44 protein-coding genes and 3 tRNA genes are annotated in these 51,900 nt (G+C 65.4%); 39 read left to right on the forward strand and 8 right to left on the reverse strand.

Annotated features, from left to right (window positions below; all coding sequences use genetic code 11):
- Positions 1 to 566 precede the first annotated feature (566 nt).
- Entirely contained in the window at positions 567 to 1,457 is an 891-nt protein-coding gene (locus tag Q6D67_RS14240) for an LLM class flavin-dependent oxidoreductase (protein ID WP_304706330.1), read from the reverse strand.
- Between the two features lie 216 nt (positions 1,458 to 1,673).
- On the opposite strand from Q6D67_RS14240, the gene Q6D67_RS14245 reads away from it, so the two are divergent.
- The 9 genes from Q6D67_RS14245 (at position 1,674) to Q6D67_RS14285 (ending at position 11,276) form a co-directional block, all read left to right on the forward strand.
- A complete protein-coding gene (locus tag Q6D67_RS14245) occupies positions 1,674 to 2,702 on the forward strand; it encodes a TIGR03617 family F420-dependent LLM class oxidoreductase (RefSeq protein WP_304706331.1) in 1,029 nt (342 codons plus the stop codon).
- 90 nt (positions 2,703 to 2,792) lie between these two features.
- Positions 2,793 to 3,980, forward strand: a complete 1,188-nt coding sequence (locus tag Q6D67_RS14250) for an acyl-CoA dehydrogenase family protein (protein ID WP_304706332.1) — start codon at positions 2,793 to 2,795, stop codon at positions 3,978 to 3,980.
- An 11-nt stretch (positions 3,981 to 3,991) separates the two neighbouring features.
- A complete protein-coding gene (locus Q6D67_RS14255; protein WP_304706333.1) occupies positions 3,992 to 5,119 on the forward strand; it encodes an acyl-CoA dehydrogenase family protein in 1,128 nt (375 codons plus the stop codon).
- 48 nt (positions 5,120 to 5,167) lie between these two features.
- The gene (locus Q6D67_RS14260; protein WP_304706334.1) at positions 5,168 to 5,866 is read left to right on the forward strand and encodes a hypothetical protein; all 699 of its coding nucleotides are present in this window, start codon (positions 5,168 to 5,170) and stop codon (positions 5,864 to 5,866) included.
- On the forward strand, positions 5,845 to 6,987 hold the full coding sequence (locus tag Q6D67_RS14265; protein WP_304706335.1) for a hypothetical protein: 1,143 nt from the start codon (positions 5,845 to 5,847) through the stop codon (positions 6,985 to 6,987). The genes Q6D67_RS14260 and Q6D67_RS14265 overlap by 22 nt, the downstream gene beginning before the upstream one ends.
- Before the next feature lie 71 nt (positions 6,988 to 7,058).
- Positions 7,059 to 7,745, forward strand: a complete 687-nt coding sequence (locus tag Q6D67_RS14270) for a RodZ family helix-turn-helix domain-containing protein (protein WP_304706336.1) — start codon at positions 7,059 to 7,061, stop codon at positions 7,743 to 7,745.
- 54 nt (positions 7,746 to 7,799) lie between these two features.
- A complete protein-coding gene (gene rlmKL / locus Q6D67_RS14275; RefSeq protein ID WP_304706337.1) occupies positions 7,800 to 10,055 on the forward strand; it encodes a bifunctional 23S rRNA (guanine(2069)-N(7))-methyltransferase RlmK/23S rRNA (guanine(2445)-N(2))-methyltransferase RlmL in 2,256 nt (751 codons plus the stop codon).
- Positions 10,056 to 10,333: 278 nt separating this feature from the next.
- Positions 10,334 to 10,789, forward strand: coding sequence for a flavodoxin (locus Q6D67_RS14280; protein ID WP_304706338.1), 456 nt, complete (start codon positions 10,334 to 10,336; stop codon positions 10,787 to 10,789).
- Positions 10,790 to 10,808: 19 nt separating this feature from the next.
- Entirely contained in the window at positions 10,809 to 11,276 is a 468-nt protein-coding gene (locus Q6D67_RS14285; RefSeq protein WP_304706339.1) for a PaaI family thioesterase, read from the forward strand.
- Positions 11,277 to 11,279: 3 nt separating this feature from the next.
- Here Q6D67_RS14285 and Q6D67_RS14290 read toward each other — a convergent pair whose 3' ends face one another.
- Complete coding sequence (locus Q6D67_RS14290) at positions 11,280 to 12,164, reverse strand: LysR family transcriptional regulator (RefSeq protein ID WP_304706340.1); 885 nt, start codon at positions 12,162 to 12,164, stop codon at positions 11,280 to 11,282.
- A 106-nt stretch (positions 12,165 to 12,270) separates the two neighbouring features.
- On the opposite strand from Q6D67_RS14290, the gene leuC reads away from it, so the two are divergent.
- The 18 genes from leuC (at position 12,271) to Q6D67_RS14380 (ending at position 32,918) form a co-directional block, all read left to right on the forward strand.
- The gene (gene leuC / locus Q6D67_RS14295) at positions 12,271 to 13,704 is read left to right on the forward strand and encodes a 3-isopropylmalate dehydratase large subunit (RefSeq protein WP_304706341.1); all 1,434 of its coding nucleotides are present in this window, start codon (positions 12,271 to 12,273) and stop codon (positions 13,702 to 13,704) included.
- Complete coding sequence (gene leuD / locus Q6D67_RS14300) at positions 13,701 to 14,360, forward strand: 3-isopropylmalate dehydratase small subunit (protein WP_304706342.1); 660 nt, start codon at positions 13,701 to 13,703, stop codon at positions 14,358 to 14,360. Before leuC ends, leuD begins: the two co-directional genes overlap by 4 nt.
- A gap of 1 nt (position 14,361) precedes the next feature.
- On the forward strand, positions 14,362 to 15,441 hold the full coding sequence (gene leuB, locus Q6D67_RS14305) for a 3-isopropylmalate dehydrogenase (protein ID WP_304706343.1): 1,080 nt from the start codon (positions 14,362 to 14,364) through the stop codon (positions 15,439 to 15,441).
- Between the two features lie 28 nt (positions 15,442 to 15,469).
- Positions 15,470 to 16,495, forward strand: a complete 1,026-nt coding sequence (locus tag Q6D67_RS14310; RefSeq protein ID WP_304706344.1) for an aspartate-semialdehyde dehydrogenase — start codon at positions 15,470 to 15,472, stop codon at positions 16,493 to 16,495.
- Between the two features lie 110 nt (positions 16,496 to 16,605).
- Entirely contained in the window at positions 16,606 to 18,981 is a 2,376-nt protein-coding gene (locus tag Q6D67_RS14315; RefSeq protein WP_304706345.1) for a FimV/HubP family polar landmark protein, read from the forward strand.
- Positions 18,974 to 19,819, forward strand: coding sequence for a tRNA pseudouridine(38-40) synthase TruA (truA, locus tag Q6D67_RS14320; protein WP_304706346.1), 846 nt, complete (start codon positions 18,974 to 18,976; stop codon positions 19,817 to 19,819). The genes Q6D67_RS14315 and truA overlap by 8 nt, the downstream gene beginning before the upstream one ends.
- A gap of 62 nt (positions 19,820 to 19,881) precedes the next feature.
- Positions 19,882 to 20,499 carry a phosphoribosylanthranilate isomerase gene (locus Q6D67_RS14325; protein WP_304706347.1) on the forward strand — a complete coding sequence of 206 codons (618 nt, stop codon included), beginning with the start codon at positions 19,882 to 19,884 and terminating at the stop codon, positions 20,497 to 20,499.
- Positions 20,500 to 20,522: 23 nt separating this feature from the next.
- On the forward strand, positions 20,523 to 21,743 hold the full coding sequence (gene trpB, locus Q6D67_RS14330; RefSeq protein WP_370551969.1) for a tryptophan synthase subunit beta: 1,221 nt from the start codon (positions 20,523 to 20,525) through the stop codon (positions 21,741 to 21,743).
- A gap of 13 nt (positions 21,744 to 21,756) precedes the next feature.
- Positions 21,757 to 22,581 carry a tryptophan synthase subunit alpha gene (gene trpA, locus Q6D67_RS14335; RefSeq protein WP_304706348.1) on the forward strand — a complete coding sequence of 275 codons (825 nt, stop codon included), beginning with the start codon at positions 21,757 to 21,759 and terminating at the stop codon, positions 22,579 to 22,581.
- 88 nt (positions 22,582 to 22,669) lie between these two features.
- The gene (gene accD, locus Q6D67_RS14340; protein WP_304706349.1) at positions 22,670 to 23,629 is read left to right on the forward strand and encodes an acetyl-CoA carboxylase, carboxyltransferase subunit beta; all 960 of its coding nucleotides are present in this window, start codon (positions 22,670 to 22,672) and stop codon (positions 23,627 to 23,629) included.
- Positions 23,622 to 24,899 (forward strand): folylpolyglutamate synthase/dihydrofolate synthase family protein, encoded by a 1,278-nt coding sequence (locus tag Q6D67_RS14345; protein ID WP_304706350.1) that lies wholly within the window; start codon positions 23,622 to 23,624, stop codon positions 24,897 to 24,899. Before accD ends, Q6D67_RS14345 begins: the two co-directional genes overlap by 8 nt.
- A gap of 3 nt (positions 24,900 to 24,902) precedes the next feature.
- Positions 24,903 to 25,535, forward strand: coding sequence for an SPOR domain-containing protein (locus Q6D67_RS14350; RefSeq protein WP_304706351.1), 633 nt, complete (start codon positions 24,903 to 24,905; stop codon positions 25,533 to 25,535).
- Positions 25,536 to 25,682: 147 nt separating this feature from the next.
- Positions 25,683 to 26,201 (forward strand): CvpA family protein, encoded by a 519-nt coding sequence (locus Q6D67_RS14355; RefSeq protein WP_304706352.1) that lies wholly within the window; start codon positions 25,683 to 25,685, stop codon positions 26,199 to 26,201.
- 18 nt (positions 26,202 to 26,219) lie between these two features.
- Positions 26,220 to 27,743 (forward strand): amidophosphoribosyltransferase, encoded by a 1,524-nt coding sequence (gene purF, locus Q6D67_RS14360; protein ID WP_304706353.1) that lies wholly within the window; start codon positions 26,220 to 26,222, stop codon positions 27,741 to 27,743.
- Positions 27,744 to 27,749: 6 nt separating this feature from the next.
- Positions 27,750 to 28,952 (forward strand): O-succinylhomoserine sulfhydrylase, encoded by a 1,203-nt coding sequence (locus tag Q6D67_RS14365; protein WP_304706354.1) that lies wholly within the window; start codon positions 27,750 to 27,752, stop codon positions 28,950 to 28,952.
- A gap of 21 nt (positions 28,953 to 28,973) precedes the next feature.
- Complete coding sequence (locus Q6D67_RS14370) at positions 28,974 to 29,903, forward strand: MoxR family ATPase (protein WP_304706355.1); 930 nt, start codon at positions 28,974 to 28,976, stop codon at positions 29,901 to 29,903.
- Between the two features lie 7 nt (positions 29,904 to 29,910).
- Positions 29,911 to 30,903 carry a DUF58 domain-containing protein gene (locus tag Q6D67_RS14375; RefSeq protein WP_304706356.1) on the forward strand — a complete coding sequence of 331 codons (993 nt, stop codon included), beginning with the start codon at positions 29,911 to 29,913 and terminating at the stop codon, positions 30,901 to 30,903.
- A complete protein-coding gene (locus tag Q6D67_RS14380) occupies positions 30,900 to 32,918 on the forward strand; it encodes a DUF3488 and transglutaminase-like domain-containing protein (RefSeq protein WP_304706357.1) in 2,019 nt (672 codons plus the stop codon). Before Q6D67_RS14375 ends, Q6D67_RS14380 begins: the two co-directional genes overlap by 4 nt.
- On the opposite strand, the gene Q6D67_RS14385 is transcribed toward Q6D67_RS14380, so the two are convergent.
- Together Q6D67_RS14385 and Q6D67_RS14390 are read right to left on the reverse strand one after the other, a co-directional pair.
- A complete protein-coding gene (locus tag Q6D67_RS14385) occupies positions 32,915 to 34,198 on the reverse strand; it encodes a flavohemoglobin expression-modulating QEGLA motif protein (RefSeq protein ID WP_304706358.1) in 1,284 nt (427 codons plus the stop codon). The two genes, Q6D67_RS14380 and Q6D67_RS14385, sit on opposite strands and share 4 nt — an antisense overlap.
- Positions 34,195 to 35,409 carry a GNAT family N-acetyltransferase/peptidase C39 family protein gene (locus Q6D67_RS14390; RefSeq protein ID WP_304706359.1) on the reverse strand — a complete coding sequence of 405 codons (1,215 nt, stop codon included), beginning with the start codon at positions 35,407 to 35,409 and terminating at the stop codon, positions 34,195 to 34,197. The genes Q6D67_RS14385 and Q6D67_RS14390 overlap by 4 nt, the downstream gene beginning before the upstream one ends.
- A gap of 270 nt (positions 35,410 to 35,679) precedes the next feature.
- Here Q6D67_RS14390 and speA point away from each other — a divergent pair, with 270 nt between their 5' ends.
- From speA to Q6D67_RS14415, 5 genes are all read left to right on the forward strand, one after another.
- Complete coding sequence (speA, locus tag Q6D67_RS14395; protein WP_304706360.1) at positions 35,680 to 37,605, forward strand: biosynthetic arginine decarboxylase; 1,926 nt, start codon at positions 35,680 to 35,682, stop codon at positions 37,603 to 37,605.
- A 27-nt stretch (positions 37,606 to 37,632) separates the two neighbouring features.
- Complete coding sequence (locus Q6D67_RS14400) at positions 37,633 to 38,853, forward strand: saccharopine dehydrogenase family protein (protein ID WP_304706361.1); 1,221 nt, start codon at positions 37,633 to 37,635, stop codon at positions 38,851 to 38,853.
- 1 nt (position 38,854) lies between these two features.
- Complete coding sequence (gene nspC, locus Q6D67_RS14405; RefSeq protein ID WP_304706362.1) at positions 38,855 to 40,045, forward strand: carboxynorspermidine decarboxylase; 1,191 nt, start codon at positions 38,855 to 38,857, stop codon at positions 40,043 to 40,045.
- A gap of 276 nt (positions 40,046 to 40,321) precedes the next feature.
- Positions 40,322 to 40,735 (forward strand): polymer-forming cytoskeletal protein, encoded by a 414-nt coding sequence (locus tag Q6D67_RS14410; RefSeq protein WP_304706363.1) that lies wholly within the window; start codon positions 40,322 to 40,324, stop codon positions 40,733 to 40,735.
- 49 nt (positions 40,736 to 40,784) lie between these two features.
- The gene (locus Q6D67_RS14415; protein ID WP_304706364.1) at positions 40,785 to 41,378 is read left to right on the forward strand and encodes a hypothetical protein; all 594 of its coding nucleotides are present in this window, start codon (positions 40,785 to 40,787) and stop codon (positions 41,376 to 41,378) included.
- Positions 41,379 to 41,439: 61 nt separating this feature from the next.
- Here Q6D67_RS14415 and acnB read toward each other — a convergent pair whose 3' ends face one another.
- On the reverse strand, positions 41,440 to 44,058 hold the full coding sequence (gene acnB, locus Q6D67_RS14420) for a bifunctional aconitate hydratase 2/2-methylisocitrate dehydratase (RefSeq protein ID WP_304706365.1): 2,619 nt from the start codon (positions 44,056 to 44,058) through the stop codon (positions 41,440 to 41,442).
- 197 nt (positions 44,059 to 44,255) lie between these two features.
- Here acnB and Q6D67_RS14425 point away from each other — a divergent pair, with 197 nt between their 5' ends.
- Together Q6D67_RS14425 and Q6D67_RS14430 are read left to right on the forward strand one after the other, a co-directional pair.
- Positions 44,256 to 44,726 (forward strand): DUF1289 domain-containing protein, encoded by a 471-nt coding sequence (locus Q6D67_RS14425; RefSeq protein WP_304706366.1) that lies wholly within the window; start codon positions 44,256 to 44,258, stop codon positions 44,724 to 44,726.
- Positions 44,726 to 45,364, forward strand: coding sequence for a tRNA-(ms[2]io[6]A)-hydroxylase (locus Q6D67_RS14430; protein WP_304706367.1), 639 nt, complete (start codon positions 44,726 to 44,728; stop codon positions 45,362 to 45,364). Before Q6D67_RS14425 ends, Q6D67_RS14430 begins: the two co-directional genes overlap by 1 nt.
- A gap of 78 nt (positions 45,365 to 45,442) precedes the next feature.
- On the opposite strand, the gene Q6D67_RS14435 is transcribed toward Q6D67_RS14430, so the two are convergent.
- Positions 45,443 to 46,159 (reverse strand): UDP-2,3-diacylglucosamine diphosphatase, encoded by a 717-nt coding sequence (locus tag Q6D67_RS14435; RefSeq protein WP_304706368.1) that lies wholly within the window; start codon positions 46,157 to 46,159, stop codon positions 45,443 to 45,445.
- A 16-nt stretch (positions 46,160 to 46,175) separates the two neighbouring features.
- A complete protein-coding gene (locus Q6D67_RS14440; RefSeq protein ID WP_304706369.1) occupies positions 46,176 to 46,673 on the reverse strand; it encodes a peptidylprolyl isomerase in 498 nt (165 codons plus the stop codon).
- A 163-nt stretch (positions 46,674 to 46,836) separates the two neighbouring features.
- Between Q6D67_RS14440 and Q6D67_RS14445 the strand changes: the two genes are divergently transcribed.
- Positions 46,837 to 48,513, forward strand: coding sequence for a glutamine--tRNA ligase/YqeY domain fusion protein (locus Q6D67_RS14445; protein WP_304706370.1), 1,677 nt, complete (start codon positions 46,837 to 46,839; stop codon positions 48,511 to 48,513).
- Positions 48,510 to 49,886: a cysteine--tRNA ligase gene (gene cysS, locus Q6D67_RS14450; protein ID WP_304706371.1), complete on the forward strand. Its 1,377-nt coding sequence runs from the start codon at positions 48,510 to 48,512 to the stop codon at positions 49,884 to 49,886. Before Q6D67_RS14445 ends, cysS begins: the two co-directional genes overlap by 4 nt.
- 55 nt (positions 49,887 to 49,941) lie before the next feature.
- Here cysS and folD read toward each other — a convergent pair whose 3' ends face one another.
- Positions 49,942 to 50,787 carry a bifunctional methylenetetrahydrofolate dehydrogenase/methenyltetrahydrofolate cyclohydrolase FolD gene (folD, locus tag Q6D67_RS14455; RefSeq protein ID WP_304706372.1) on the reverse strand — a complete coding sequence of 282 codons (846 nt, stop codon included), beginning with the start codon at positions 50,785 to 50,787 and terminating at the stop codon, positions 49,942 to 49,944.
- A gap of 184 nt (positions 50,788 to 50,971) precedes the next feature.
- Here folD and Q6D67_RS14460 point away from each other — a divergent pair.
- The 3 genes from Q6D67_RS14460 to Q6D67_RS14470 all read left to right on the forward strand — a co-directional run bounded on the left by Q6D67_RS14460 (position 50,972) and on the right by Q6D67_RS14470 (position 51,331).
- Positions 50,972 to 51,048 (forward strand) — tRNA-Pro (locus tag Q6D67_RS14460).
- 52 nt (positions 51,049 to 51,100) lie between these two features.
- A tRNA-His gene (locus Q6D67_RS14465) sits at positions 51,101 to 51,176 on the forward strand.
- 78 nt (positions 51,177 to 51,254) lie between these two features.
- Positions 51,255 to 51,331 (forward strand) — tRNA-Arg (locus Q6D67_RS14470).
- Positions 51,332 to 51,900 lie beyond the last annotated feature (569 nt).

Below are 51,900 nucleotides of genomic sequence, written 5' to 3' on the forward strand. Positions count from 1 at the left end.
CGCTTCGTTCCACTGGCGGCCTCCGGCCGCGGCGTCGCTCCGCCACGGGTATGCTCCTTTCGCTTCATTCCGGGCGCATGCGGCGCGTTTGCCGTTGGTATTCTTGCGCTGCCGTCTGGCCGCGCACATTGTGAGCAGGGATGGCACCTGGCATGGCGGGGGCAGATTTGAAGCTGGTCTGTTCCCACTTACAGGGCTGGGGGTTGGCAGCCACTAAGTGGAAGACGGTGGGCGCACCGACGCCCTCCAAGTCCGCGAAACGACATCCCCGCACCGGATCAACGCGGGTGGGGAAACTGAGGTCAAGGTACGTTGTTATCGGAGAGTCACCCGCTCAGCGGTTGGCAGGGGGAACCGAGCGAAACGGTGTTCGATGGCAATGGTCACTGCGACCTGGTTAACGAAGTCCTGAGCGATCATCTCGACCACCCCGCGTTGATTCGGAGCCCCCGGTTCCCGGAGCGACGCAGCGGCCGCGAGGCCGCCTCTCGAACGAAGCGAGCTTTTAAAACGACTCAGGCCTTCAAGCTGGCAGTTGAACGACGTAATAACCAACCGCTGAGAACTCAGCCGCCACGCCTCAGCAGCAGGTCCCCCAGCCGGTCCACCTCGGCGATATCCGCCGTCGCCGGCACCAGGAAAACCTCCTCGCAACCCGCCGCCTCGGCATTGTCCAGGGCCTCGAGGATGGTGTCCTCGGAGCTGCGGTGCACCGACTCGGCCATCATCCTGGCGATTTCCGGCCCGGCGATGGCGAGGTAGTCGTAGACGTAATCGTACAGCCGCTGGGGGCCGTCGTCGGCGAGGGTGCACCAGAAACCGCCGAGGCGGTAGGGCTTCTGCTCGCGGCCGGCTGCGTCCCAGGCTTCGTCGGCGAGGCGGAAGGCGTTGGCCAGTTCGGCCTGTTCGCCGTTGCCGGACCAGCCGTAGAGGCCGTCGGCCCACTGGGCGCAGCGGGCGATACTCTTGGGGCCGAGCACGCCGGCCAGCAGTTTGGGGCCGCCGTCGCGGGTGGGGAGGGGGCCGATGGCGCCGGCGCCGGGGATGACTTCCTGCTGGTTCCACACCTGGCGCAGGGTGGCGACCTGCTGGTCCATGCGGCCGTACCGGCCCTTGAAGGGTGCCTCGACCGCGGCGTAGTCGGCTTCCCTGCCGCCGTAGCCGACGCAGACCTGCTGCACGCGGCCGCCGGAGAGGATGTCCAGGCTGGCAACTTCCTTGGCGACCTGCACCGCGCTGTGCATGGGCAGCACGTACAGGGTCGGGGTGATCTGCACCCGGCTGGTACAGGCAGCGGCAGCCGCCAGCAGGATGCGCATGTCGAAGGTGGGGCCGTGCACGCGTTCGCCGCAGGAGACGCTGTGGAAGGGCCCGGCATCGACCCGCTGGAACCACTGCAGGTAGTCGTCGCGGGTCAGTCCGGCTTTCATGTAGGGCAGGCAGATTCCGGTTTTCATTGTCGTGGGTCCTCCTTCTGGGACAGCGATTATGGCGCAGACGGCGAATGCCGGCGCGCCCCGGCGTACACCTATCTGTACCAGGGGCGGGCCTGTCGCGAGACGACGGCGCAGAACCTGTGTCGTGACGACATTGTCGTGGCAACGCCGCGATGCACTGCGCTATAACCCCGTTTGCCAACAGTAATCGCCACCCCGGAATTGGAGAGAAGAGCAGTGACCATAAAAATCGACGGACCGTTCTATGCCCAGTTGGGGGGCGCGGCCGCGGAAGCCCGGCGGCTGGCAGATATCGGCTATGACGGGGTGTATACGCTGGAGGGTAGCTGGGACCCGTTTCTGCCGCTGGTGCTGGCGGCGGAACACGCGCCGGGCCTGGATATCGCCACCGGCATCGCGGTCGCGTTCCCGCGCAATCCGCTGCACCTTGCCTACCAGGCCTGGGATCTGCAGCGCTACAGCGAGGGCCGCTTTCTGCTCGGCATAGGCTCCCAGATCAAGGCCCATATCGAGAAGCGTTTCGGCATCGACTTTGATCCGCCGGCGACCCGCATGCGCGACTATATCCTCGCCCTGAAGGCCATTTTCGCCTGTTGGCAGGACGGCACACGCCTTTCCTATGAGGGCAAATTCTATCGCCATACCCTGATGACCCCGATGTTCAATCCCGGTCCCAATCCCTTTGGGGTGCCGCCCATCATGCTCGGCGCCCTCGGCCCGCGGATGACGGAAATCGCCGGCGAAGTAGCGGACGGCCTTATCGTGCACCCGTTCAACAACGAGCGTTTCCTGCGCGAGCAGGCGCTGCCGGCGGTAGCCCGGGGCCTGGCGCAGGGGGGGCGGTCGCGTGCGGATTTCACCCTGCAGGTCAACGCGATTGTCATTACCGGGGAGGACGCGGCGGGGCGCGAGGCCGCCGCTACCGCGGTGCGCGGCCTGCTCGGCTTCTATGCCTCGACGCCAGCCTACCTGCCACCCATGGCGGCGATCGGCTACGCCGACCTGCAGCCGGAGTTGAACAAGCTGTCCAAGCAGGGCCAGTGGGATGCGCTCGGCACCCACATTGACGATGAGTTTGTCGCCGCCTTCGCGGTCAGCGGCCATCCAGGGGATATCGCCGCAGCGCTGCTGGCGCGCTACGGTGACTGCGCGGATCGGCTGGCGATCTACGCACCCTATGCCGCGCCCGATCCCATGTGGCGGGAAATCCTGCAGGATCTGCGGCGGCTGCAGGCGGCGGCCTGAGCACTTTCGCCACTAAGTTTGGCCGCAACCCCGCCTGCGGCAGTGCGCCGCGGCGGTTATTATCTGTCCCACAATCGCCGGGAGCCTGAGATGAAAATACAGTTTACCCCCGCGCAGCTGGAACTGCGCGACGAGCTGCGGGCTTATTTCCGCGAGCTGATGACCCCGGAGCTGCGCGCCGAGTGCGAGCGCGACATGGGCGAGGGCGGTGGTCCCCTGTGGCGTGCGGCGCTGGCGCAGATGGGGCGCGACGGCTGGATCGGCCTGGGCTGGCCCAAAGAGTACGGTGGTCGCGGTCTGTCGCCGCTGGAGCAGTTCGTGTTCGTCGAGGAGGTGATGCGCGCGGGCTACCCGTTCCCGTTCCTGACCACGGAATCCGTGGGCCCGACCCTGGCGGAGCACGGCAATGCCTGGATCCGCGAGGAAATCGTGCCGCAGATCCTGCGCGGCGAGCTGCTGATTTCCATTGGTTATTCCGAACCCGGTGCCGGCACCGACCTGGCCTCCCTGCGCACCAGCGCCGTTCGCGACGGTGACGACTGGGTGATCAACGGCCAGAAAATGTGGACCTCCCTGGCGCACTTCTGCGACTACACCTGGCTGGCGGTGCGCACCGACCCGGACGCGCCAAAGAAGCACAAGGGCATCTCCATGTTTCTGGTGCCCAACAGTGATCCGGGCTGGAGCTGCACCCCGGTGCACACCCTGGGCGGGGTGCGCACCAACGCGACCTTCTATGACAATATCCGGGTCAGTGACGACCACCGCGTCGGGGAATTGAACGGCGGCTGGAAACTGATTACCAGCCAGCTCAACCGGGAGCGGCTGAGCCTGATCAATTTCGGCCCCGTCTCCGAGCTGTTCAACCAGGTGGTGCACTGGGCGCGGGCCGCGATCGGGGATGACGGCCAGCCGGTGGCGGCCCAGTCCTGGGTGCAGGCCAACCTGGCCCGCAGCCGGGCCCTGATCGAGTGCATGAAGCTCATCGTCTACAAACAGTCCTGGGCGATGACCGCGGGCACCCTGGGCATGGCGGATGCCTCCGCCGCCAAGGTGTTTGGCTCCGAGGGTTTCATCGAGGTCTATCGCCTGCTCGGGGAGATCGTCGCCGAGGCCGGCCTGCTGCGCTCGCATTCGCCCGGCGCCCAGGAACAGGCCGGCCGCATCGAGCGCCTGTATCGTACGGCCTCGATCATCACTTTTGGTGGCGGCGCCAACGAGATCCAGCGCGACATCATTTCCGCCGCGGGGCTGTGGATGCCCCGCGCCAGCCGCTGAGGGAAGCGCACATGGACTTTGGATTATCCGAAATTCAGGAACAGCTGCGCGGGCTTGCCCGCAAGATCCTCGACGACAAGGTGAGCCCCGCCAGTCTGGCGGCCTACGATGAATACCGGGCTCCGCGTTTCGACCGGGAACTCTGGCAAACGCTGCTCGAGGCGGGCCTGCCAGCTGCCGCGGTGGCGGAGGAATACGGCGGCATGGGCCTGGGCTTCATGGAGCTGGGCCTGTTCATCGAGGAACTGGGCCGCAGTGTGGCACCGGTGCCGGTGCTGGCCCACTGTGTGTCGGCGATGCTGCCACTGCAGCAATTCGCTCCTGCCGGCTTGCGCGAACGGATCCTGCCCGCGGCCGCCCGCGGCGAGCTGCTGCTGAGCGGCGACTTCTGGACCGGCTTGAGCAGCGCCGATCCGACCCGGTTGCAGGCCCGGGACCAGGAGGGCGCGCTGATACTGGACGGCGAATGTGCTGCAGTGCCCTTTGCCCGGGAGGCGGACTGGCTGCTGTTGCCGGTGCGCCGGGGCGGGGCGACCGCGGTGGTTCTGGTGGATACCCGGGATCCAGGGGTTACCCTGACCGACCTGCAGATGACCCATTTCGAGCCCCACTGCCGGGTGACCCTGGCTGCTGTCAGCGTACCGGCGGCGGATGTCGTCGTGGCCAGCTGCGGGGAGGAGCTGCTGGCCTGGACCCGTGAGCGTTGCGCGGCGGCGCTCTGCGCCCAGCAGCTGGGTGCCGCCGATCACGCCCTGCGCATGGCGGCCAGCTACACCAGTGAGCGGCAGCAGTTCGGGGTGCCCATCGCCACCTTCCAGGCGGTGGGGCACCGCATGGCGGACTGCTATATCGATGTCGAGTGCCTGCGCCTGTGTGCCTGGCAGGCCCTGTCCCTGCTCAGCGACCAGCAGCCTGCGACCACCGAAGTGCAGATTGCCAAGATCTGGGCGGGTGATGTCGGCCACCGGGTCAGCTACGCCTGCCAGCATGTGCACGGCGGCACCGGTATCGACCGCGACTATCCCCTCTGGCGCTACTGCCTGTGGCTGCGCTACAACGAGATGGCGCTGGGTTCCAGCGGCGCCCAGGTTGCCGCCCTCGGCCAGCGCCTGGCCGCGGGGGAGGGCCTGTTCAGCTGAGCGCAAACCTCTGCTGTAAACCCGGCGCCTGGGTTACACTGGCCGCCGATGAAACCTTCCGCCAAAGCCTTGCCCGCCCTCCTGATCCTGGTGCTCGCCGCGTGCGGCAGCCAGGAGCAGCGCCTGCCTGTCGCCTCCCGCACCGGGGTGGACTTCAGCGGCAGCTGGGCCCTGGACTACGGCCAGAGCGACAACATCCAGGTACGCCTGAACGGTCTGGTGCGGGAACTGCAGCGTGAGGCCGAGCGCCGCGCCCAGGCCGCCGGCGGTGAGCTGCGCGGTCCCGGTGCCGCGCTGATGCTGGGCGGCCCGGGTACCGACAGCGGGGCCTCCGTCATCGGTTTGGCGCAGATGGCGGATCTGGTGACCAAGTCGCAACTGCTGGATATCGAACAGGACACGAACCAGATCCGGGTGCGCAGGGAGGGGGATTTCGCCCTCGACTGCGACTTCCACGACGGCCGCCCCACGGTAGTCGAAACCCCGCTGGGGAGTGAATTCTGCGGCTGGGACGGGCACCAGCTCATGTTTGTGCTGGCCCTGCCGGAAGGTCTCTCCATCCGCCACCGCCTGACCCTGGGACCCGACGGCGAAATGCTCAATATCGCCACCACGGTCAGCTCCGACCGGGTCTCCTACCCGTTTACCCTGAACCGGGTCTACCGCCGGATGGACCCCGAGGCCCACGGCTTCTCCTGCGAGCAGACCCTGACCCGAGGCAAAGTGTGTACCACCGAAACGCCCTGATCCCCTGCCTGTACCTCGGCGTGTTGCTGCTGCTCGCGGGCTGCGGCAGTACTTCTGCGCCGCAAGGCACCCAGCCGCTGCCGCCGGCGGTGCAGGCCTGGCCGCCCTCGGTGGGCGCTGTCACCCTGGAGGTTTTGCCGCAGCCGCCCCAGCCGGCACTGGACCTGGCGCTGGTGAGCTTTGACCCGGGCATCCCGGAGCAGACCGCGGGGCTCAGTCGGCAGGGGATCTTTCCGGATATTCGCAAAGCCGAGGCGCGCTACCTGCCGGTGCGCTTGCGCCAGGTCCTGCAGGCCAGCAACGCCTGGGGCGCGGTGCGCGTGCTGCCCGAGCCGCAACCGGCCGCAGTCCTGCAGCTGGAAGGCCAGATCCTGCACTCCGACGGCCGCTTCCTGGTGCTGCAGATCCGGGCCGAGGACGCCAGTGGCCGGGTCTGGCTCGATCGGGTCTATGCCGACGAGGCCCAGGGCGCTGATTACCCGGTGGTGAGCGCCAGTGATCCGTTTATCGATCTCTACCGCCAGGTGGCCAATGATCTGCTGCAGACTTATCGCAGCCTGCCGGCCGCGGAGGTGCAGCAGTTGCCCGAGATCGCGCTGCTGCGGCAGGCGGCGGACCTGGCGCCGGAATACTTTGGCGGTTTTGTGCATAAGGACGCGGCGGGGCGCCACCAGCTGCTGCGCCTGCCGGCGGCCAACGACCCGATGCTGGCCCGGGTGGAGCTTATTCGCGGCCAGGAATTTCGCTTTATCGATACCGTCGATGAGCAGTACGTCGACCTCTATCAGACCATGCAGCCCACCTACAATCTGTGGCGGCAATTCGGCCGCGAGCAAGCCCTGTACCGGGAAGACTACCGACGCCGGCTGGCCCAGCGCGACCGCGCCGGTGCCCGCGGCACCTACGCCGCCATGGAGCAGACCTACAACGCCTTCAAGTGGAGCAAGATCCAGCAGCAGGACCTGGAAGACCTGGCGCGGGGCTTCAACAACGAGGTGCTGCCGACCGTGCTCGAGGTCAGCGGCAGCGTGTATCGCCTGAACGGCAGCCTGGAAAACCAGTACGATGAGTGGCGGGGCATTCTGCGGGAGATCTTCAGACTGGAGTCGGGGCTGGAGTGACGCCTCCCGCGCACCCGGGCGAGCACCTGCGGATCCTCGGCAACTGGCGGATGTTCAGCTAAGCTGTAGCCATGGCGGAGAAAAGAAATCAGGGCAATGACACCGAGAGCCTGCTGGCGGGCCTGATGCGTTTCAGCGGTCAGGTGGCCGGGGGCACGCTGGAAATTGCCCGCAATACCGCCACCATGACCGCCATGTTCGGCGAGGGCTGGCTGCGCAATACCCTGCTCAACAGCTTCGAGCCGGAGCGTCTGGAGGCAATGGCCGACGCCGGTCACTTCCTGCGCGATGCCCGCGAGACCGCGGGCCTGTCCCTCAACGACCTGTCGGACAGCCTCGGCGTCTCCGACAAGTCAGTGCTGGAAGATGTCGAGAGCGGGGAAAAAATCATGCCCCTGGAACTGGTGTTGCGCAGCGCCAGCCTGCTGGCTCGAAACGATCCGGTACCGTTCTTGATCAAGTTCCTGCGCACCTACAATCCCCAGCTGGAACAGGTTCTGGAGCAGTGGGGCGTGATGACCCTGCCGCGGCAGTACGAGCGCGAGCGCCGCTTTGTCAACCTCTATCGGCAGCACGACGAACTGCGCACCCTCAGTGATGACGAACACGAGCGTTTCATCAGCTACATCGACAGCGCTGGACAACTGGTGCTGGATGTGATGCTGAAGGAAAAGCTCGCCAACTCCCCGCAGCGCGCTCCGGCGCGCAAGCAGGCGGCCGCCCGGCCGCGCAAACGGGCGCCGCGCAAGCGCAGTTAGGTCGACTTTCCGGTACACTGGGCGCCCGTTCCGATGCCCACCAGGATAGCCGGCATGAGCAGTTCCCCCGAACAAGGCCCGGCCCCCGCGAACCTGCCCGCCAGCGCTTCCCGGCAGTGGTTTGCCACCTGTCCCAAGGGGATCGAGGGCCTGCTGCTGGCGGAGCTGCTGGCGCTGGGCGCCAGCGGCGGGCGGGAAACCGTCGCCGGGGTCTACTTCGATGGTCCGCTGGCCATGGGTTATCGGGCCTGCCTGTGGTCGCGCCTGGCCAACCGCGTGTTGCTGCCGCTGGCAAAGTTCGAGGCCCAGGATGCCGATGCCCTGTACGCCGGCCTGATGCGGGTGGACTGGGCCGGGATCATGTCTCCGGAGCAGACCTTCAGTATCGATTTCAGCGGTGAAAATACCCATATCCGCAACACCCAGTTCGGTGCCCAGCGCTGCAAGGATGCCGTTGTCGACTGGTTCGTGCAGCACGGCGGCGAGCGGCCCTCGGTGGACCGGGCCGACCCGGACCTGCGCTTTAACGTGCGCTTGTCCCGTCACGGCATCCTGCTGGCCCTGGACATCTCCGGAGGCAGCCTGCACCGGCGCAACTACCGCCTGCAGGCGGGGGCGGCGCCGCTGAAGGAGAACCTGGCCGCGGCCATTTTGCTGCGGGCGGACTGGCCCGGCATGGCGGCCCGGGGCGGCGCCCTGATCGACCCGATGTGTGGCTCCGCGACCCTGCTGCTGGAAGGCGCGATGATGGCGGCGGATATCGCTCCCGGGCTGGCCCGGCCGCGTTTCGGTTTCGAGCGCTGGCAGGGCCACAGTGCACCCCAGTGGCAGGCCCTGCTGAGCGATGCCCGCGGCCGCGCCGAGCGGGGCAAGCAGGCGCGACTGCCGGAAATCCGCGGCTACGATGCGGACCCGAAAGTTGTGCACCGGGCCCAGGAAAATATCGCCAGCGCTGGCCTGGAGGCCGTGGTGCGGGTGAGCTGCAAGCCGCTGGCGGAGCTGACCCGGCCGACCCACCTGCCGCTGCCCATGGGCCTGCTGGTCTGCAACCCGCCCTATGGTGAGCGCCTCGGGGACAAGGACAGCCTGCAGTACCTGTACCGGCAGTTGGGGGAGACCATGCTGCGGGAATTCCCCGGCTGGCAGGCGGCCATTTTCACCGCCGACAGGGAACTGGGGCGCGCCACCGGCCTGCGCAGCCACAAGCAGTACAAGCTATGGAATGGCGCGCTGGAATCCAGCCTGCTGTTGTTTGACCTGGGCGCCAACCGCCTCAGCGACAAGCTGCCGACAGCCGGGCCTGCGGTTGTGGCAACCCCCCTCGCAGAACTCTCGGACGGGGCGCAGATGTTCGCCAACCGGCTGCGCAAGAACCGGCGCCGGCTGACCAGCTGGGTCAAGCGCGAGGGCATCGAGTGCTACCGGCTGTACGATGCCGACATGCCGGAATACGCGGTAGCGGTAGACGTCTACGGGGACCAGGTGCACGTGGCCGAATATCAGGCGCCCAGGGATGTGGACCCCGCGGCGGCTGCCGCGCGCCTGGCCGAAGTGCAGGCGGCGCTGCCCGCCGCCCTCGACGTGGCGCCGGAACACATCGTGTACAAGGTTCGCCAGCGACAGCGAGGGGACGAGCAATACGGCAAGCAGGACAGCAGCGGTGAATTGCTCTCGGTGCGCGAGGGCAAGGCAAAACTGCTGGTCAACCTGCGCGACTACCTGGATACCGGCCTGTTCCTGGATCATCGTCCGCTGCGTTTGCGCCTGGAGCGGGAGGCCGAGCGCAAGGATTTCCTCAATCTTTTCTGTTATACCGGCGCGGCAACGGTACACGCCGCGCTGGGTGGCGCCCGCAGCACCACCAGCGTGGACCTCTCCAATACCTACCTCGGCTGGCTGCGCAAGAACCTGGCCCACAACGGTCTGGACGAAACCCGCAACCTGCTGGAACGTGCGGATTGCATGGCCTGGCTCCAGGCCTGCGGGCGCCACTTCGACCTGATCCTGCTGGACCCGCCGTCGTTTTCCAATTCCCGCAAGCTGGCGGAGTCCTTCGATGTGCAGCGGGATCACCCGGCCCTGGTGCGGGCGGCGATGGCGGTCTTGCGTCCCGGCGGGGTGCTGTACTTTTCCAACAACCGCCGGGGCTTTCGCCTGGACCCGGCGCTGGCGTCGGACTTCCAGTGCGAGGATATTACTCGCAGCACCCTGGATCCGGACTTTCAGCGCAACAGCCGGATTCACCAGTGCTGGCGGCTGGTCGCTCCCACCGCGCCGCTGCGACACGACAGTCCCTGGTCCCGCAGGTAAGTGGCTGCAAACCTCCCGGGAAAACACTGTCCACAATTATTGACACTCATTGAGGTGTGTTTTGAGGTGGAGCCGGGGTTTAAGTAATGTTTTAGGAATCGTCTATAACATCATGAAATAAATGGTAAATAAATTTCGTATTCTTGGCGGATTGCAGGTTGTGGCTGCCACCCTCAACGGTGTCGGGCACGCTTTCCTGGCAAGCTATCCACGTAGTTATCCACAGGCAGATCTGTGGATAAGCAGCGTGTGGGGCCGGATCTGATGAAGGGGCTTCCGTGCGCTCGCTGCTGATTGTCTATCACAGTCAGAGCGGTGCCAGCGCGCAACTGGCACAGGCCTGCTTCAGCGCGGCCGCCAGCGTGGCGGAGGTGGAGGTCCGGCTGTTGCGGGCCTGGGACGCCGGCAGCGCCGATCTGCTGGCGGCGGATGGGTTGGTGCTGGTGGGCGCGGAAAACTCCGGCAGCCTGAGCGGTGGGATCAAGGATTTCCTCGATCGCACCTTTTACCCGGTGGGGGAATCGGGTCGGGTTCTGCCCTACGGGCTGCTGCTCAGCGCCGGCAACGACGGCCGCGGTGCCCGCGAGCAGGCCCGGCGCATTCTCTCGGGCTACCCTCTGACACCCGCGCTGGAACCGGTGATCTGCCGCGGTGAAGTGACCACGGAGCACCGCCGGCAGGCGGCAGAAATGGGCGAGGCCTTTGCCACTGGCCTGGAAATGGGGATTTTTTAGCAGCGATGAAGAGGTGAACATGACGTTGCCGCCGGGGGTCCCGCAGGGTTTCGAGCCACTGTCCACCGGGCTGGGCTTTACCGACACCCTGCAGCCGAGTTTTCGCAGAACAGGTGCTGACGGTGTCAGTTTCGGTCTGCTGGTGCAGAAGCAGCACTGCAACATCATGGGGATCTGCCACGGCGGCGTGCTGACCACGCTGGCGGACATCGCAGCGGCCACCGGGGTGAACCAGGCGGCGGGGCGGGTGGCGGGCAGTCCCACCATCAACCTGGCGCTGGATTTCATCAGCGCCGGACGCGAGGGTGACTGGCTGCAGGCGGATGTGCTGCAGGTCAGCGTCAAGCGGCGTTTCGGCTTCAGCAGCGGGGTCATCAATGGCCCCGAAGGCGTGGTGGCGCGTTTTAACGGCACCTTCTACCTGCCGGACCACGACGGGATCTGGCGTCAGCCACCGCCCGAGGCCGGCCTGCTGTCCGGGGAGTAGGTCTCAGCCGGCTGCGGCGTCGGCGAAGCCCTCCAGCACCGCCACGAAGGCCTGCGCCGCCCGCGACAGGCTGCGGCTGCGGTGATAGACCAGCCCCAGGGTACGCCCGATCGCGATACCGGTGACCGGCAGGGCCACCAGGCCCGGGTCGAGCATGGTTCGCGGCAGCACCGTCCAGCCCAGGCCCACCGAAGCCATCATGCGGATGGTTTCCAGGTAATTCGTCGCCATGGACACCTGCAGGGCAAGCCGGTGTTCGGCAAACAGGCGCTTGACGATCTGGCCGGTGTAGGTATTCAGCCCGGGCAGGATCGCGGGGTGAGCGGCGAGGTCTGCCAGACCGCAATCTCGGCTGGCGGCCAGGGGATGGTCCGCAGCTACCATGAAGACCAACGGATCGCGCCACACCGGCCGGGTGATCATGCTGTCGTCCGCCACCGGCGCCAGGGTCACCACAGCCAGTTCCGAACGGCTCTGCATGATCAGCTCGTAGGCCTGTTCCGAGTCCATGAAGTCGATATCGATATTGGCCGCTGGATAGGCCTTGCTGAATGCGCTCAGTACCGGGGGCAGCCGGTGCAGGCCGATGTGGTGGCTGGTGGCCAGGCGCAGCTGGCCGGCGACCTCCCCGGACAGATCCCGCACCGCCTGCTCCGCGGTAAACAGCTGTTGTACGATAGCCTTGGCGTGGGGCAGCAGGGCGTGGCCGGCTTCGGTGAGCCCGATGTGGCGGCCGATGCGGTCGAACAACTCGCAGCCCAGCCCCTGCTCCAGCAGGGCGATGCGTTTGCTGACCGCGGGCTGGGACAGGTGCAGGCGCTCGGCGGCCACGGAGAACGAGCCTTCCTCGGCCACCAGCAGAAAGGCCTGCAGGTTATGGATATCCAAGTCGAATAACCTATGGTAATAAATTGGATAAAAATAATAGATTTGAGTTATCTGTGGGTCAAGCTTATTATCAACTCCTTGAAATTACTGGCAGGCGAGGGCTCCCATGGCCGGGCTGACACTTTACGACAAACTCTGGCGCAACCATCTGGTAGAACAGCGGGACGACGGTTCCGCCCTGATCTATATCGATCGCCACCTCATTCACGAGGTGACCTCGCCCCAGGCCTTCGAGGGATTGCGGCTGGCGGGGCGCAGGCCCTGGCGCCTGGACGCCAACCTGGCGGTACCGGACCACAATGTGCCGACCTCCGCCGCGGAGCGCGCCGGCGGCGTCGCCGGCATCGTCGATGAGATATCGCGCCTGCAGGTGCAGACCCTGGACGACAACTGCCTCGCCTTCGATATCACCGAGATCCCGATCAACGACCTGCGCCAGGGCATCGTGCATGTGGTGGGCCCGGAGCAGGGCGCCACCCTGCCCGGCATGACCGTGGTCTGCGGTGACTCCCATACCTCGACCCACGGCGCCCTGGGTGCCCTGGCTCACGGTATCGGCACCTCCGAGGTCGAACATGTGCTGGCCACCCAGTGTCTGGTGCAGCAGAAAATGAAAAACATGCTGGTGCGGGTGGACGGCAAGCTGCAGCCGGGGGTCACTGCCAAGGATGTGGCCCTGGCTATAATCGGCCAGATCGGCACCGCCGGTGGCACCGGCTACGCCATTGAATTTGGCGGCGACGTGGTGCGCGCCATGAGCATGGAAGGGCGCATGACCCTGTGCAACATGTCGATCGAAGCCGGCGCCCGCATGGGCATGATCGCGGTTGATGCCACCACCCTGGACTACGTCCGCGGGCGCACTTATTCTCCCCGAGGCGAGCTCTGGGAGGAGGCCGTGGCCGCCTGGTCCGACCTGCACAGTGACGCCGATGCGCAGTTCGACAAGGTCGTTACCCTGCAGGGCGAGGCCATCCAGCCGCAGGTGACCTGGGGTACTTCGCCGGAAATGGTGCTGCCCGTCGATGGCGTCCTGCCGGACCCGGCACAGATCGAGAACCCCTCGCGCCGGGAAGGCGCCCGCCGGGCACTGGAGTACATGGGTCTGCAGCCGGGCACGGCGATTACCGACATCCACCTGGACCGGGTATTTATCGGCTCCTGCACCAACAGCCGGATCGAGGATCTGCGCGCCGCCGCGGCGGTGGTGCAGGGCAAGCGCGTGGCGCCGACTATCAAACAGGCGCTGGTGGTGCCGGGCTCCGGCCAGGTCAAGGCCATGGCCGAGGCCGAGGGTCTGGACCGGATATTCCTCGACGCGGGCATGGAGTGGCGCGAGCCCGGCTGCTCCATGTGCCTGGCGATGAATGCCGACAAGCTCGGAGCCGGCGAACACTGCGCCTCCACCTCCAATCGCAATTTCGAGGGGCGCCAGGGCATTGGCGGGCGCACCCACCTGGTGAGTCCGGCGATGGCCGCGGCGGCGGCGATCGCCGGCCATTTTGTCGATGTACGCAGCCTGCAGGAGACCGACGCATGAAAAGTTTTACCGTGCTCGAAGGGCGGGTGGCGCCCATGGACCGGGCCAATGTCGACACCGACATGATCATTCCCAAGCAGTTCCTGAAATCGATCAAGCGCAGCGGCTTCGGCCCCAATCTGTTCGACGAGATGCGCTATCTCGACGAAGGTCAGCCCGGCCGGGACAACAGCCAGCGGCCGCTGAACCCGGATTTCCCGCTCAATCACGCCCGCTACCGGGGGGCGTCGATCCTGCTGGCGCGGGAAAATTTCGGCTGCGGTTCCAGCCGTGAGCACGCCCCCTGGGCGCTGGAAGACTACGGTTTTCGCTGTATTATCGCCCCCAGCTTCGCCGACATTTTCTACAATAACTGTTTCAAGAACGGCATCCTGCCGGTGGTTCTGCCGGCGGAGCAGGTGGAGCAACTGTTCGCAGCGCTGTATGCGGAGGAGGGCTACCAGCTCAAGGTGGACCTGGAGCGGCAGCAGGTACAGACGCCAACAGGCGAGACCCTGCGTTTCGAAGTGGACACCGCGCGCAAGCACTGCCTGCTGCAGGGTCTGGATGATATCGGGGTCACCCTGGAAAGCGCCGGCGCCATTCGCGACTTTGAGCAGCGCTGGCGGCAGAGTTCGCCCTGGTTGTTCGATGTCATCGGGCGGGAGCAACGTTGAGATGAGCAAAAAAATTCTGGTGTTGCCGGGCGACTACATCGGCCCGGAAATCATGACCGAAGCCGTCACCGTGCTGGAAACGGTCAACCGCAGGTTTGCGCTCGACCTGGAGCTTGAGCTCGGTCTGCTCGGTGGCGCCGCCATTGACGCGCACGGTGTGCCGTTGCCGGAGGAGACTCTGGCCAGCGCGCGGGCGGCGGACGCCATCCTGCTCGGCGCGGTGGGTGGGCCGAAGTGGGACAATGTCGAACGCCACCTGCGCCCGGAGCGGGGGCTGCTGGGCCTGCGCTCGGCGCTGGAACTGTTCGGCAACCTGCGTCCCGCCATTCTCTACCCGCAGCTGGCCGCGGCTTCCAGCCTCAAGCCGGAGATCGTCTCCGGGCTGGATATCCTGATCGTGCGCGAGTTGACCGGCGGCATCTACTTCGGTGAACCGCGCGGTATCCGCACGCTGGATAACGGCGAGCGGCAGGGCTTCAATACCTACGTCTACAGCGAATCGGAAATCCGCAGGATCGGCCATCTCGCGTTCCAGCTTGCCCGCCAGCGCGGCCACCGCGTCTGCTCGGTGGACAAGAGCAACGTGCTTGAGGTCACCGTGCTCTGGCGCGAGGTGATGGAGGAGGTGGGCAAGGAGTATCCGGACGTGGCGCTGAGCCACATGTACGTGGACAATGCCGCCATGCAACTGGTGCGGGCGCCGAAGCAGTTCGATGTTCTGGTCACCGGCAACATGTTTGGTGACATACTCTCGGACGCAGCCGCCATGCTCACCGGTTCCATCGGTATGTTACCCTCAGCGTCCCTGGACAAGAACGGCCGCGGCATGTATGAGCCCTGCCACGGTTCGGCGCCGGATATCGCGGGGCAGGGTGTGGCCAATCCGCTGGCGACCATTCTCTCCGTGGCGATGATGTTGCGCTACACCCTGGCCGCGCCGGAAGCCGCGGCGGCGATTGAGGCGGCAGTTAGCGCGGTGCTCGATCAGGGGCTGCGCACGGCGGACATCCACGGCGACGGCACTACCCTGGTCTCTACCCGGGAGATGGGCGCGGCGGTGGTCGCCGCCCTGCAGGCCTGATCATTCAATTGAGAATACAGAGGTATTTATGAGCAAGCTTTATGATGTCGCCGTTGTCGGCGCCACCGGCGCAGTCGGTGAAACCATGATGACCATTCTCGAGGAACGCAACTTTCCGGTCGGCAAACTCTTTCCGCTGGCCAGTGCCCGCTCCGCGGGCAAATCCATTACCTTCCGCGGCAAGCAGGTGAAGGTGACGGATCTCGCCGACTTTGACTTCAGCCAGGTGCAGATCGGCCTGTTCTCGGCGGGTGGCAGTATTTCCGAGGAGTTTGCGCCCAAGGCCGCGGCCGCAGGCTGCGTGGTGATCGACAACACTTCCCACTTCCGCCGCGATGAAGACATCCCGCTGGTGGTGCCCGAAGTCAACCTGGAGGCGCTGGCGGGCTATACCACCCGCAACATCATCGCCAACCCCAATTGTTCCACCATCCAGATGCTGGTGGCGCTGAAGCCGATCTACGACGCGGTGGGAATCGAGCGTATCAACGTCTGCACTTACCAGGCGGTTTCGGGCACCGGCAAGGAAGCTATTGAAGAACTCGCCGGGCAGACTGCGCGCCTGCTGAACGGCCAGGAAATCGAGTGCGAGGTCTACCCCAAGCAGATTGCTTTCAACGTGTTGCCCCATATCGACACCTTCCAGGACAACGGCTACACCCGGGAAGAAATGAAAATGATCTGGGAAACACAGAAAATTCTCGGTGACGGCAGTGTCCAGGTCAATCCTACCTGCGTTCGCGTGCCGGTGTTCTTCGGTCACTCCGAGGCCCTGCATATCGAAACCACCGACAAAATTTCCGCCGCCGAGGCGCGCAAGCTGCTCGCCGCCTTCCCCGGTATCACCGTGATGGATGAGCACGCCGATGGCGGCTACCCGACACCGGCAACGGATGGCGCCGGCAGCGACCCGGTTTTTGTCGGCCGCATCCGCGAGGATATCTCGCATCCGCGGGGCCTCAACCTGTGGGTGGTGTCCGACAATGTACGCAAGGGTGCGGCCCTGAACAGTGTGCAAATTGCCGAGGCCCTGATCAGTACTTATCTTGATTAAAAACTTGCGTTAAAACATACTTCCGGTATCTTCAAAAGCATTATATAGGGGCTGGCACCATCGGGAGACCGGCTTGAGTACTGCCAGGGGAAGGATAACAAGGCGTATTTATGGCTCGTAGAAAACGTTTGGCAGCAGCACTGGTATCCCTGGGTTGTCTGCAAGCGGGGTCGGCGTGGGCCCTCGGCCTTGGCGAACTGACCCTGGAATCCTTCCTCAACGAACCATTGCAAGCGCGCGTAAGCCTGCTGGATATCGGCAACCTGCACGAAGACCAGATTCGTGTCCGGCTTGGTGCCGCCGAGGATTTCGACCGGCTCGGGGTGGATCGCGCCTACTTTCTTACCGGCATCAAGTTCGAAGTCGACATCGATGGCAGCGGCCGCGGCGTGATTGTTCTCACCTCCGACGACCCGGTGCTGGAACCCTATCTGGATTTTATCGTGGAAGCGCGCTGGCCCTCAGGGCGCCTGCTGCGCAATTACACCGTGCTGGTGGATCCACCCGCTTTTGACACACGCAACCCGGTAGTCTCCGCAACGGAGCGGGTGGCGGCCACGGAAGGCAGCGCAGACGCCGACGCAGCGGAAAAAAAAACCGAAACTGAGGTCGATGGCTCCGGCACCCGGGTGAGCATGCGCGAGTCCGACCTGGCGTCGGGCGCCATGCCCCAGCGCGGGTTCAATGCCGGCACCGATTCCGATCCCGCGCCCGGCGCCCGCTACATGATCCGCCGCGACGAAACCCTGTGGACGATTGCCCAGAGCGCCCGGGTTGAAGGCGTCTCCGTGCAGCAGACGATGCTGGAAATCCAGCGCCTGAACCCTGACGCCTTTATCGATGGCAACATCAATCGGATCAAGGCGGGGTTCATCATCTATCTGCCGGCGTCCGGCGATATCAGCGAGGCGGATGTCGAGGCAGCGCTGGCCGCGGTGCGGCAGCAGAATGAAGACTGGCGGGCAGGGCGCGCATCCGCCCCGGCGGCACCCGGTCCGGCCCTGCGCATCTCGTCCGGGGAGCAAACCGAACCGGAACAGGTGACGCCCGCGCCCGGGCAGTCGTCCTCTGTCGACGCAGCCACGCAGGATGAATTGCAGCGCTCCGAACGCGAACGCGACGACCTGGGTCAGCGGCTTGCTGCTCTGGCCGAGCGCCTCGAGACCCTGGAGCGGGTGGTCGAATTGAAAGATGCGCAGATCGCCTCCCTGCAGCAGTCGCTCGCGGCAGCGGAAGGAAGCGCGGTCGCACCCCCTGAACCGAGCTCGCCTGCGAACGCGGATCCGGGCGCCGCCGAGGAGACAGCCGACAGCGTCCCCGCCGCACAGTCCGCCGCAGCTCCCGCACCTGAGCCCGCGGCAGCACCCGAACCCGCTGCGGCGTCCGCTCCGGCGCCCGCGCCTGCCGCCAACGGCTTCGGTAGCTGGCTCTATGTCATTGCTGGCGTGCTGCTGGCGGCTATCCTCGGGCTGCTGTTCTGGCGCCGGCGCCAGGCAGACGAGGATGATGAGGGCGCCAGCGGCAGCTTTGCGGCAACCCCCGCTGCGCACGAGCAGCCGGAGCGGGATGCATTTGCCGACATCCAGTTGCAGGACTCGGAGCTGGATCTGGACGAAGATGACAGCTCTGCGGCTGTCGTTGGCGGAGCGGGCCTCGTCGCCGCCACGCCCGCGCCCGCTCCCGTTGAAGATGCTCCCGAGCCGGCCGCCACCGGGCAGCGGGGCTATGGCGAACGCAAGCACGACCAGTATGCCTCGGATGTCGAGGCGGGCGACGCCCTGGCGGAGGCGGATATCTACATCGCCTATGGTCGCTACACCCAGGCCAGTGATCTGTTGCGCAAGGCGCTGCGCTCCGAGCCCGACAATACCGCCTACCGGCTGAAGCTGCTGGAACTGGCCGCAGATACCGGTGATCGCAGTGAAGCGGAATCCCAGCTTACAGAACTCAAGCGCTCCGGCGACAGGGACGCCATCGCCAGGGCGGAAGCCATCATCACCAGCAGCTTTGCAGCCGGCAACGCCTATGTAGAAGATACTGCGGCGCCGGCGGCCGAGCCGGAGCCTGAAACGGCAACTGCAACGGCACCCGAAGCGGAGCCCGAAACGGCGTCGGTCAGAGAGGAGGACCTTGGCAGCGAGCTTGCGGATCTGGGCGCTCCCGGCTCTGCAGACAGCCGCGATGAATTGGTGCCGTCGATCGACGACCAGCCGGAATTTCTCGGCCTGGAGATCGAGGACAGCCCGGTCGAGGAACTGGATGTGTCGGCGGAATACGACCGGGAGCGCGCTCGCGGTGACAGCAGCGAGGACGATTTCGTCTTCGCCGACGATGGCGACCCGCTGTCCACCAAGCTGGATCTGGCCCGCGCCTATATTGACATGGGCGACGACGATGGCGCCCGCCAGATTCTCGATGAGGTCGTGGCCGAAGGCAGCGACGAGCAACAGCGCGACGCGCGAGAGCTGCTCGACAGACTTGGCTGAGCAGAGTGAATGGCGGATCTTCGCAACCGATCCGCTGCCCCCCGGCACCCGCATTGCCTGCCGTATCGAATACGACGGCAGCGCCTACAATGGCTGGCAAGCCCAGCCCCACCCCGGTTCCCGCACAGTACAACAAACCCTCGAAGCCGCGCTGACAGGGATCGCTGCGGAGCCCCTGCGCGTGCACTGCGCGGGCCGCACCGACAGCGGCGTCCACGGCCATGCCCAGGTGATTCATTTCGATGCGCCCACGGCGCGCAGCTGCAAGGCCTGGGTTATCGGCAGCAACAGCCGGCTGCCCGCGGACATCAGGGTGCACTGGGCGCAGCCGGTGCCCGCGGATTTTCATGCGCGGTTCTCGGCTCAGGCCCGGCGTTACCGCTACCTGATTGCCAATACCGCTATCCGTCCGGCCCTGCTCGGCAGACAACTCAGTTGGCAGCGCCAGCCGCTGGATGCCGGGCGCATGCACGCCGCGGCCCAGTTCCTGCTCGGAGAGCGGGATTTCAGTGCCTTTCGCGCCGCCGCCTGCCAATCCAGCACGCCATACCGCTGCGTCACCCGCTGCGAGGTTAGCCGGCGCGGGGATCTGGTGGTGATCGATATTCAGGCCAATGCGTTTCTGCATCACATGGTGCGCAACATTGCCGGTAGCCTGATGGCGGTCGGCACCGGCAGCAGGGAGCCGGCCTGGATAGGAGAGCTGTTGGGCGGGCAGGACCGCACCCGGGCCGCCGAAACCGCGCCAGCCGAAGGCCTGTACCTGGTGGATGTAGTCTACCCAGCCCGCTTTGCCCTGCCACTCACGCCGCCCGGGCCTCTGCTGCTGGGGAGCTGAAGACACTGCCCCCCGTGTTCTGCTATCATCCCCGCCCTTCAGCAAGCCAGTAGCTACCATCCGTGTCACGAACCCTTGTCAAGATTTGCGGTATTACCAGCAGTGCCGATGCCCAGGCGGCCTGCGAGGCGGGCGCGGATGCCCTGGGCCTGGTGTTTTATGGGCCCAGCTCGCGCTGTGTCACTCCGCAGCAGGCGCGGAATATCGTGGCGGCGGTGCCACCCTTTGTCGCGATTGTGGCCCTGTTTGTCGATGAGACGGCGGTAACAATCCAGCGCACTCTCGAGTGCGTATCCGTAGACTGTATTCAGTTCCACGGCGCCGAGACGCCGGCGTTCTGCAGCCAGTTCCAGCGCCCATATTTGAAGGCCCTGCGGATGCGTCCAGGCGTCGATATCGGCGTACTTGCCGGCGGCTATTCCAGCGCCCGGGGCCTGCTGCTGGACAGCTGGCAACCCGGCGTTCCGGGCGGCACCGGCCAGCCCTTTGACTGGGCGGACATTCCCGCAGATTTGCCGCGCCCGCTGGTGCTGGCGGGCGGGCTCGACGAGCACAATGTCGCCGCCGCCATTGCCGCTGTCAGTCCCGCCGCGGTCGACGTCAGCGGCGGTGTCGAGAGTGCGCCGGGGATCAAGGATGCGGGCAAGATGAAGCGCTTTGTCGCTGCAGTGCGCAGCTGAACTCACACAGGGGAGCACACACCATGACCACGGAAATGACCAGCAGGATATTTGCGTCAGTGCCCGACGCTGAGGGTCGCTTTGGCGTCTACGGCGGCAAGTTTGTCGCCGAGACCCTGATGTCCGCACTCTCGGAGCTGGAAGCACTGTACCGGAAACTGTCGCAGGACGCGGAGTTCCAGCGCGAACTGGACGAGGATCTCGCCCACTATGTCGGGCGCCCCTCACCCCTGTACGAGGCCCGCCGCTGGTCCGACCGCGTCGGCGGCGCCCGCATCTACCTCAAGCGCGAGGATCTCAACCACACCGGCGCGCACAAGGTAAACAACACCGTAGGGCAGGCCCTGCTGGCCAAGCACATGGGCAAGCGGCGGGTGATTGCAGAGACCGGCGCCGGGCAGCACGGGGTCGCCACTGCCACCATCGCCGCCCGCCTGGGTCTTGAGTGCCATGTCTTCATGGGCGAGGAAGATGTGCGCCGCCAGGCGCTCAACGTATACCGGATGAAACTGCTGGGCGCCACCGTGGTACCGGTCACCTCCGGCTCGCGCACCCTGAAGGATGCGATGAACGAGGCCATGCGCGACTGGGTCACCAACGTCGACGACACCTTCTACGTTATCGGCACCGTGGCTGGCCCGCACCCGTACCCGATGCTGGTGCGCGACTTCCAGTGCGTGATCGGACGCGAGGCCCGGGCCCAGTCCCTGGCCCGCACCGGGCGCCTGCCCGATGCCCTGGTGGCCTGTGTTGGCGGCGGCTCCAACGCTATCGGCCTGTTCCACCCCTTCCTCGAGGATGAGGCCGTCGCCATGTACGGCGTCGAGGCCGGCGGCCACGGCGTCGCCAGCGGCGAACACGCCGCGCCGCTCAGCGCGGGCACGCCGGGCATATTACATGGCAACCGCACCTACCTGATGCAGGACGAGGACGGCCAGATCATGCACACTCACTCGGTGTCGGCGGGCCTGGACTACCCGGGGGTCGGCCCCGAACATTCCTGGCTCAAGGATATCGGCCGGGTCAACTACGTCACCATCAACGATGACGAAGCGCTACGTGCCTTCCACGACCTGACCCGCACCGAGGGCATCATGCCGGCCCTGGAGAGCGCCCATGCGCTCGCCTACGCGGAGAAACTGGCCGCGACCATGACCCCGGAGCAGCACATCATCATCAACCTCTCGGGCCGCGGCGACAAGGACATCCACACGGTTGCCGACATCGACGGCACTGATTTTTAAGGAGTAGGCAGCAGTGAGCAAAATAGCTGGACGTTTCCAGCAGTTGGCAGCCCAGGGTCGCAAGGCGCTGATTCCCTATATCGTGGCCGGTGACCCGGAGATGGCACTGACGGTGCCGCTGATGCATGCGCTGGTGGCGGCCGGCGCGGATATCATTGAGCTGGGAGTACCGTTCTCCGACCCGATGTCCGAAGGGCCGGTCATCCAGAAAGCGCACGAGCGGGCGTTGGCCAACGGCGCGCGCCTGCGCGATGCCCTGGACATGGTGCAGACCTTCCGCGAGCGGGATGCGGACACGCCCGTGCTGCTGATGGGCTACGCCAACCCGGTAGAACACATGGGCTACGGCGTATTTGCCGACCGCGCCGCAGAGGCCGGTGTGGACGGCCTGCTGACCGTGGACATCCCGCCGGAAGAAGTGGCCGGGGTCAACGCCGAGCTGCACCGGGTGGGCATGGACAACATCTTCCTGGTGGCTCCGACCACGCCCTCGGCACGGATCAAGGCCATCGTCGACCAGGCCAGCGGGTTTATCTACTACGTGGCGCTCAAGGGTGTGACCGGTGCCGGCAACCTCGACGCCGCCGACGTGGCCCGGCATCTGGCGCTAATCCGTGAGCACACCACACTGCCGCTGGCGGTGGGTTTCGGGATCAAGGACGCCGCGTCTGCCCGCCTGGTCGGCGCCAGTGCCGACGGCGTGGTGGTGGGCAGTGCGCTGGTGGCTTGTGTTGCTCGCGCAGCCAGCGAGGGCGTAGATCATGAGGGCCTTGTCCGGGCCGCATCAGCGCTGGTGGCGGAGATACGCGCGGGATTGGACAGCATCGCTTCCCGGTAACCTGCCGCAGGATGCGTCGATATTTGGGAGGCAGGGTACTAGTTGCCGCCGCGCACGTTTATAATGGTGTCACCAAACGGGGGATGCCATGAGTTGGATCGACAAAATACTGCCTTCCGGAGTGCGCAAGGAGGAGGGCGAGCGGCGCTCCAGCGTACCCGAAGGTCTGTGGAAGAAGTGTGTCAAATGCGACGCGGTGCTGTACCGGCCGGATGTCGAGCGCAACGACGACGTCTGCCCCAAGTGCGATCACCATATGCGTATCGGCGCTCGCCGACGCCTGGCCATATTCCTGGACGAGGAAGGTCGCGAGGAAATCCTGGCTCACATCGAACCGGTCGACCGCCTCAAATTCCGCGACAAGAAGCGCTATCGCGACCGTATCTCTGCCGCGCAGAAATCCACTGGTGAAAAAGACGCACTGGTGGCGATGCGGGGCAACCTGCAGGGCATGCCGGTAGTCTGTGTCGCCTTCGAGTTTGCTTTCCACGGCGGCTCCATGGGCTATGCGGTGGGGGAAAAATTCACCCAGGCAGCCCAGCTGGCGCTGCAGGAATCCATTCCTTTGGTCTGTTTCTCCGCCTCCGGCGGGGCGCGCATGCAGGAGGCGCTGATCTCCCTGATGCAGATGGCCAAAACCAGCGCCGTCATTGAGCGCATGAAAGTCGCCCGGGTGCCCTATATTTCGGTGATGACCGACCCGATCTACGGTGGCGTGTCCGCATCGCTGGCGCTGCTCGGGGACATCAATGTTGCCGAACCCGATGCCCGCGCGGGATTTGCCGGGCCCAATATCATCGAACAGACCATCCGCCAGAAATTGCCCAAGGGCTTCCAGCGCAGCGAGTTTCTGCTGGAGCATGGCGCAATCGACATGATCGTGCACCGCAATGACATGCGCGATACGCTGGCCCGCCTGCTGTCGAAATTCACCGGGCAGGAACTGGTGGTGCAGGAAGTCGACGAGAGCGACGAGAGCGACGAGGATACCAGCAGTGCGGAGCCAGAGGAGCCGGTCGAGTTCAGTCCCGACAACCCGGATGACTGAATCCGCGCTGGCCGCCTGGCTGGCACGTCTGGAGGCGCAGTATCCGCAGCCGATAAAACTGGGGCTGGAGCGCGTCGCGGCGGTCGCCAACACGCTCGGCCTGCTGCCGGTGTCGGTGCCCGTGGTCACAGTGGCCGGCACCAACGGCAAGGGCTCGGTGGTGGCGACAATCGAGGCCCTGTTGCACCGGGCCGGGGTCGCCGCCGGTGTTTATACTTCGCCCCATCTGCTGCGCTTCAACGAACGCATCCGGATCAACGGGGACGAGGCGGCTGACAGCGAGATCGTGGCTGCCCTGGACGAGGTCGAGGCGGCGCGCGGCGAGGTTGCCCTCAGCTACTTTGAATACACCACCCTGGCGGCACTGCTGCTGTTCCGGTCCCGCGCGGTAGAGGTAGTCGTCCTCGAAGTCGGGCTCGGCGGGCGTCTGGATGCGGTCAATATTGTCGACCCGACGATCGCGGTCATTACCAGCATTGCCCTGGATCACCAGGAGTGGCTGGGCGACAGCCTGGACCAGATCGCACGCGAAAAGGCCGGCATCCTGCGTGCGGGGCGCCCCGCCGTCATTGCCGCGACGGAACCGCCGGGGCTGCTTGCGGCCGTGAAGGCGAGTGGAGCCGAGGCGCTGTGGCTGCAGCGGGATTTCGGTTTTGCGCCGGCGGAAGCGCAGTGGCGCGGCTGGCTGCAGACCAGCGCCGGTGAGCGGCGGCAGTTGCGTGCCCTGGAGAACCCGTCGCTGTTGCCAGCCAACCTCTGCGCTGCGCTGCAGGTGCTGGAATTGCTGGGCCTGCCCGCCACCGATGCGGCGCTGGAGGAGGTGGTGCCGGCCTTGCGGCCCCCCGGGCGCAGGCAGCGCCTGAGCGTGGCCGGCCTGGAGCTGATTCTGGATGTCGCACACAATCCCTCAGCAGTTGATAAGATGGTTGAATTTATTGATATAACCCCATGTAATGGAAAGACTATTGCCGTATTCTCAGCCATGGCGGACAAGGACATCAAGGCAATGATCGACGCCGCTGGCGAGCGTTTCGCGGCCTGGTTCCTTGCGGACCAGCCGGGCAATGCCCGCGCCGCCTCCGCGGCCGCTATCGCGGCCTTGCTGCGGGAGGCGGGGCAGGAGATGATCAGCGTCAGCAAGAATTTACGGCAGGCCCTGGCTCGCGCCCGCAGCGTCATGGCACCCGGGGACAGGTTGGTGGTGTTCGGGTCCTTTCATACGGTGGCGGCAGCCCTGAGCTGGCTGGCAAAGGAACAGGGGAAGGGCTAGCAGGTGAACGATATCCTCAAGCAGCGCCTGGTCGGCGCACTGATACTGATTGCCCTGGGCGTCATCTTCTGGCCCATTATTTTCGTCGATCCCGACCAGGATGTCGGTATGGAAGATCTGCGTATCCCGCCGCGGCCACAGGTGGACACGACACCGATTGCGCCGCCCGATCCCGCCGGTCTGCGTGGATCACCGGAGCTGGAATACGACGAGGAGGAGTTTGCCGACGACGGGGGCTTGGAGGAGGACTCCCGGGGGTTCGCGGAACCGGTACCCGCAGATGGCGCTGAAGCACAACCGGAACCGGAGCAAACGCCTGTCGTTGCCGCGCCGCCAGCGCCGGGGGAAACCCGCACGGAGGCGCCGGAACAGCCAGTCATTGACGCCCAGGGCGTACCGGTGGCGTGGATGCTGCAGGTCGCCAGCGTCAGCAGTGCCGAGAATGCCGAGGAACTGCGCCAGCGCCTGCAAGCGCTGGGCGAGAAGGCCTGGGTAGCGCCAGTCACGATCGACGGCCGGGCCATGTACCGGGTCAACGTCGGCCCCAAATTCGAGCGTGCCAGGTTGGAGGCGCTGCAGTCAGATATTGACGCCGAGTTCGGTGTCAACTCCCTGGTCAAGCGCTATCTACCCTAGTGCGGGCCACCCTGGTGCGGGGTCGCCCTGCGCGGGCCACCCTGCGCGGGCCGCTGACCCCATGATTCCCCGGCTTTCCTTCAGTGAGCACCGCCGCTCTGTTAGAATGCGCCGCGCAGGGTGCAGGAGCCAGGGGGCGGGGCAGGGATGTTGATGCTGGATGCGTTTACCTGGGTGGACTGGGTCATCGTCGCGATCGTGACGCTGTCCACGCTGCTGAGCCTGCTGCGGGGTTTTACCCGCGAGGCCCTGTCCCTGCTGGGGTGGGTAGCGGCGTTCGTCATCGCCTATCTGTTCGCGGGTGAACTGGCCTCGCACATGCGCGGGCTGATCAGCAATATCACGGCGCGCTACATCGCCGCCTGGCTGCTGCTCCTGGTGGGCGTTTTGCTGGTTACCGGGCTGGTGAGCATGCTTGTGGCACAGATGGTCAGAGCCACCGGTCTCGGTACCCTGGACCGGTTGCTGGGCACCATTTTTGGCGGTGCCCGCGGCGTCATTATCGTGCTGGTGCTGGTGTTCCTGATCAGGGAGCTGCTGCCACCACGGGACCAGGTCTGGCTTTACCAGGCCCATTTGATGCCCCAGATCGATGCCCTGCTGAATTGGGCAATGCAGCTGCTGGGGCAGCTGGATACCGACCGACTGTCGGCAATCAGGACTTGAAAACGAGGTAGATACTGGATGTGCGGGCTGGTGGGAATGGTAGGCAAGGGCGATGTGGGGCCGGATATTTATGATGCCCTGACGGTGCTGCAGCACCGCGGCCAGGATGCTGCCGGCATCATGACCTGTCGCGGCGGTCGTTTTAACCAGCGCAAGAGCGAGGGGCTGGTGCGCGACGTATTTCGCCAGGACCACATGCAGCGCCTGAAAGGCCCGATGGGAATAGGGCATGTCCGCTACCCGACCGCTGGCAGCTCCGGCCCGGCGTTGGCGCAGCCGTTCTACGTCAACTCTCCCTACGGCATTGCCCTGGCCCACAACGGCAACCTGACCAATTCCGACCAGCTGGCCAAGGAGCTGTTCCAGGACGACCTGCGCCACCTCAACACCGATTCCGACTCCGAGGTGCTACTCAACATTTTCGCCCATGAGCTGCAGACCCTGGGCAAGTTGAGCCCCACCGCCGATGATATCTTCCAGGCGGTGACCGCGGTGCACCGCCGCTGCAGTGGCGGCTATGCCGCGGTGGCGCTGGTGGTGGACTACGGCGTAGTCGGCTTCCGCGATCCCTTTGGCATCCGCCCGCTGGTGGTGGGAGAGCGCACAACGGCTGCGGGGACCGAGTACATGCTCGCCTCCGAGAGCGTGGCGCTCGATGTCCTGGGCTTCCGCCTGATTGACGATGTCGCGCCCGGTGAAGCGGTGTTCATCGACGCCGGCGGCAAACTGCACCGGCGTCAGTGCGCCGAGAACCCGCAGCTCAGCCCCTGTATCTTCGAGCATGTCTATTTTGCCCGCCCGGATTCGATGATGGACGGCGTTTCCGTGTACAAGACCCGGATGCGCCAGGGTGAAGCCCTGGCCCGCAAGATTCTGCGCCTGCGCCCCGATCACGACATCGACGTGGTGATACCCATCCCCGATACCAGCCGGATCGCGGGCCAGGCGCTGGCGTCGGACCTGGGCATCAAGTTCCGCGAAGGCTTCATGAAAAACCGTTATATCGGCCGCACCTTCATCATGCCGGGCCAGAACCAGCGCAGGAAATCCGTGCGCCAGAAACTGAACCCGGTGCCGCTGGAGTTCGACGGCAAGAATGTGATGCTGGTGGACGACTCGATCGTGCGCGGCACCACCTGTCGCCAGATTATCCAGATGGCGCGGGATGCGGGCGCCGTCAAGGTCTATTTCGCCTCCGCCGCGCCGCCGGTGCGCTATCCGAACGTATATGGCATCGACATGCCCTCCGCCAGCGAGCTGATCGCCCACAATCGCAGCGTCGACGAGGTCTGCGAACTTATCGGCGCCGACTGGCTGGTGTTCCAGGACCTCGAGGATCTGGTGCAGTGTTCCCGCTCGGGCAACAGCCACACCGCGGGTTTTGACTGCTCCGTGTTCAATGGCGAGTATGTCACCGGGGATGTTGACCGGGTCTACCTCGACCGCATCGAAGCCCTGCGCAACGACGATGCCCAGACCCAGAGCCGCGCCCAGTTGCTGGCCGACGGTACGGTGGTCGGCATCCACAACGACGCCAGCTGAGGCCCCATGAGCAGCGACCAGAGCGATGATCCGCTGGCGGACGCCAGGCTCGACACCCTCGCCATCCGCGCGGGTATCCACCGGACTGCCGAAGGGGAACATTCGGAGCCGATTTTCACCACCTCCAGCTACGTCTTTGATTCCGCGGCGGATGCCGCGGCGCGCTTCGCCGGCGACAGTCCCGGCAATGTCTATTCGCGCTACACCAACCCCACCGTGCGCAGCTTCGAGGAACGGCTGGCGGCGCTGGAGGGCGGGGAGGCCGCGGTGGGAACCTCCTCGGGCATGGCGGCGATCCTCAGCACCTGCATGGCGCTGCTCGCTGCCGGCGACCACGTGATCTGTTCCCGCGATGTCTTCGGCACCACCACCAGCCTGTTTGCGCGCTATATGGCCAAGTTCGGGGTGACGGTCGATTTCGTGCCGCTGCTGGCGCCGGACCAGTGGCAGGCGGCGATGCGCCCGGAAACAAGGCTGCTGTACCTCGAGACGCCCTCCAACCCCCTGTGCGAAGTGGCCGACATTCGCCAGCTGGCGGACCTGGCCCACGCCGGCGGTGCCCTGCTGGTGGTGGACAACTGTTTCTGTACCCCGGCGCTGCAGCGGCCGCTGGAACTCGGTGCCGATATAGTCATCCACTCCGCCACCAAGTACCTGGACGGCCAGGGCCGCTGTGTCGGTGGCGCGGTGGTGGGCTCGCAGGCGTTAATGAACGAGATCCTGGTCTTCCTGCGCACCTGCGGGCCGACCATGAGTGCCTTCAACGCCTGGGTTTTCCTCAAGGGCCTGGAGACCCTGCGCCTGCGCATGGAGGCCCATTCGCGCTCGGCGCTGGAGCTGGCGCAATGGTTGCAACAGCAGCCCCAGGTGCAGAAAGTCCACTACGCGGGCCTGGCGGACCACCCCGGCCACGCCCTGGCCGCGCGCCAACAGCGCGCCTTCGGCGGGGTGCTGTCCTTTGAGGTCCAGGGCGGGCGCGACGCGGCCTGGCGCTGTATCGACGCGACCCGGATTATGTCCCTGACCGCCAACCTCGGCGATGCCAAGACCACCATCGTGCATCCGGGCACGACGACCCACGGCCGCCTGACCCCGGCCCAGCGCGCGGAGGCGGGCATCAATGACAGCCTGATCCGGGTCGCGGTCGGGCTGGAGGATGTCGCGGACCTGCGCGCGGACCTGCAGCGCGGCCTGGACGCCGTAGGCTGAGCAAACCTCAGGAGTACAGGCATGGAGATACAGGGCGCAATTGACGGCGCGGTGGCGGAAGTCGGCACCGTGCTGCTGGGCAAGGAAGCGCAGGTGCGCCTGGCGCTGTGCTGCCTGCTGTCCCGCGGCCACCTGCTGATCGAGGACCTGCCGGGCATGGGCAAGACCACGCTCTCGCACGCCCTCGCGGAAGTGCTCGGGCTGTCCTACAAGCGGGTCCAGTTCACCAGTGACCTGCTGCCGGCGGATATCCTCGGCGTCTCGGTGTTCGACCGCAACGAGGCCAGCTTCAGCTTTCACCCCGGCCCCATATTCACCCAGGTGCTGCTGGCCGACGAAATCAACCGCACCACCCCGCGTACCCAGAGCGCGCTGCTGGAGGCCATGGCGGAAGGCCAGGTGACTATCGAGGGCGAGACCCGGCCCCTGCCGGAACCCTTTTTCGTGATTGCCACCCAGAACCCGATCCACCAGTCCGGCACCTACCCCCTGCCCGAGAGCCAGCTGGACCGCTTCCTGATGCGACTGCAGCTGGGTTACCCGGATCCACAGGCGGAGCGGCAGATGTTCCTCAGCAAGCATTCCGGCCAGTTCAGCACGGCGCCCCTGCGGCGCTGCGTGACGCCGGAGCAGTTGAGCGAATTTCGCGCGGCGGTGGTGCAGGTGCATGTGACGGATACCCTGCTGGATTACCTGCAGCGGCTGGTGGCGTTTACCCGCCAGAGTCGCGAATTCGCCGTCGGCCTGTCGCCGCGGGGGGCCCTGGCCCTGCTGGACTGCGCCCGCACCTGGGCCTTCATGGACGGGCGCGGCCACGTGGTGCCGGAAGATCTGCAGGCGGTGCTGGCCGCGGTGGCGGGGCACCGGCTGATCCCCAGCGGCGATTACGCCGGTGACGGCCAGGCGCTGGTCGACCTGCTGCAGCGCAGCGTGGACGTGATCGGGCGCTGAGCCCGCCATGGCCACTGCCCCCGAAGTGACAGGCCGCGCCACCAGCGCCCCGCGGGGTCGCTTTGGCCGCTGGCTGGAGCGGCGCATTCCGCCGGCGCGCTCGGTGACCCTGGATCAGCGCCGGATCTTCATCTTTCCCTCCCTGCCCGGCCTGTTCTTCTTCCTCCTGCTGCTGCTGATCCTGCTCACGGCGATCAACTACCAGAACAACATGGCCTACGCGGTGGCCTTCCTGCTTGCCACCCTGTTCGTGATCGCGATCCTGCACACCTACGCCAACCTGGCGGGTCTGACCCTGCACGCGGTGGCCGCCAGCGCCGCCTTCCCCGGGCAACAGAGCGAATTCACCCTGCGCCTGGAGCGCGGCCGGCGCGCCGCCCACTACGGCTTGCGCCTGGCCTGGCCCCGTGGCGGCGATGCCCGGGTCAGCCTGGTCGACCGCGACAGCGTCGAATTGCGCCTGTTTGTGCCGGTGGGGCAGCGCGGTTGGTATCACCCCGGGCGCCTGCTGCTGGAAAGCAGCTACCCGTTGGGCCTGCTGCGCTGCTGGACCTGGGTGGACCTGGATCTGCGGGCGCTGGTCTATCCCCAGCCGCTGGCCTCGCCGGAACTGCCGGGAGCGTCCAGCGACAGCCCCGAGGGTGCGGCGGTGGCCGTCTCCGGCAGCGATGATTTCTACGGTTTCCGGGAATACCGGCGCGGGGACTCCCTGCGCCAGGTGCACTGGAAGGGCCTGGCCAAGGGGCAGGCCCTGCAGAGCAAACACTACGCCGCGTATACCGATCGCAGTGCCTGGCTGGACTGGGACGCCTTCCCCGGCCTGCCGCTGGAGCAGCGTCTGTCCCACCTGTGCCACTGGGCGCTGCTGTTCGAGCGCGGCGACGAGGACTACGGCCTGCGCCTGCCGGGCACGCAAATTGCGCCCGCCCGCGGCGAGGCGCAGCTGGAGCGGGTACTGACCGCGCTGGCGCTGTTCGGTGCCGGGGGCCAGGGCACGTGAAAGCTGCCGTGGGCGCCGCCAGCCTGATTCCCCGCAATGCCCTGGTGTGGATCATCCTCAGCCAGTTCGCCCTGCTGCTGCCCCATCTGGGGCGCCTGCCGGTGTGGGTGGTGCTGGTCTACCTCTCGACCGCGGTCTGGCGCCTGCTGGCATATCAGGGGCGCGTGTCCTTTCCCGGGCGCTGGGCCCGGGTCGGCCTGATTGGCGCCGGTTTCGCCGCCATTTTCCTCAGCTACGGCAACCTGCTGGGTCTGGAGCCGACGGTGGCCCTGCTGCTGACCGCCTTTGCGCTGAAACTGCTGGAGCTGGTCAAGCGCAAGGATGCCTACGTCCTGATCTTTCTCGGCTACTTTATTTGCGTTACCGCGTTCCTGTTCACCCAGGATATTCTGCTGGTGCTGTACTCGCTGTTTACCCTGTTGCTGGTGACCACCGCTCTGGTAGCGCTGCACCGGCCCGGCGAGCACCGCTTCCGGGTCGACACCCTGCGCCTGCCGGCGCTGATGCTGGCCCAGGCGTTTCCGCTGATGCTGGTGCTGTTCTTCCTGTTCCCGCGCATCGGGCCCCTGTGGACGGTGCCGGTGAAAAGCCACGCCGCCAGGACCGGGGTCAGCGACTTCATGAAGCCCGGTGATATTTCCAGTCTGAGCCAGTCCGACGAAGTTGCCTTCCGGGCAGAGTTCGAGGGGGACATCCCGCCGCGCTCGGAGCTGTACTGGCGCGGGCTGGTGTTCAGCGTGCTGGATGACGGCGCCTGGCGCAGCCTGCGCTATCACGAGCTGCCGGGGGCAGAAATGCGGCAGCAGGCAACGGAGCCGGCGGGACCGGAGCTGTCCTATTCGGTGCTGATGATGCCCACCCAGCAGAACTGGCTCTACAGCCTGCGCTACGCGCGCGCGCGGCAGTCGGGGGTGATCCCCACCCCCGACTTTCGCCTGTTCTCACCGGTGGAAATAGAGGATCAGCTGCGCTACCGGGTGAGCAGCTGGCCACAGACGCCGCTGGAAACCGAGCTGTCCGACTGGCGGCGCAGCACGGAGCTGGTCCTGCCGGCTACGGGCAACCCGCGCAGCCGCGAGTTGGCCGCGGAACTCCACGCCGCCAGCACCAGCGACGCGGCGTTTGTCGATGCGGTGCTGGCGCATTTCAATCGCGAGAACTTTGTCTATACCTTGCAGCCGCCACTGCTGAGCGGCCCGGACCCGATGGACCAGTTCCTGTTCCAGAGCCGGCGCGGCTTCTGCGAGCACTATGCCTACGCCTTCACCCTGATGATGCGCGCCGCCGGGGTGCCGGCGCGGGTGGTGGCGGGCTACCAGGGCGGAGAGATCAATCCGGTCAACGGCACCGTGATTGTGCATCAGTTTGACGCCCACGCCTGGTCTGAAGTGTGGCTGGAGGGGCAGGGCTGGGTGCGGGTGGACCCGACCGGTGCGGTGTCTCCGGATCGCATTGAGCTGGGGCTGGAGCAGGCGCTGGCCGGTGAGGGCAGCTTCCTCGCCAACTCGCCCCTGTCGCCCCTGCGCTACCGCAGTGTGAACTGGGTCAACATGCTCAGGCTGCGCTACGACGCCCTGACCTACCGCTGGCAGAGCTGGGTGGTGGGCTTCAACAGTGAGGAGCAATACAGTCTGCTGCAGGACCTGTTCGGCTCGGTGCGGGCCCAGACCTTTGTCATCATTGTGCTCGCCAGCGGCGCGCTGGTGCTGGTGCCCGTGGCCTGGCTGCTGCTGGGGCGGCACCGGCGCCGGCCGCTGGATCCCGCGCAGCAACTGTACCTGGCATTCTGTGCCCGGCTGGTGCGGCGCGGACTGGCCCGCGAGCGCGGCGAGGGCCCGCGGGCTTTCTGTCAGCGGGTGGCGCATGCGGACCCGGCGCTGGGGCGCTGGGCGCGGGACTTCACCGAAGGGTTCGAGCAGCTGGCCTATACCGGTAGCGCCGCGGGCGGCAGCGCGCGCCAGCAGCAGCTGCGCAACCTGCGCCAGCAGCTGCAGCGCATGCCGGGTACTTCCTAGAGCAGGGCGCCGTAATCCGCCTGCAGCTGGTCGAAGTTCAGCGAGGCGATAAAGCGCGAGAAACTCATCCAGGTCGCCAGGCCCTGCAGGTCGGCAAAGTGCGGTGGCACGAAGCGAGGCGCCTCGACCACACCCTCATCAATGAGCTGGCGCCAGGTCTGGATGTCCTCCAGGGTGATCTTGCCGCAGAACAGTACCGGCAGGCTGTCCAGGCGGCCCTCGCTCATGGCGAGACGGAGGAAGTTGTAGGTCTGGACAAAGCCGCGCATGTAGGCGAGGTCCTTGGTGAAGGGCTTGCCCTCCGGGGTACTGCCGCGGAACACCCGCATGGCGATGCTCCAGGCGTCGTCCTCGCTCATGCCGTGGTCGCGCAGATACTGGAACACGTCGACGAAACTGGCGCCTTCCTCGGCCAGGGTCACCGCCCGAACCCGGTTGATCAGCCGGTACAGGCGCGAGGGGCTGGAGCGCAGGGTGAGGATTTCGGTCAGTACCGCGAGGCCCTCCTGGGTGGTGGTGGCCGCGGGCGTGCCCTTGCCGAGGAAGGTGCAGGCTGGCTGGGCGCCGCCGTTCAGGGTGGTGCCGAGGTGCACCCAGCCCTCGTGCACTTCCAGCACGTCGATGTCCAGGCGGTTGAAGCGGGCATCGCTGCGGATCTTCAGGTAGTCGGAACCGGCGGCGGCATCCGCGGTCATCTGGTCGTTGAGCAGGACCCGGATGCCGGCGTCGGGAAACACCTGCAGCAGGCGCTGGTTGAGCATCTCCACCGCCTGTTCCGCGGGAATATCCTTGGGCGCTTCCTGCATGGAGCGGTTCTGCAGCAGGTTGGTGAGGGTGCCCTCCATCACCGTGCCCAGGTCCGCCAGGGTGGGGTCGCCGGCGTGAAACACGTCAGTGGCGGAGCCGTACAGGTCCACCGAGATGGTGCCGAAATCGGGCTCGCCGCGCGCTTCCAGCATCTGTACCACGCTGCGATACTCCCGGCACATGCGGCGCATGATCTGGGCCAGGGGGTTCAGTTGCCCGAGCTTGCGCGCGATGTCGCGCTCGATGTCCTGGAATTCCGCCCGCTTGGCGGCGGGGTCGAAGTCCAGGGGGTTTTTCTCGCGATAGTAATCGCGGTCAATCTGCGGCAGTTCGCGGCAGCCGCGGGCAAAAAAATCCCTGCGCACCGCGCCGCTCCACTTGATGGCGTCGAGAATGCGGATCGGGCGCTGGGCCAGCACCATGCGCTCGGACAGCTCACGCACCAGGGCGAGGTAGTTCGGGTCGGCGCTCACGACTTCTTCTTCCTCCTCCGCTTCGCCGGCTGCACCACGACTACCGCCCGCAGACGGCTGCCGCCGAAGCGGTGCATGGCGGCAAAGTCGGCGCGGGCAATGGGCAGGTGCTGGCAATCCAGCGGCGCCTTGTTGGCGTCGCGGGCCGCATTCGGGGTGCCGAGATCATCCAGCTCCGGGTCGTGCACATACAGGCAGCTGTCATCGTAGCCGGACAGCACCACCCAGTGCGGCGCCTTCTTGCTGTCGAGGCGGTAGGTGGAGATCAGAATCAGGATATTGGCGCCGGCATCGAACAGCTCCACCAGCTGCTGCTGATCGATGTCCTGATAATGGACGGGGATATCGCGGCGGTCGCACTGCACCACAAAGGCGTCGTGGACCAGGCTCATGACCCGTTTCTTGTTCTCGTCGCGCACGCCCTCCAGAAACAGGGGGCCCACGGCGTTGATCCAGACTTCGCTGCGGAAGCCCCGCGCGCTGGCGGCCAGGGCCAGCCCCAGGGGGTGGCAGCCGCCGTGGCCGGAGGTCATGAAGATGGTGGTGGCCTGGCGCCAGATCTCGATCTCTTCCAGCGGCGTCGGCTCGTAGCTGCTGTCCAGCCCGGCCATGGCCATCATCAGCGCCGCGGGACCGCAGGTGAAGGGAGTGGTCTGGGCCAGCCAGGGTATGCAATGGGAGTCGCCGCCGGGCTCGTAGGGGCGGATACACTTCTCCATCCGCAGGGCATCGCCGTGGTCTTCGTAGTAGTCGTGGTAGAGGCCGAACTGGGTGTAGCCCAGCTGCCGGTAGAGCGCAATCGCGGCGCTGTTGGTGCTCGCCACTTCCAGGCGCAGGTACAGGGCGCCGGTGGCGCGGGTATCGCGCTCGGCCTGTTGCAGCAGGCGCCGCGCCAGGCCCAGGCCCTGGTAGTCCGGCGCCACTGCCAGCGAGTAGAGGCGGGCCAGCCGGGTGCCCTGGCGCAGCAGCACCAGGCTGTAGCCCGCCAGATGCGCGCCATCCCGGGCCACCAGGAACACGCAGTCATCCCGCCGCAGCCAGCGCTTGAAGCTGCGTCGGGACAGGCGGTCGTTGCTGAAACAGGCGGTTTCGATCGCCAGTAGTGCGTCGAGGTCCGCCGGTAGAGCCCGCTCTATGCTGATTTCGGGGTTGATCTCGGCAGGGTGCTCGGCCCGGGCTGGGGCTGTCTGTTTGGCGCTCTGGACAGGCATGGGTTATCCATCGGGGTAATCCCTGTAATATAGTGCCTGGGACGGGCGACTGTCATGGGCCGTGGTGGCGCAGGTTGAAAACTACCAAACTGGCGCGTTAGTCTGTTGCGCGCTGCTGGCCGCCGGGATTTAGCGCTTGCGTTTGCGCCGCAGCGGCCTAAAATCGGCGCCGTTTCCACTACCCAAACGACCAATGCCAGTTGCCAGCAATAGCTGCACCTGAGGATGCCAAAAGCCTCTGCGTGCCATTGAACTGAACACGGGAGGATCATGACAGACTCAGCACAGCCCGCAGCGGGCTGGAGCGCCGCCGACAGTGCCGAGCTCTACGGCATAAACGCCTGGGGCGCCGGATACTACAGCATCGCCGACAACGGCCACGCCCAGGTGACGATCAACCCCGGCGAGGGCGACGTCAGCGTCTCCCTGATGGATATCGTCGCCGGCATGCGCGCGCGCAACCTGGAAATGCCAGCGGTGCTGCGGATCCGCAATGTGCTGGACCACCGCATCAAGGTGCTCAATAGAGCCTTTGCCGACGCCATCGCCAGTGGCGGCTACACCAATGTCTACCGCGGCGTATTCCCGATCAAGGTCAACCAGCAGTGCCACGTGATCGAGGAGATCGCCGATTACGGCACCCGCTTCCACCACGGTTTTGAAGCCGGCAGCAAGGCCGAACTGACCATCGCCCTGAGTCAGCTGCGGGACATTGAAAGCCTGGTGGTCTGCAATGGCTACAAGGACTCCGAGTTTATCGACCTGGGCCTGTACGCCCGGCGCATGGGCTATCCCTGCTTTTTCGTGCTGGAATCGGTGAGCGAGCTGCGCATGATCATCGAGCGCAGCCGGGCCCTGGACGTGGAGCCGCTGATCGGCGTGCGCATGAAGAGCTCGGTAAAAGTCGACGGCCACTGGAGCCAGGACAGCGGCGACCGCTCCATCTTCGGTTTGTCCACGCCCGCGCTGATCACCGTGGTCGACGAACTGCGTGAAGCGGGCATGCTGCACTGTCTGCAGATGCTGCACTGCCACCTGGGCTCCCAGGTGCCCAACATCCGCAACGTCCGCAACGGCGTTCTGGAAGCCTGCCGCTTCTATGCCGGGCTGGTGGAGGAGGGCGCCGCCATGGGCTACCTCGACCTCGGCGGCGGCCTGGCGGTGGACTACGAGGGTGCCCGCACCAACAGCACCCACTCGATGAACTACCAGCTGGAAGAATACTGCGTCAACATTGTCGAGAGTATTCGCGAGACCTTTGACCCGCTGGACATTCCGCACCCGGTGATTGTCACCGAATCCGGCCGCGCCACCGTGGCCTATTCCTCCATGCTGTTGTTCAACGTGCTGGACGTGCGCACCTGGGAACCGCAGCACATCCCCGAGGTGCTGCCGGAAGGCTGCAATGACACCCTGCGCAATATCCGTGAAGTGCTGGATGTGGTGGGGCGCGAGAATTTCCAGGAGTGCTACAACGACGCCCTGTTTTATCGCGATGAGATCCGCGAGATGTTCCAGCACGGGCAGGCCACCCTGCGCGAGCGCGCCCTGGCCGATGACATCTGCCTGGCGGTGCTGCAGCGCATCGTGGTCCTGCTGCCGGGAATGACGCGGGTGCCGCCGGAGCTGGAGAACCTGCCCGAGCTGCTGTCGGATATCTACTACTGCAACTTCAGCCTGTTCCAGTCGCTGCCGGACATCTGGGCCATCGACCAGCTGTTTCCGATCATGCCCCTGCACCGGCTGCAGGAAGAGCCCAGCCGCCGCGGCATGCTCGCGGACCTCACCTGCGACTGCGACGGCAAGATCGACAAGTTCTCCCTGCCCGCGGGCACCAGCAGCACCCTGCCGCTGCACGGCCTGCGCGAGGACGAAGACTATATCCTGGGGGTGTTCCTGGTGGGGGCCTACCAGGAAACCCTGGGCGACCTGCACAACCTGTTTGGCGACACCAACGTGGTCAATGTTACGGTCAATTCGGACGGCAGCTTCGACTTCGCCCGCGAGTTCCACGGCGACAGCATTGCCGATGTGCTCAGCTACGTTGAGTACGAGCCCAAGCACATGCAGGAGCAGTTCCGCCGGGTGGCAGAGAACGCGGTGCGCAGCGGCCGTATTTCCGTGGCCGAGCGCCAGGAAATCCTGCGCGCCTTCCGCGACAGCCTGCAGGGCTATACCTATTTCGAGCACCACTGAACCCGTTAGCAGCAAAGGAGCACTGACATGTCCAAAGTGATGATTATCGGCGCCGGCGGCGTCGGCGGCGTGGTCGCGCACAAGTGTGCACAGCTGACGGAAGTGTTCAGCGAGATCGTGCTGGCCAGCCGTACCGAAGCCAAATGCAAGGCCATTGCCGCCCAGGTCTCGCGGCCGATCCGCACCGCGCAGGTGGATGCAGACAACGTCGATGAGCTCACCGCTCTGCTCAAGGCCGAGCAGCCGGAGCTGGTGATCAACGTGGCGCTGCCGTACCAGGATCTCAGCATCATGGACGCTTGCCTGGCGGCGGGCGTGCACTATCTGGACACGGCCAACTACGAGCCGCAGGACACCGCCAAGTTCGAGTACCACTGGCAGTGGGCCTACCAGGACAGGTTCCGCGACGCCGGCCTGACCGCAATCCTGGGCAGCGGCTTTGACCCGGGCGCCACCAACATCTTCACCGCGTATCTCGCCAAGCACTATTTCGACGAGATCAGCGAGCTGGACATCATCGACGTCAACGGCGGCGACCACGGCTACCCCTTCGCCACCAACTTCAATCCCGAGATCAATATCCGCGAAGTCAGCGCCGACTGCCGGCACTGGGAGAATGGTGAGTTTGTCACCACGCCGCCCATGTCCAAGCAGGCGCGCTTCGAGTGCCCGGAGAACGTCGGCGCCTACAACATCTATCGCATGTACCACGAGGAGCTGGAATCCCTGAGCAAGAATTTCCCCGGGCTCAAGCGCGCCCAGTTCTGGATGAGCTTCTCGGAGAACTACCTCACGCACCTGGAAGTGCTGCGCAACGTGGGTATGACCGGTATCGAGCCGGTGGACTACCAGGGCCACCAGATCGTGCCGATCCAGTTCCTGGCGTCGCTGCTGCCGGACCCCTCCACCCTGGGTCCGCGCACCAAGGGCAAGACCTGTATCGGCTGCGTGGTGCGCGGGACCAAGGACGGCAAGGAGCGGGTGATGTACCTGTACAACATCTCCGATCACCAGGAATGCTTCCGCGAGGTGCAGTCCCAGGCGATCTCCTACACCACCGGGGTGCCGGCGGTAATCGGCGCCAAGATGATTCTCGAGGGCCATTGGCGCGAGCCCGGGGTGTGGAACGTCGAACAGCGCGACCCGGATCCCTTCATGGCGGACATGAACCAGTATGGCCTGCCCTGGACTGTGGTGGAGCTGGATCCCGCCTTCCACCTCGACGTGGTCAAGGGCCAGGATATCTAGAGTGCAGATCTTCCAGTTCACGGATTTCAGCAAGCTGGACCTCGCGCGCCTGCCGTCCCCCTGCTATGTGGTGGACGAGGTGGCGGTGGAGCGCAACCTGGCGATTCTCCGGCAGGTGGCCGATGCCAGCGGGGCCAGGGTGCTGGCGGCGTTGAAGGCATTCTCCTGCTGGCGCCTGGGGGACCTGACAGCGAGCTACCTGCACGGCAGCTGCGCCAGCGGCCTGCATGAGGCGCGGCTGGGCCACGACTACTATCGCGGTCCGGAGCAGGCGGGTGAAGTGCACGTGTTCGGCGCCGGCTACCACGAGGCGGACCTGCGCGAGATCCTGCAGATAGCCCACCATGTGGTGTTCAACAGCTGCGCCCAGTGGGTCCGCTTCCGGCCCCTGTGCCAGGCGGCCCAGCGCGCGCGCCCGGAGCTGCGCTTCGGCCTGCGCATCAACCCGGAACACTCCGAGGGCGATGTGCCCATCTACGACCCCTGCGCGCCGGGCTCGCGCCTGGGGATTCCGCGCTCGCAACTCGATGTCAGCACCCTGGAGGGGATTACCGGGCTGCACTTCCACACCCTCTGCGAGCACGACTTTCCGCCCCTGCAGCGCACCCTGGCGGCGGTGGAGGAAAAATTCGGCGACCTGCTGCCGCAGATGGACTGGGTCAATTTCGGCGGCGGCCACCACATTACCCGCCCCGGTTACCAGATCGACGACCTGGTTGCCTGTATCCGCGACTTTGCCAGCCGCCACCGGGTGCAGGTGTACCTGGAGCCGGGGGAGGCGGTGGCCATCGGTACCGGCGTGCTGGTGACCGAGGTGCTGGACCTGACCTGGAACGCGCTGGACCAGGCCATTCTCGACTGCTCCGCCACCTGCCACATGCCCGACACCCTGGAGATGCCCTACCGGCCCGAACTGCTGGGTGGGGGAGAGGCCGGGGAACTGGGCCACACCTACCGCCTGGGCGGGCTTACCTGCCTCGCCGGCGACGTCATTGGCGACTACAGCTTCCCCGCGCCGCTGCAGATCGGCCAGCGGCTGGTGTTCCGGGACATGGCCCACTACACCATGGTCAAGACCAGTACCTTCAACGGCACCCGGCTGCCGGCCATCGTGCTCTGGAACTCCGCCACCGATACCCTGGAAACCGTGCGTGAATTCGGCTACGACGATTTCCGCACCCGCCTGAGCTGAACAACGCCAAAACGGACCTGACCCTTTAACTTTGGGAAACTTAAAGGGTCAGGTCCGTTTTGGCGGATAAGTCCAGATACTCCGAATTGATCACTTTCACACTCCCCATGGCCCTGCTACGATTGCCCACCCCCACACCTATGAGGTGGCGATCCGATGTTTGATCGAAACAGGAACAAACCGCCGGCCGAGCCGCCGGCACCCGAACCGGTCGCCGCGCCGCGCGCGCCCGCAGACCAGAGTACGCCGCAACCTGCCGCCACGAGGAACACTGCGATGATTGGACCGAGCATTCATATCAAGGGCACCGTCAGCGGTGGCGAAGACCTCCTGATCCAGGGCAAGGTAGAGGGCACCATAGACCTCGGCGACCACGAAGTGTCGGTCGGTCAGTCCGGCAAGGTGACCGCGGACATCAAGGCCAAGATCGTGAAGATCGAGGGCGAAGTGGCCGGCGACGTGACCGGCAGCGAAAAGGTTGTCATCGCCAAATCCGGCAGAGTCCGGGGCAATATTATTGCGCCGCGGGTGACCCTGGAGGATGGTGCCATCTTCAAAGGCAGTATCGACATGGATCCGGGCGACACTCGCACCGACGTCCAGACGGCGGCCCCCAAAGCCGAGAAGCCCGTCGCCGCTGCCGCGCCCGCGGGCAACCAGAAACCAGGGCTGGATCAGAAACACGGTTGAGCCCCATGCGTCAGTCGCCCCCCGGGCTGGCGCTGCGCCGGCCTGAATTGTGAGCCCGCAGCCTCAGGTTTCGCAGCTGCTGCCGTCGGTATTGCAGCATGTCGTCGAGGGGCAGCGGGTAACGGTACTGGACGTGGGCCCGGCGCTGCCGGAGACGGTAGCGTTCTTTTCCGCTGTGCCCTGCACCCTGCATATCGCGGATCTGTTCAGTGCGCTGCCGCTGACGCCGGAAGACGATGGCCCGAGTTACATCGAGCAGTTCAGGAAACTGCTGCCCTTGCCGGCGGCCACCCGCTTCGACATTTGCCTGTTCTGGGATCTGTTCAATTATCTGCCGGTGGCCGCCGCCAGCGCCCTGCTTGAGGTACTGCACCCGCATCTGCACGCCGATACCCGCGGCCACGCCTTCGGCGTGCACAAGCGCGGCACGCCGGAGGATTCACGGATTCACGGGATTCTCAACGCTGACACCCTGACCCTGCGGTCGCGGCGGCAGCTCCTGCCGGGCTACGCGCCGATGCCCCAGGCCCAGTTGCAGACAGTGCTGGCCGACTTCCGCTTTGAGCGCAGTGTGCTCTTGGCGGACAGCCGGCTGGAATTCTTGCTGGGCATGAGGCAAGAAAAACGGGAAAAACGGACCTGACCCTTTAGATTTTGCAAATCTAAAGGGTCAGGTCCGTTATCAGCGGGTCCGTTGTCAGCGCTCAGGCGGCGCTGACGACGTCGACCTGCACCGCGGCGATGCGCTTGCCTTCCTCGGCGCTGTGCTGGAACTCCACAATCTGGTCGAAGTTCATGTAGCGGTAGATCTCCGCGGACATGGCGTCCAGCTTGCTGGCGAACTGCAGGTATTCCTCCGGTGTCGGCAGCTTGCCCAGGATCGCCCCCACCGCCGCCAGTTCCGCCGAGGTCAGGTAGACGTTGGCGCCGTCGCCCAGGCGGTTGGGAAAGTTGCGGGTCGAGGTCGAGAGCACCGTGCTGTTCGCTGCCACCCGGGCCTGGTTGCCCATGCACAGGGAGCAGCCGGGCATCTCGGTGCGGGCGCCGGCGGCGCCGAAGATATTGTAGTAACCTTCTTCCATCAGCAGGTGCTGGTCCATCCGGGTGGGGGGTGAAATCCACAGACGGGTGGAGAGGTTGCCCTTGTGCTGGTCCAGCAGCTTGCCGGCGGCGCGGAAGTGGCCGATGTTGGTCATGCAGCTGCCGATAAAGACCTCGTCGACCTTGTCGCCGGCGACGGCGGAGAGCAGGCGGGCGTCGTCCGGGTCGTTCGGGGCGCAGACGATCGGCTCCTGCACTTGCGCCAGGTCGATCTCGATCACCGCCGCGTACTCGGCATCGGCGTCGGCCTGCATCAGGCTGGGCTGGTCCAGCCACTGTTCCATCTTGCGGGCGCGGCGCTCGAGGGTGCGCGGGTCACCGTAGCCCTCGGCGATCATCGCCCGCAGCAGAACCACGTTGGAGCGCAGATACTCGGCAATGGTGTCCTCGTCCAGGGCGATGGTGCAGCCGGCGGCCGAACGCTCGGCGGAGGCATCCGACAGCTCGAAGGCCTGCTCTACCGTGAGACCCGAAAGCCCCTCGATCTCCAGGATGCGGCCGGAGAAGATGTTCTTCTTGCCCTTCTTTTCCACCGTCAACAGGCCCTGTTGGATAGCGTAGTAGGGGATGGCGTGGACCAGGTCGCGCAGGGTGATGCCGGGCTGCATCTTGCCCTTGAAGCGCACCAGCACGGATTCCGGCATGTCCAGCGGCATCACGCCGGTGGCGGCGGCGAAGGCCACCAGGCCCGAACCCGCGGGGAAAGAAATCCCCATCGGGAAGCGGGTGTGGCTGTCGCCGCCGGTGCCGACCGTGTCGGGCAGCAGCATGCGGTTCAGCCAGCTGTGGATGATGCCGTCGCCCGGGCGCAGGGATACGCCACCGCGGGTCATGATGAAGTCGGGCAGGCTGTGCTGGGTGTCTATGTCCACCGGCTTGGGGTAGGCCGCGGTGTGGCAGAAAGACTGCATCACCAGGTCGGTGGAGAAGCCCAGGCATGCCAGGTCCTTGAGCTCGTCCCGGGTCATCGGGCCGGTGGTGTCCTGGGAGCCGACCGTGGTCATGCGCGGCTCGCAATAGGTACCGGGGCGCACGCCGTCGACGCCGCAGGCGCGGCCGACCATCTTCTGCCCGAGGGTGAAGCCCTTGCCGGTGTCGCCGGGCACTTCCGGGGTGCGGAACAGGCTGGAGTGGGGCAGGCCCAGGGCTTCGCGGGCCCGGGTGGTGAGGCCACGGCCGATGATCAGGTTGATGCGGCCACCCGCGCGAACCTCGTCCAGCAGCACATCGGACTTGAGGGCAAACTCGGACAGCACCGCGCCGTCCTCGGCGAGGATCTTGCCGTCATAGGGGCGCACTTCGATCACGTCGCCCATATTCAGGTCGTCGACCGGGGCTTCAAATACCAGCGCGCCCGCGTCCTCCATGGTGTTGTAGAAGATCGGCGCCACCTTGCCGCCGATGCAGATGCCGCCGCCCTTCTTGTTGGGCACGCCGGGCATTTCGTCACCAAAGAACCACAGCACCGAGTTGGTGGCAGACTTGCGCGAAGAGCCGGTGCCGACCACGTCGCCGACGAAGGCCACCGGCAGACCCTTGGCCTGCAGCTCGGCGATCTGCTGCATGGGGCCGGTGACGCCGGGTTCTGCCGGGGTCAGGCCGTCGCGGGTCATCTTGTACATGGCCAGCGCGTGCAGGGGGATGTCCGGCCGCGACCAGGCGTCGGGAGCGGGGGAGAGGTCATCGGTGTTGGTTTCGCCGGTGACCTTGAACACGGACACCTTGATCGATTCAGGAACTTCCGGGCGGCTGGTGAACCACTCGCCCTCGGCCCAGGATTCCAGTACCGCCTTTGCATTCGCGTTGCCGCCCTTGGCCAGTTCTTCCACGTCGTGGAAGGCGTCGAACACCAGCAGGGTGTGCTTGAGCTCGGTAGCCGCCAGGGTGCCCAATTCGGCATTGGTCAGCAGGCCCACCAGGGTTTCGATGTTGTAGCCGCCGTGCATGTTGCCCAGCAGCTTGACCGCGGCGGCGCGATCGATCAGCGGGCACTCGGCCTCACCCTTGGCCACTGCCGACAGGAAGCCTGCCTTGACGTAGGCGGCCTCGTCCACGCCCGGGGGCACGCGGGTGGTAATGAGATCCAGCAGGAAGTCTTCTTCGCCGGCGGGGGGGGTCTTGAGAAGCTCTACCAGGGAGGCAACCTGTTCGGCGCTCAGGGGCTTGGGCGGAATGTTCAGGGCGGCCCTTTCGGCCACGTGTTCGCGATAGGCTTCTAGCACAGTAAAGCTCCTTGTTGCAGTGACGGGTGGCCCTGCGGGCAGGCCTGTTGGCTGCCTCCGGTGCCGTGGAAATCGGTGCGGCATTGTAGCCCAGCGGGGGTGCAAGATAAATCGGCTGCACGCTTATACCGTGCATTCAGGCGGGCTATGACTTACACTTTCAGGCCGTAAATGGCCCCGTTTTCTCGCACCAGACTATGCTCAAACCCGTCGTCAAGACACCCTGTATCGGCGTCTGCTCCACCGGCATCGGCGACGCCGTGTGCCGCGGCTGCAAGCGCTTCAGCCACGAAGTGATCCACTGGAATGGCTATACGCACGAGCAGAAGGCGGCGATCGACGGGCGCCTGGCCGATTTCCTCTCGCGCTGCGTCAGCAACAAGCTGGCGGTAGTCGACCAAGCTTTGCTGCTGTGGCAGCTGCAGGTGCAGCAGCTGCGCTTCAACACCGAGCACGACGAGTACTGCCAGGTTTTCAGCCTGCTCAAGGCGGGCGCCGGGCAGATCACCCGAACGGAAGACTTCGGATTCACCGTGCATGCCGAATACCGCGACTTGAGTTTGCCGCAGCTGCGCGTCCTGATCGACCAGGAGTTCTATATCCTCTCGGAAGCCCACTACGACCGCTACATGCGCACCCCGGACCTGTTCGCCGGGGACGCCCGCTGATGCAGTTTCATACCCTGCTGGCGCCGGTGCGCGCCTTTCTGCCCTGTGCCACGCCACCGGCCTGGGTAGCCTGGGCGCTGGAAAACCCGGAACTGCTGCTGGTGGACCACGCCAACTGCGAGAAGAAAGCCGCCTCCACCGCGCTCAACCTGATGTACCGCTACGTCGACCAGCCGCGCCTGCTGCACAAGCTGTCGCGTCTGGCCCGGGAGGAGCTGCGCCATTTCGAGCAGGTGTTTGGCCTGATGCAGAAACGCGGTGTCGGTTATCCCCAGCTGTCCGCCTCGCGCTATGCCGGGGAGCTGCGCAAGCAGGTGCGGGGCAATGAGCCCGGGCGGCTGGTGGATACCCTGCTGGTGGGCGCCCTGATCGAGGCCCGCTCCTGCGAGCGCTTCGCGGCGCTGATCCCGGTGCTGGATCCGGAGCTGGCGGACTTCTACAGCTCCCTGCTGAAATCCGAGGCGCGCCATTTCGAAGACTACCTGGGCTTGGCGGCGGCCCTGGCGCCAGCGGCGGAGATCGCCGAACGGCTGGCGGTGCTGCGCGCTCACGAAGCAGAGCTGATCCAGAGTGTCGATACCGAGTTCCGCTTCCACAGCGGCGTTCGCCCCCAACATAAAGGGTCAGGTCCTTCATAAAGTGGACCTGACCCTTTATATTTGCCGAGGCGGCGGCTGCGGCGTTACTTCAGGTATAATCTGGAAAAAAACATCAAGCTATTGTTTTATATCGAAATCCACCAAATCAAAGTTGTTCGGCGTGACCTCAAGATACCAGCCCTTCTGATCCCAGTCCCCGAGCACCCAGCGGGTACCCGCGGCGTGATCGTGGCGGGCCGGGCGATGGGTGTGGCCGTGGATCATTTGCCGGACCTCGTGGTCCAGGAAAGCGCGCTCCACTTCCTCCGGGGTCACGTCCATGATGTCCTCGGCCTTGTTGCTGGTGGCCTCGCGGCTGCGATTGCGCAGCTCCCGCGCCAGGACCCGGCGCTCTTCCAGGGATCGGGCCAGCAGTTCCGCCTGCCAGGCCTTGGTGCGGGTGGTTTTGCGAAAGGCCTGGTATTCCGTGTCGCGGGTGCAGAGGCTGTCGCCATGCAGCAGCAGGGTCGGCTTGCTGTAGAGATTCACCACGCTGGGATCCCGCAGCAGCTTGCCACCGACGCGCTGGCAGAATTGCTTGCCGAGGAGGAAATCCCGGTTGCCCTGCATCAGGTACAGGCGCGGACCGGCGGCGCTGAATCGTTGCAGCATTTCCGCCACCTCCCGCAACAGCGGCGAGTCGTCGTCGTCACCAATCCAGACTTCAAACAGGTCCCCGAGGATATACAGAGCGTCGCAGTCCTGGTGTTCCAGCAGGAACCGGCGCAGGGCCCGGACGGTACCCGGGCGAGTCGCCTCCAGATGCAGGTCGGAGATGAAGTAGGTCGCGGGCACTGCGGCGGCCGCTGCTTCAGTCCTCGATAATTTCGACAGTTTCGATGATGACCGGGTCTACCGGCACATCCTGGTGACCGTTGCGGCTGGTGGTGGGGAGCCCGCGGATCTTGTTCAGGACCTCCTCGCCGGCGGTAACCTTGCCGAACACCGCGTAGCCCCAGCCCTGTGCGTTCTTGCCGCTGTGGTTGAGGAAATCGTTGTCCTTCACATTGATGAAGAACTGCGCCGTGGCGGAGTGCGGATCCATGGTGCGAGCCATGGCGACGGTACCGAAAACGTTCTTGAGACCGTTGTCCGCCTCGTTGGTGATCGGTTCGCCGGCGGGCTTCTGTTTCATGGCGGTGTCGAAGCCGCCGCCCTGGATCATGAAATTGTCGATGACCCGGTGGAAAATGGTGCCGTCGTAGTACCCCTCGCGGGCATACTTGAGGAAGTTGGCCACGGTGGCGGGGGCCTTGTCAGCGTCCAGGGTCAAGGTGATGTCGCCGAAGGTTGTTTTGATGATTACCATTGTTGGAGTCGCCGCTGTCGAAAAGAGAGCGTAATGATACGGGCTTTTGCCAGCCAGTAAAACACAGCGTGCGCGACAACTGCCTGTGCAGATGCCGCAAAGTCCTGTAAGGGCTCCTCCGCAGGCAGTATAATGCGCCGTTTTTGGAGCCGAACCAGACCGCATGGACATCAAGCCCGCCAACAACTTCCTCCAGACCCTGATCGCCGACGATCTCGCCGCCGGCCGCGTGCAGGAGGTGGTCACCCGGTTCCCGCCGGAGCCGAATGGCTACCTGCACGTGGGCCACGCCAAGTCCATCTGCCTGAACTTCGGCCTGGCGGAGCGCTTCGGCGGCCGCTGCAACCTGCGCTTTGACGACACCAACCCGGAGAAGGAGAGCCAGGAGTTCATTGAATCGATCCAGGCGGACGTGCGCTGGCTGGGCTATGAGTGGGCGGGGGAGGTGCGCTATGCCTCCAGCTACTTCCAGCAGTTCTATGACTGGGCGCAGCACCTGGTGCGCAATGGGTGCGCCTATGTCTGCGATCTCACCGCCGAGCAGGCCCGGGAACACCGCGGCACCCTGACTGAGCCCGGGCGCAACAGCCCCTTCCGGGCGCGCAGCGTCGAGGAAAATCTGGACTTGCTGGCGCGGATGAAGGCGGGCGAGTTTGCCGAGGGCAGCAAGGTCCTGCGGGCCAAAATCGATATGGCCGCGCCCAACATGAACCTGCGCGACCCCATTCTCTACCGCATCCGCAAGGCCGCCCACCACCAGACCGGCAGCGACTGGGTGATCTACCCCACCTATGATTTCGCTCACGGCCAGGAGGATGCGATCGAGGGCGTCACCCACTCCATCTGCACCCTGGAGTTCGAGGATCACCGGCCCCTGTACGACTGGTTTATCGAACATCTGCCGGTGCCGTCGCGGCCGCGCCAGTATGAGTTCGGGCGTCTGAACCTGAACTACACCGTCACCAGCAAGCGCAAGCTCAAGCAGCTGGTGGACGAGGGCGTGGTCGACGGCTGGGACGACCCGCGCATGCCCACCATCGCCGGCATGCGCCGCCGCGGCTTTACCCCCGCCGCCATCCGCACCTTCTGCGACATGATCGGTGTCACCCGCAGCGATGGGGTGGTGGACGTAGCAATGCTCGAGCACGCCATCCGCGACGAGCGCAATGAAAACGCGCCCCGGGCCCTGTGCGTGCTGAACCCGCTGAAGCTGGTGCTGACGGATCTGGCGGCGGACCATCGGCAACTGCTGAGCGCCCCCGCGCACCCCGGCCGCGAGGACCTGGGCAGCCGCGAGCTGCCGTTCACCCGCGAGCTGTACATCGATGCCGACGACTTCCGCGAAGAGGCCAACAAGAAATACAAGCGCCTGGTGCTGGGCAAGCGGGTGCGGCTGCGCAACGCCTGCGTGGTCGAGGCCACGGACGTGGTGAAGGACGCCGCCGGTAACATCACCGAAGTGCACGCGGTGACCATTGCCGACACCTTCGGCGAGGACCCCGCAGACGGCATCAAGCCCAAGGGCGTGATTCAGTGGGTGTCTGCCAGAGCCGGCCGCCGGGCCACCGTGCGCCTGTACGACCGCCTGTTTACCCACGAAGCGCCGGATCGCGGCGACAACGCGTTTATGGATTTTCTCAATCCCGACTCGCTGCGGGTGGTGGAGAATGCCTGGATTGAACCGTCGCTGGCGGACGCCGCACCCGAGCAGGGTTTCCAGTTCGAGCGCGAGGGTTACTTCGTCGCCGACCGCTACCAGCACACGCCGGAGCAGCCGGTGTTCAACCGCACCATCGGCCTGCGCGATACCTGGAACGCGGGCGGCGGTGACCAGGCATGAGCATTACCGTTTACAACACCCTGAGCGCGCGCAAGGAGCCTTTCGAGCCGCTGGCGCCGGACAGCGTCACCATGTATGTCTGTGGCCCCACGGTTTATAACCTGGCCCACATCGGCAATGCCCGCCCGGTGGTGGTGTTCGACGTGCTGTTCCGGCTGTTGCAGACCCAGTACGGCAAGGTCGTCTACGCCCGCAATATCACCGACGTCGACGACAAGATCATCGCCGCCGCCCGGGAAACCGGCCGCGGCATCGATGAGGTCACCGCCGAGTTCACCGCCAAATACCGGGAGGACATGGCCGCCCTGAACGCGCTGCCGCCGACCCTGGAGCCCCACGCCACCCACAATATCGAGGCCATGATCGCGCTCACCCAGACCCTGATCGAGAAGGGCCATGCCTACGAGAGCCAGCGCCACGTGTTGTTCGCGGTGGAGTCCATGCCCGACTACGGGCGCCTGTCCAAGCGCTCGCTGGATGACATGCTGGCCGGGGCGCGGGTGGAAGTGGCGGACTACAAGCGCCATCCGGGGGATTTCGTGCTGTGGAAGCCGGCGGCGGCCGAGGACCCGGGCTGGGAAAGCCCCTGGGGCCGGGGCCGACCGGGCTGGCACCTGGAGTGCTCGGCCATGATCCGCGCCCATCTGGGGGAGACCATCGACATCCACGGCGGCGGCCGCGACCTGATCTTTCCGCACCACGAGAACGAGATCGCCCAGAGCCGCTGCGCCCATGGCGGCGACTACGTGCGCTACTGGATGCACAACGCCTACCTGGATATCGACGGCGAGAAGATGTCGAAGTCCCTGGGCAATTTCCGCACCGTGCGCGAACTGCTGGGCCACTACCGCGGCGAAGTACTGCGCTTTGCGCTGCTGTCGGCGCATTACCGCTCGCCGCTGAACTTCTCCGCGGAACTGCTGGACCAGGCCGAGGCCACCCTGGCCGCGTTCTACAACACCCTGCGCGCGCTAGAGGAGGTGCCGGCGGCTGGCGAGGTCGCGCTGGCCGAGGAGTCGTTCTATCGGGCCCTGGAGGACGATCTCAACACGCCGCTGGCGATCGCCGAACTGCACGCCCTGGCCAAGCAGCTGCACAAGGCAGCGGATGCGGAAAAGCCGCTGCTCAAGGCCCGGCTGCTGGCGGCCGGGAAGCTGCTGGGGATTCTGCAACAGGCCCCGGACGAGTGGCTGCAGGGCGGAGCGGGGGAAGAGGGCATTGACGCCGAGGCCATTGACGCGCTGATCAATGAGCGCCAACAGGCCAAGGCGGACAAGCACTACGCCCGCGCCGACGCGATACGCGCCGAGCTGCTGGCGGCCGGGGTTGAGCTGGAGGATTCCCGCGAAGGAACGCGCTGGCGCCGAATTTAAAATGGACCTGACCCTTTAAGTTTTAAGAAAACTTAAAGGGTCAGGTCCATTTTTCCTAGCCCAGAGACTTCTCGCCAGACATGACGCTCTGCAGGATCAGGGTATTGATGGTCATGGGGCCGACGCCACCGGGCACGGGGGTATAGGCACTGGCCTTTTCCGCCAGCGGCTCAAGCTCGATATCGCCCACGCCACCGGGATGGTAGCCCGCATCCACCACCACCGCGCCGGGCTTGACCCACTCGGCCTTGATGAATTCCGGCCTGCCCACGGCCCCCACCAGAATATCCGCCTGCGCCACCAGGCCCGGCAGGTCGCGGGTGCGGGAATGGCAGATGGTGACCGTGGCGTTCTTCTGCAGCAGCATCATTGCCATCGGCTTGCCGAGGATGGGGCTGCGGCCCACGACCACCGCGTGCTTGCCCTCAATGTCGATACCATAGTGTTCCAGGATGCGCATGATGCCCTGGGGTGTGGCGCAGCCGTAGGCGTCCTCGCCCATGGCCATGCGGCCAAAGCCCAGGCAGGTCACGCCGTCGACATCCTTCTCCAGGGCGATGGCATCGAAACAGGCACGCTCGTCGATCTGCTCCGGCACCGGGTGCTGCAGCAGGATGCCATGCACATCCGGGTTGGCATTGAGCTCCTGGATCTTCGCCAGCAGGGTCTCGGTGGTGGTGCTGGTGGGCAATTCCACCGCCAGCGATTCCATGCCCACGCGGCGGCAGGCATTGCCCTTCATTCTCACATAGGTCGCGGAGGCGGGGTCATCGCCGACCAGGATAGTGGCGAGGATAGGGGTCTTGCCCCCGGATCTGACCTTGAGCTGCTCGACTCGTGCAAGCAGGTCGGCCTCGGTTTGGGCTGCGAGGGTCTTGCCGTCCAGAACCAGTGCTGACATGGGATATTTTCCTGTGGTGGCGGGTTGCTGAGGGCGCGTATTGTCCCACGCAGCCCCCGCAAATGGGAGGGGCGCGGCGGCGGAAACTGGGCTAAAATCCGTAATACGGCGTTGACGCCCCGGTGGGGGCTGAGTATGATGCGCCTCCTGAAAACGGCTGTTTCAAGGCAGTGTTCAGGATCATCGGGGTATAGCGCAGTCTGGTAGCGCGCCTGCTTTGGGAGCAGGATGTCGGGAGTTCGAATCTCTCTACCCCGACCAACTATTGGCCACAGCTGTCAGGTTGGTAGCATAGTTTTCAGACCATACAGTGGTGGCCGTAGCTCACCTGGTAGAGCACCGGATTGTGACTCCGGAGGTAGCGGGTTCAAGACCCGTCGGCCACCCCATTTTCAGGTTGTTTGTCTTCACGGCGTTCTGCCAACAGGTTCACTAATGCTCTCTCGGTGATACAATCACCGCGTTCCGGGGGTATAGCTCAGTTGGATAGAGCAACGGCCTTCTAAGCCGTAGGTCGAGGGTTCGAATCCTTCTGCCCCCGCCACTAAGCGATTGAAAATAAAGAATAAATCGGGCATCGCGCCCATAGTTTCAGCCAGGGTGCAGTCCCGTAAGTGCAGAGTAAGTGCAGCGGGCCTCGGCCAGTAGCCGCACACTGACCCACTGCCTGCGCCCAGGTACAACACCACCATCCTGCCCCGACGCCTTTTTAGGGGTGGGAAAACTCCGCATGGCCGCATGCCCTTTTTATGGACACGCAAAAGTCAATCCATGCCGGGGGCGGGGTTCCGCTGCCGGTGATCCAGGTAAACAACAACCGCCATTCCGGCATCCTGTATCTAGCGGCTAAACACGCCTCTGCGCCCGCGCATGGTCAAAGCCCAGCCAGGACCCGCCAGCACGCGCTAGAAGGCACTCTCACGGCTGAACAGGCTTACAGGGTGGCAAGGGTGTGCCCTCGGCATGTTGGTCTGTAAAGGTCGCCTGTAGCGGGCACCAGTGGTCGCTCCCTGATCTACACGCTAAACTCAGCCCGTGCAACCACTCGACACAGACAAGCCAGCCAGGGTGCGCCAGGAGGCGCAGGAAGCCGTTTGCAGGGCATTGCGGGAG

Origin of the sequence: Haliea sp. E1-2-M8 (assembly GCF_030649675.1) — a bacterium.
In the GTDB taxonomy this organism is placed as follows: Bacteria; Pseudomonadota; Gammaproteobacteria; order Pseudomonadales; family Halieaceae; genus Haliea.

What these genes read in the sequence shown, in the direction of transcription:
- trpB (WP_370551969.1), top strand. Translation starts at nt 20,523, where the DNA reads ATGACCACGGAAATGACCAGCAGGATATTTGCGTCAGTGCCCGACGCT.
- Q6D67_RS14410 (WP_304706363.1), top strand. Translation starts at nt 40,322, where the DNA reads ATGATTGGACCGAGCATTCATATCAAGGGCACCGTCAGCGGTGGCGAA.
- Q6D67_RS14250 (WP_304706332.1), top strand. Translation starts at nt 2,793, where the DNA reads ATGAAAATACAGTTTACCCCCGCGCAGCTGGAACTGCGCGACGAGCTG.
- Q6D67_RS14345 (WP_304706350.1), top strand. Translation starts at nt 23,622, where the DNA reads ATGACTGAATCCGCGCTGGCCGCCTGGCTGGCACGTCTGGAGGCGCAG.
- Q6D67_RS14270 (WP_304706336.1), top strand. Translation starts at nt 7,059, where the DNA reads ATGGCGGAGAAAAGAAATCAGGGCAATGACACCGAGAGCCTGCTGGCG.
- Q6D67_RS14375 (WP_304706356.1), top strand. Translation starts at nt 29,911, where the DNA reads ATGGCCACTGCCCCCGAAGTGACAGGCCGCGCCACCAGCGCCCCGCGG.
- Q6D67_RS14255 (WP_304706333.1), top strand. Translation starts at nt 3,992, where the DNA reads ATGGACTTTGGATTATCCGAAATTCAGGAACAGCTGCGCGGGCTTGCC.
- leuC (WP_304706341.1), top strand. Translation starts at nt 12,271, where the DNA reads ATGGCCGGGCTGACACTTTACGACAAACTCTGGCGCAACCATCTGGTA.
- Q6D67_RS14370 (WP_304706355.1), top strand. Translation starts at nt 28,974, where the DNA reads ATGGAGATACAGGGCGCAATTGACGGCGCGGTGGCGGAAGTCGGCACC.
- Q6D67_RS14445 (WP_304706370.1), top strand. Translation starts at nt 46,837, where the DNA reads ATGGACATCAAGCCCGCCAACAACTTCCTCCAGACCCTGATCGCCGAC.
- purF (WP_304706353.1), top strand. Translation starts at nt 26,220, where the DNA reads ATGTGCGGGCTGGTGGGAATGGTAGGCAAGGGCGATGTGGGGCCGGAT.
- cysS (WP_304706371.1), top strand. Translation starts at nt 48,510, where the DNA reads ATGAGCATTACCGTTTACAACACCCTGAGCGCGCGCAAGGAGCCTTTC.
- leuB (WP_304706343.1), top strand. Translation starts at nt 14,362, where the DNA reads ATGAGCAAAAAAATTCTGGTGTTGCCGGGCGACTACATCGGCCCGGAA.
- Q6D67_RS14400 (WP_304706361.1), top strand. Translation starts at nt 37,633, where the DNA reads ATGTCCAAAGTGATGATTATCGGCGCCGGCGGCGTCGGCGGCGTGGTC.
- Q6D67_RS14315 (WP_304706345.1), top strand. Translation starts at nt 16,606, where the DNA reads ATGGCTCGTAGAAAACGTTTGGCAGCAGCACTGGTATCCCTGGGTTGT.
- Q6D67_RS14425 (WP_304706366.1), top strand. Translation starts at nt 44,256, where the DNA reads ATGCTCAAACCCGTCGTCAAGACACCCTGTATCGGCGTCTGCTCCACC.
- Q6D67_RS14365 (WP_304706354.1), top strand. Translation starts at nt 27,750, where the DNA reads ATGAGCAGCGACCAGAGCGATGATCCGCTGGCGGACGCCAGGCTCGAC.
- leuD (WP_304706342.1), top strand. Translation starts at nt 13,701, where the DNA reads ATGAAAAGTTTTACCGTGCTCGAAGGGCGGGTGGCGCCCATGGACCGG.
- accD (WP_304706349.1), top strand. Translation starts at nt 22,670, where the DNA reads ATGAGTTGGATCGACAAAATACTGCCTTCCGGAGTGCGCAAGGAGGAG.
- Q6D67_RS14355 (WP_304706352.1), top strand. Translation starts at nt 25,683, where the DNA reads ATGTTGATGCTGGATGCGTTTACCTGGGTGGACTGGGTCATCGTCGCG.
- Q6D67_RS14310 (WP_304706344.1), top strand. Translation starts at nt 15,470, where the DNA reads ATGAGCAAGCTTTATGATGTCGCCGTTGTCGGCGCCACCGGCGCAGTC.
- rlmKL (WP_304706337.1), top strand. Translation starts at nt 7,800, where the DNA reads ATGAGCAGTTCCCCCGAACAAGGCCCGGCCCCCGCGAACCTGCCCGCC.
- Q6D67_RS14240 (WP_304706330.1), bottom strand. Translation starts at nt 1,457, where the DNA reads ATGAAAACCGGAATCTGCCTGCCCTACATGAAAGCCGGACTGACCCGC.
- Q6D67_RS14440 (WP_304706369.1), bottom strand. Translation starts at nt 46,673, where the DNA reads ATGGTAATCATCAAAACAACCTTCGGCGACATCACCTTGACCCTGGAC.
- Q6D67_RS14390 (WP_304706359.1), bottom strand. Translation starts at nt 35,409, where the DNA reads ATGCCTGTCCAGAGCGCCAAACAGACAGCCCCAGCCCGGGCCGAGCAC.
- speA (WP_304706360.1), top strand. Translation starts at nt 35,680, where the DNA reads ATGACAGACTCAGCACAGCCCGCAGCGGGCTGGAGCGCCGCCGACAGT.
- Q6D67_RS14285 (WP_304706339.1), top strand. Translation starts at nt 10,809, where the DNA reads ATGACGTTGCCGCCGGGGGTCCCGCAGGGTTTCGAGCCACTGTCCACC.
- folD (WP_304706372.1), bottom strand. Translation starts at nt 50,787, where the DNA reads ATGTCAGCACTGGTTCTGGACGGCAAGACCCTCGCAGCCCAAACCGAG.
- Q6D67_RS14430 (WP_304706367.1), top strand. Translation starts at nt 44,726, where the DNA reads ATGCAGTTTCATACCCTGCTGGCGCCGGTGCGCGCCTTTCTGCCCTGT.
- Q6D67_RS14260 (WP_304706334.1), top strand. Translation starts at nt 5,168, where the DNA reads ATGAAACCTTCCGCCAAAGCCTTGCCCGCCCTCCTGATCCTGGTGCTC.